The sequence below is a fragment of the Enterobacter quasiroggenkampii genome (assembly GCF_043972695.1).
Taxonomy (GTDB): Bacteria; Pseudomonadota; Gammaproteobacteria; order Enterobacterales; family Enterobacteriaceae; genus Enterobacter; species Enterobacter quasiroggenkampii.
Window position 1 is genome coordinate 1,089,871 of sequence record NZ_CP143745.1, and the last position, 57,671, is coordinate 1,147,541.

Annotated in this window: 52 protein-coding genes, 1 tRNA gene and 1 pseudogene (1 of these 54 running past the window's edge); 32 read left to right on the forward strand and 22 right to left on the reverse strand. The window is 56.6% G+C overall.

From position 1 onward, the window contains the following. Positions 1-130: 130 nt before the first annotated feature. The 4 genes from ytfR to V1572_RS05225 all read left to right on the forward strand — a co-directional run bounded on the left by ytfR (position 131) and on the right by V1572_RS05225 (position 5,322). On the forward strand, positions 131-1,633 hold the full coding sequence (gene ytfR, locus V1572_RS05210) for a galactofuranose ABC transporter, ATP-binding protein YtfR (protein WP_395299751.1): 1,503 nt from the start codon (positions 131-133) through the stop codon (positions 1,631-1,633). Between the two features lie 10 nt (positions 1,634-1,643). Next, the gene (ytfT, locus tag V1572_RS05215; RefSeq protein WP_164712093.1) at positions 1,644-2,669 is read left to right on the forward strand and encodes a galactofuranose ABC transporter, ATP-binding protein YtfT; all 1,026 of its coding nucleotides are present in this window, start codon (positions 1,644-1,646) and stop codon (positions 2,667-2,669) included. Next, the gene (gene yjfF, locus V1572_RS05220) at positions 2,656-3,657 is read left to right on the forward strand and encodes a galactofuranose ABC transporter, permease protein YjfF (protein WP_021240694.1); all 1,002 of its coding nucleotides are present in this window, start codon (positions 2,656-2,658) and stop codon (positions 3,655-3,657) included. Before ytfT ends, yjfF begins: the two co-directional genes overlap by 14 nt. 93 nt (positions 3,658-3,750) lie before the next feature. After that, a complete protein-coding gene (locus V1572_RS05225) occupies positions 3,751-5,322 on the forward strand; it encodes a methyl-accepting chemotaxis protein (protein ID WP_395299752.1) in 1,572 nt (523 codons plus the stop codon). On the opposite strand, the gene V1572_RS05230 is transcribed toward V1572_RS05225, so the two are convergent. Then, the gene (locus tag V1572_RS05230) at positions 5,294-5,650 is read right to left on the reverse strand and encodes a LysR family transcriptional regulator (RefSeq protein WP_024907284.1); all 357 of its coding nucleotides are present in this window, start codon (positions 5,648-5,650) and stop codon (positions 5,294-5,296) included. The genes V1572_RS05225 and V1572_RS05230 overlap by 29 nt on opposite strands. A gap of 150 nt (positions 5,651-5,800) precedes the next feature. Next, positions 5,801-6,799 (reverse strand): class 1 fructose-bisphosphatase, encoded by a 999-nt coding sequence (gene fbp / locus V1572_RS05235; RefSeq protein ID WP_008501416.1) that lies wholly within the window; start codon positions 6,797-6,799, stop codon positions 5,801-5,803. A 197-nt stretch (positions 6,800-6,996) separates the two neighbouring features. Between fbp and mpl the strand changes: the two genes are divergently transcribed. Then, entirely contained in the window at positions 6,997-8,376 is a 1,380-nt protein-coding gene (mpl, locus tag V1572_RS05240) for a UDP-N-acetylmuramate:L-alanyl-gamma-D-glutamyl-meso-diaminopimelate ligase (RefSeq protein ID WP_048027922.1), read from the forward strand. Positions 8,377-8,452: 76 nt separating this feature from the next. Here mpl and yjgA read toward each other — a convergent pair whose 3' ends face one another. Further along, the gene (gene yjgA, locus V1572_RS05245) at positions 8,453-9,004 is read right to left on the reverse strand and encodes a ribosome biogenesis factor YjgA (protein WP_008501414.1); all 552 of its coding nucleotides are present in this window, start codon (positions 9,002-9,004) and stop codon (positions 8,453-8,455) included. 95 nt (positions 9,005-9,099) lie between these two features. Between yjgA and pmbA the strand changes: the two genes are divergently transcribed. Beyond that, entirely contained in the window at positions 9,100-10,452 is a 1,353-nt protein-coding gene (pmbA, locus tag V1572_RS05250) for a metalloprotease PmbA (RefSeq protein WP_395299753.1), read from the forward strand. A gap of 38 nt (positions 10,453-10,490) precedes the next feature. Next, on the forward strand, positions 10,491-10,877 hold the full coding sequence (cybC, locus tag V1572_RS05255; protein ID WP_008501412.1) for a cytochrome b562: 387 nt from the start codon (positions 10,491-10,493) through the stop codon (positions 10,875-10,877). 69 nt (positions 10,878-10,946) lie between these two features. Here the strand turns inward: cybC and V1572_RS05260 are convergent, their stop codons facing one another. Next, positions 10,947-11,102, reverse strand: coding sequence for a Hok/Gef family protein (locus tag V1572_RS05260; protein WP_072061332.1), 156 nt, complete (start codon positions 11,100-11,102; stop codon positions 10,947-10,949). Positions 11,103-11,519: 417 nt separating this feature from the next. On the opposite strand from V1572_RS05260, the gene V1572_RS05265 reads away from it, so the two are divergent. The 10 genes from V1572_RS05265 to V1572_RS05310 are packed head-to-tail and all read left to right on the forward strand — an operon-like array spanning position 11,520 to position 20,094. Further along, complete coding sequence (locus V1572_RS05265; protein WP_086374949.1) at positions 11,520-11,858, forward strand: glycine dehydrogenase; 339 nt, start codon at positions 11,520-11,522, stop codon at positions 11,856-11,858. A 10-nt stretch (positions 11,859-11,868) separates the two neighbouring features. After that, positions 11,869-12,231 carry an SFCGS family glycine-rich protein gene (locus V1572_RS05270; protein WP_023293430.1) on the forward strand — a complete coding sequence of 121 codons (363 nt, stop codon included), beginning with the start codon at positions 11,869-11,871 and terminating at the stop codon, positions 12,229-12,231. A 2-nt stretch (positions 12,232-12,233) separates the two neighbouring features. Continuing rightward, positions 12,234-12,533 carry a DUF4312 family protein gene (locus V1572_RS05275; protein WP_006810338.1) on the forward strand — a complete coding sequence of 100 codons (300 nt, stop codon included), beginning with the start codon at positions 12,234-12,236 and terminating at the stop codon, positions 12,531-12,533. A 22-nt stretch (positions 12,534-12,555) separates the two neighbouring features. Then, positions 12,556-13,332 carry a DUF4311 domain-containing protein gene (locus V1572_RS05280; RefSeq protein ID WP_008501408.1) on the forward strand — a complete coding sequence of 259 codons (777 nt, stop codon included), beginning with the start codon at positions 12,556-12,558 and terminating at the stop codon, positions 13,330-13,332. Between the two features lie 13 nt (positions 13,333-13,345). Continuing rightward, positions 13,346-13,987 (forward strand): DUF4310 family protein, encoded by a 642-nt coding sequence (locus V1572_RS05285; RefSeq protein WP_003856081.1) that lies wholly within the window; start codon positions 13,346-13,348, stop codon positions 13,985-13,987. A 42-nt stretch (positions 13,988-14,029) separates the two neighbouring features. Continuing rightward, positions 14,030-15,163 (forward strand): amidohydrolase/deacetylase family metallohydrolase, encoded by a 1,134-nt coding sequence (locus V1572_RS05290; protein ID WP_223539926.1) that lies wholly within the window; start codon positions 14,030-14,032, stop codon positions 15,161-15,163. Next, the gene (locus V1572_RS05295; RefSeq protein WP_048225365.1) at positions 15,147-16,265 is read left to right on the forward strand and encodes a DgaE family pyridoxal phosphate-dependent ammonia lyase; all 1,119 of its coding nucleotides are present in this window, start codon (positions 15,147-15,149) and stop codon (positions 16,263-16,265) included. Before V1572_RS05290 ends, V1572_RS05295 begins: the two co-directional genes overlap by 17 nt. Next, complete coding sequence (gene dagF, locus V1572_RS05300; protein ID WP_129346008.1) at positions 16,262-17,002, forward strand: 2-dehydro-3-deoxy-phosphogluconate aldolase; 741 nt, start codon at positions 16,262-16,264, stop codon at positions 17,000-17,002. Before V1572_RS05295 ends, dagF begins: the two co-directional genes overlap by 4 nt. 25 nt (positions 17,003-17,027) lie before the next feature. Beyond that, a complete protein-coding gene (locus tag V1572_RS05305; protein ID WP_277718318.1) occupies positions 17,028-18,164 on the forward strand; it encodes a lactonase family protein in 1,137 nt (378 codons plus the stop codon). A 19-nt stretch (positions 18,165-18,183) separates the two neighbouring features. Beyond that, positions 18,184-20,094 (forward strand): BglG family transcription antiterminator, encoded by a 1,911-nt coding sequence (locus tag V1572_RS05310; protein WP_090393030.1) that lies wholly within the window; start codon positions 18,184-18,186, stop codon positions 20,092-20,094. A 32-nt stretch (positions 20,095-20,126) separates the two neighbouring features. Here V1572_RS05310 and nrdG read toward each other — a convergent pair whose 3' ends face one another. From nrdG to treR, 5 genes are all read right to left on the reverse strand, one after another. Beyond that, positions 20,127-20,591, reverse strand: coding sequence for an anaerobic ribonucleoside-triphosphate reductase-activating protein (gene nrdG / locus V1572_RS05315; protein ID WP_395299754.1), 465 nt, complete (start codon positions 20,589-20,591; stop codon positions 20,127-20,129). A gap of 105 nt (positions 20,592-20,696) precedes the next feature. Beyond that, positions 20,697-22,835, reverse strand: coding sequence for an anaerobic ribonucleoside-triphosphate reductase (gene nrdD, locus V1572_RS05320; protein ID WP_063622677.1), 2,139 nt, complete (start codon positions 22,833-22,835; stop codon positions 20,697-20,699). 374 nt (positions 22,836-23,209) lie between these two features. Then, the gene (gene treC, locus V1572_RS05325) at positions 23,210-24,853 is read right to left on the reverse strand and encodes an alpha,alpha-phosphotrehalase (RefSeq protein ID WP_126534182.1); all 1,644 of its coding nucleotides are present in this window, start codon (positions 24,851-24,853) and stop codon (positions 23,210-23,212) included. A gap of 52 nt (positions 24,854-24,905) precedes the next feature. After that, positions 24,906-26,324 (reverse strand): PTS trehalose transporter subunit IIBC, encoded by a 1,419-nt coding sequence (gene treB, locus V1572_RS05330; protein WP_023310193.1) that lies wholly within the window; start codon positions 26,322-26,324, stop codon positions 24,906-24,908. A 128-nt stretch (positions 26,325-26,452) separates the two neighbouring features. Beyond that, positions 26,453-27,400, reverse strand: a complete 948-nt coding sequence (gene treR, locus V1572_RS05335; RefSeq protein WP_032651468.1) for a trehalose operon repressor TreR — start codon at positions 27,398-27,400, stop codon at positions 26,453-26,455. Between the two features lie 391 nt (positions 27,401-27,791). On the opposite strand from treR, the gene mgtA reads away from it, so the two are divergent. Together mgtA and V1572_RS05345 are read left to right on the forward strand one after the other, a co-directional pair. Beyond that, positions 27,792-30,500, forward strand: a complete 2,709-nt coding sequence (mgtA, locus tag V1572_RS05340; protein ID WP_395299755.1) for a magnesium-translocating P-type ATPase — start codon at positions 27,792-27,794, stop codon at positions 30,498-30,500. A 199-nt stretch (positions 30,501-30,699) separates the two neighbouring features. After that, positions 30,700-33,084: a beta-N-acetylhexosaminidase gene (locus tag V1572_RS05345; protein ID WP_395299756.1), complete on the forward strand. Its 2,385-nt coding sequence runs from the start codon at positions 30,700-30,702 to the stop codon at positions 33,082-33,084. Between the two features lie 51 nt (positions 33,085-33,135). Here V1572_RS05345 and ridA read toward each other — a convergent pair whose 3' ends face one another. The 4 genes from ridA to V1572_RS05365 all read right to left on the reverse strand — a co-directional run bounded on the left by ridA (position 33,136) and on the right by V1572_RS05365 (position 35,141). Beyond that, positions 33,136-33,522, reverse strand: coding sequence for a 2-iminobutanoate/2-iminopropanoate deaminase (gene ridA / locus V1572_RS05350; RefSeq protein ID WP_008501391.1), 387 nt, complete (start codon positions 33,520-33,522; stop codon positions 33,136-33,138). Between the two features lie 73 nt (positions 33,523-33,595). After that, complete coding sequence (gene pyrI, locus V1572_RS05355) at positions 33,596-34,057, reverse strand: aspartate carbamoyltransferase regulatory subunit (RefSeq protein ID WP_045908062.1); 462 nt, start codon at positions 34,055-34,057, stop codon at positions 33,596-33,598. Positions 34,058-34,069: 12 nt separating this feature from the next. Beyond that, a complete protein-coding gene (gene pyrB / locus V1572_RS05360) occupies positions 34,070-35,002 on the reverse strand; it encodes an aspartate carbamoyltransferase (protein WP_395299757.1) in 933 nt (310 codons plus the stop codon). A 34-nt stretch (positions 35,003-35,036) separates the two neighbouring features. Continuing rightward, positions 35,037-35,141, reverse strand: coding sequence for a pyrBI operon leader peptide (locus tag V1572_RS05365; protein ID WP_022646880.1), 105 nt, complete (start codon positions 35,139-35,141; stop codon positions 35,037-35,039). Here V1572_RS05365 and V1572_RS05370 point away from each other — a divergent pair. Beyond that, positions 35,121-35,238: pseudogene (locus V1572_RS05370) on the forward strand (hypothetical protein). The gene V1572_RS05365 and the pseudogene V1572_RS05370 overlap by 21 nt on opposite strands. Before the next feature lie 3 nt (positions 35,239-35,241). On the opposite strand, the gene V1572_RS05375 reads toward V1572_RS05370, so the two are convergent. The 5 genes from V1572_RS05375 to arcA all read right to left on the reverse strand — a co-directional run bounded on the left by V1572_RS05375 (position 35,242) and on the right by arcA (position 40,425). After that, positions 35,242-35,721: an arginine repressor gene (locus V1572_RS05375; RefSeq protein WP_039024059.1), complete on the reverse strand. Its 480-nt coding sequence runs from the start codon at positions 35,719-35,721 to the stop codon at positions 35,242-35,244. 80 nt (positions 35,722-35,801) lie between these two features. Further along, entirely contained in the window at positions 35,802-37,205 is a 1,404-nt protein-coding gene (locus V1572_RS05380) for a YfcC family protein (protein WP_045908063.1), read from the reverse strand. A 46-nt stretch (positions 37,206-37,251) separates the two neighbouring features. Next, positions 37,252-38,256: an ornithine carbamoyltransferase gene (gene argF, locus V1572_RS05385; protein WP_008501386.1), complete on the reverse strand. Its 1,005-nt coding sequence runs from the start codon at positions 38,254-38,256 to the stop codon at positions 37,252-37,254. A 26-nt stretch (positions 38,257-38,282) separates the two neighbouring features. Beyond that, complete coding sequence (gene arcC / locus V1572_RS05390) at positions 38,283-39,194, reverse strand: carbamate kinase (protein ID WP_063616378.1); 912 nt, start codon at positions 39,192-39,194, stop codon at positions 38,283-38,285. A gap of 10 nt (positions 39,195-39,204) precedes the next feature. Further along, positions 39,205-40,425 (reverse strand): arginine deiminase, encoded by a 1,221-nt coding sequence (gene arcA / locus V1572_RS05395; protein WP_008501384.1) that lies wholly within the window; start codon positions 40,423-40,425, stop codon positions 39,205-39,207. 675 nt (positions 40,426-41,100) lie between these two features. On the opposite strand from arcA, the gene V1572_RS05400 reads away from it, so the two are divergent. The 5 genes from V1572_RS05400 (at position 41,101) to V1572_RS05420 (ending at position 47,920) form a co-directional block, all read left to right on the forward strand. Next, complete coding sequence (locus V1572_RS05400) at positions 41,101-41,553, forward strand: YhcH/YjgK/YiaL family protein (RefSeq protein ID WP_048027963.1); 453 nt, start codon at positions 41,101-41,103, stop codon at positions 41,551-41,553. A gap of 245 nt (positions 41,554-41,798) precedes the next feature. Beyond that, positions 41,799-42,707: a 2-keto-3-deoxygluconate aldolase gene (yagE, locus tag V1572_RS05405; RefSeq protein WP_048027964.1), complete on the forward strand. Its 909-nt coding sequence runs from the start codon at positions 41,799-41,801 to the stop codon at positions 42,705-42,707. Positions 42,708-42,721: 14 nt separating this feature from the next. Then, positions 42,722-44,689, forward strand: a complete 1,968-nt coding sequence (gene yagF / locus V1572_RS05410; RefSeq protein ID WP_395299758.1) for a xylonate dehydratase YagF — start codon at positions 42,722-42,724, stop codon at positions 44,687-44,689. A 226-nt stretch (positions 44,690-44,915) separates the two neighbouring features. Then, a complete protein-coding gene (locus tag V1572_RS05415; protein ID WP_023293405.1) occupies positions 44,916-46,298 on the forward strand; it encodes an MFS transporter in 1,383 nt (460 codons plus the stop codon). 11 nt (positions 46,299-46,309) lie between these two features. Continuing rightward, positions 46,310-47,920, forward strand: a complete 1,611-nt coding sequence (locus V1572_RS05420) for a glycoside hydrolase family 43 protein (protein WP_395299759.1) — start codon at positions 46,310-46,312, stop codon at positions 47,918-47,920. 4 nt (positions 47,921-47,924) lie between these two features. Here V1572_RS05420 and xynR read toward each other — a convergent pair whose 3' ends face one another. The 4 genes from xynR to argL all read right to left on the reverse strand — a co-directional run bounded on the left by xynR (position 47,925) and on the right by argL (position 50,906). After that, positions 47,925-48,683, reverse strand: a complete 759-nt coding sequence (gene xynR / locus V1572_RS05425; RefSeq protein WP_395299760.1) for a DNA-binding transcriptional repressor XynR — start codon at positions 48,681-48,683, stop codon at positions 47,925-47,927. 232 nt (positions 48,684-48,915) lie between these two features. Further along, positions 48,916-49,368 carry a DUF3828 domain-containing protein gene (locus V1572_RS05430; RefSeq protein WP_023315303.1) on the reverse strand — a complete coding sequence of 151 codons (453 nt, stop codon included), beginning with the start codon at positions 49,366-49,368 and terminating at the stop codon, positions 48,916-48,918. Between the two features lie 468 nt (positions 49,369-49,836). Further along, positions 49,837-50,841, reverse strand: coding sequence for an ornithine carbamoyltransferase (gene argF, locus V1572_RS05435; protein ID WP_010427327.1), 1,005 nt, complete (start codon positions 50,839-50,841; stop codon positions 49,837-49,839). Continuing rightward, positions 50,811-50,906 (reverse strand): putative translational regulatory protein ArgL, encoded by a 96-nt coding sequence (gene argL, locus V1572_RS05440; RefSeq protein ID WP_216820367.1) that lies wholly within the window; start codon positions 50,904-50,906, stop codon positions 50,811-50,813. The genes argF (V1572_RS05435) and argL overlap by 31 nt, the downstream gene beginning before the upstream one ends. Before the next feature lie 99 nt (positions 50,907-51,005). On the opposite strand from argL, the gene rraB reads away from it, so the two are divergent. From rraB to V1572_RS05475, 7 genes are all read left to right on the forward strand, one after another. After that, positions 51,006-51,431, forward strand: coding sequence for a ribonuclease E inhibitor RraB (rraB, locus tag V1572_RS05445; protein WP_023324077.1), 426 nt, complete (start codon positions 51,006-51,008; stop codon positions 51,429-51,431). Positions 51,432-51,477: 46 nt separating this feature from the next. After that, positions 51,478-52,236 (forward strand): tRNA isopentenyl-2-thiomethyl-A-37 hydroxylase MiaE, encoded by a 759-nt coding sequence (gene miaE, locus V1572_RS05450; protein ID WP_395299761.1) that lies wholly within the window; start codon positions 51,478-51,480, stop codon positions 52,234-52,236. Between the two features lie 30 nt (positions 52,237-52,266). Further along, positions 52,267-52,989 (forward strand): topoisomerase II, encoded by a 723-nt coding sequence (locus V1572_RS05455; RefSeq protein ID WP_395299762.1) that lies wholly within the window; start codon positions 52,267-52,269, stop codon positions 52,987-52,989. A gap of 105 nt (positions 52,990-53,094) precedes the next feature. After that, positions 53,095-53,179 (forward strand) — tRNA-Leu (locus tag V1572_RS05460). 181 nt (positions 53,180-53,360) lie between these two features. Continuing rightward, a complete protein-coding gene (locus V1572_RS05465; protein ID WP_063152427.1) occupies positions 53,361-55,478 on the forward strand; it encodes a DEAD/DEAH box helicase family protein in 2,118 nt (705 codons plus the stop codon). Further along, complete coding sequence (locus V1572_RS05470; protein ID WP_063152428.1) at positions 55,471-55,674, forward strand: hypothetical protein; 204 nt, start codon at positions 55,471-55,473, stop codon at positions 55,672-55,674. Before V1572_RS05465 ends, V1572_RS05470 begins: the two co-directional genes overlap by 8 nt. 1 nt (position 55,675) lies before the next feature. Further along, positions 55,676-57,671 carry the 5' portion of an AAA family ATPase gene (locus V1572_RS05475; RefSeq protein ID WP_213845423.1) on the forward strand. 47 nt of this gene lie beyond the right edge of the window, so the window shows 1,996 of its 2,043 coding nt (coding positions 1-1,996); it begins with the start codon at positions 55,676-55,678; the stop codon falls past the right edge of the window.

Consider the following 57,671-nt stretch of genomic DNA (forward strand, 5'->3'; position numbering starts at 1 on the left):
CCCGCGCCCCTCACCCCAGCCCTCTCCCCGGAGGGGAGAGGGAGAAAGGCAGGGCGGAGCTGGATATTAACAACTGGCACGATCAATCCCCTCTCCCCTCCGGGGAGAGGGTCAGGGTGAGGGGGAAACCATGACCACTGAACAACACCAGGAAATCCTCCGCACAGAGGGCTTGAGTAAATTCTTTCCCGGCGTAAAGGCGCTGGATAACGTTGATTTCAGCCTGCGGCGCGGGGAGATCATGGCGCTGCTGGGCGAGAACGGCGCGGGAAAATCGACGCTGATTAAATCCCTGACCGGTGTTTATCACGCCGACCGCGGCACCATCTGGCTGGAAGGCAACTCCATTTCGCCTAAAAACACCGCCCATGCCCAGCAGCTGGGGATCGGGACGGTCTATCAGGAAGTGAACCTGCTGCCGAATATGTCGGTGGCGGATAACCTGTTTATTGGCCGTGAGCCACGACGCTTTGGCCTGCTGCGCCGTAAAGAGATGGAGGCGCGGGCGACAAACCTGATGGAATCCTACGGCTTCTCCCTCGACGTCCGCGAGCCGCTGAACCGCTTTTCCGTGGCGATGCAGCAGATCGTCGCCATTTGTCGCGCGATCGATCTCTCCGCAAAGGTGCTGATCCTCGACGAACCCACCGCCAGCCTCGATACCCAGGAAGTGGAAATGCTCTTTACCCTGATGCGCCAGCTGCGCGATCAGGGCGTCAGCCTGATCTTCGTTACCCATTTCCTCGATCAGGTGTATGAGGTGAGCGATCGCATTACGGTGCTGCGCAACGGCAGCTTTGTCGGCTGCCGCGAAACCCGCGAGCTGCCGCAGATCGAGCTGGTCAAAATGATGCTGGGCCGTGAGCTGGAGACCAACGCCCTTCAGCGCGCGGGCCGCACGCTGCTGAGCGAGAAGCCGGTCGCCGCGTTCAGCGATTACGGTAAAAAAGGGGTCATCTCGCCGTTTAACCTTGAGGTGCGGCCAGGCGAAATTGTCGGGCTGGCGGGCCTGTTAGGCTCGGGTCGAACCGAGACCGCCGAGGTGATCTTCGGGATCAAGCCGGCCGACAGCGGCAGCGCGCTGATCAAGGGCAAACCGCAAACCCTGCGATCGCCGCATCAGGCCTCCTGTCTCGGCGTCGGCTTCTGCCCGGAGGACCGGAAAACGGACGGCATTATTGCCGCGGCCTCGGTGCGGGAAAATATCATTCTGGCGCTACAGGCCCAGCGCGGCTGGCTGCGGCCGATCCCTCGCAAAGAGCAGAACGCCATTGCCGAGCGGTTTATCCGCCAGCTCGGCATCCGCACCCCGAGCGCGGAACAGCCCATTGAATTTCTCTCCGGCGGTAACCAGCAGAAAGTGCTGCTGTCGCGCTGGCTGCTGACCAAACCCCAGTTCCTGATCCTCGACGAACCGACCCGCGGTATTGACGTGGGGGCGCACGCCGAAATTATCCGGCTTATCGAGACCCTGTGCGCTGACGGTCTGGCGCTGCTGGTCATTTCGTCCGAGCTGGAAGAGCTGGTGGGTTATGCCGATCGCGTCATCATTATGCGCGATCGTAAACAGGTGGCAGAGATCCCGCTGGATAAGCTGTCCGTTCCGGCGATCATGAATGCCATCGCGGCATAAGGAGTGAATCGTGATGTCCCGTTCGCTTTCGCAAACCGGTGAGTCAAAGCGCCGCTTCAACTGGCCGACCGGCACGCCGCAAATCGCGGCGCTGCTGGTGGTGCTGCTGGTCGATAGCCTGGTTGCACCGCATTTCTTCCAGATCATCGTGCAGGATGGCCGCCTGTTTGGCAGCCCGATAGACATTTTAAACCGTGCCGCGCCCGTGGCGCTGCTGGCCATCGGGATGACGCTGGTGATTGCCACCGGCGGGATTGACCTCTCCGTCGGCGCGGTAATGGCTATCGCCGGGGCCACGGCCGCCTCTATGACCGTGGCCGGGCACAGCCTGCCGGTGGTCCTGCTGGCAGCCTTAGGTACCGGCGTGCTGGCCGGGTTATGGAACGGCATTCTGGTGGCGGTGCTGAAAATCCAGCCCTTTGTCGCCACGCTGATTTTAATGGTGGCCGGGCGCGGCGTCGCGCAGCTGATTACCTCCGGCCAGATTGTTACCTTCAACTCACCGAGCCTGGCGTGGCTCGGCAGCGGCAACCTTCTGTTCTTCCCGACGCCGGTGATTATTGCCCTGGTGACGTTAGTGGTGTTCTGGCTTTTCACCCGCAAAACGGCATTGGGCATGTTCATTGAGGCCGTCGGGATCAACATCCGCGCCGCGCGCAACGCCGGGGTCAACACGCGGCTGATGGTGATGCTCACCTACGTGCTGAGCGGTATCTGCGCCGCCATCGCCGGGGTGATCGTCGCGGCGGATATCCGCGGAGCCGATGCCAACAACGCCGGGCTCTGGCTGGAGCTGGATGCGATCCTGGCGGTGGTCATCGGCGGCGGGTCGCTGATGGGCGGACGCTTTAACCTGCTGCTCTCGGTGATCGGCGCGCTGATTATTCAGGGAATGAACACCGGGATCCTGCTCTCCGGTTTCCAGCCGGAACTCAACCAGGTGGTGAAAGCGGTGGTCGTGCTCTGCGTGCTGATCGTCCAGTCGCCGCGCTTTGTCAGCATCATTAAGGGGATCCGTGGCCATGATAAAACGTAATTTACCGCTAATGATCACGCTGGGCGTGTTTGTGCTGGGCTACCTCTACTGTCTGACGCAGTTCCCCGGTTTTGCCTCGACGCGCGTGATCTGCAATATCCTGACCGATAACGCCTTTTTAGGCATCATCGCCGTCGGCATGACCTTTGTGATCCTCTCCGGCGGGATCGACCTCTCCGTCGGCTCGGTGATCGCGTTTACGGGCGTGTTCCTCGCAAAGGCGATCGGCTTCTGGGGCATCTCACCGCTGGTGGCGTTTCCGCTGGTGCTGGTGATGGGCTGCGCGTTTGGCGCCTTTATGGGGCTGCTGATCGACGCGTTAAAAATTCCGGCGTTTATTATTACCCTCGCGGGAATGTTCTTCCTCCGTGGGGTGAGCTACCTGGTGTCGGAAGAGTCGATTCCGATTAACCATCCGGTGTACGACACGCTCTCCAGCCTGGCGTGGAAAATCCCCGGCGGCGGCCGCCTGAGCGCGATGGGGCTGCTGATGCTGGGCGTGGTCGTCATTGGCATCTTCCTTGCTCACCGTACCCGGTTTGGCAATCAGGTTTACGCCATTGGCGGCAACGCCACGTCGGCCAACCTGATGGGGATCTCGACCCGTAGCACCACCATCCGCATCTATATGCTCTCGACCGGCCTGGCGACGCTGGCGGGTATCGTCTTCTCGGTATACACCCAGGCGGGTTATGCCCTCGCAGGCGTGGGCGTTGAGCTGGATGCGATTGCTTCTGTGGTCATCGGCGGTACGCTGCTCAGTGGCGGCGTGGGGACGGTGCTGGGGACGCTGTTCGGCGTGGCGATTCAGGGGCTGATACAAACCTATATCAACTTTGACGGCACGCTCAGCTCGTGGTGGACGAAGATCGCCATCGGCATTCTGCTGTTTATTTTTATTGCCCTACAGCGTGGTCTGACGGTGCTCTGGGAGAACCGTCAAAGCTCACCTGTTACTCGCGTAAACACATCGGTAACAGAGCGATAACACGCTGAATTTGCTTAAAGTCTAAACATTTTCCGGTAGCGGCCGATACTCTTTTTTTATGCCCAGAAATATCTCGCTACCGGAAATAATATCATGCTGAAAACGCTATCGATTCGTACCGGCTTGCTCTCTTTACTGGCCGTTATGACCCTTCTGCTGCTGATTGTCAGCGGCATTGGCATTTATGCCCTCACACAGAGTTCTTCTTCGCTGCAGCGTATTAATCACCTTCAGGGTGAGCAAATGGTGCAGCTTAATTCAGGCTATACGCTGATCCTGCGCGCGCGCAATGAAGCGGGTCAGGCCGTCCGCATGATGGAAATCGGCATGCTGGACGATGCGGCCAACGCGGTAAAAAACATCAACCAGGAAGTCGCCCTGGCCCAGAAAACGCTGAAGGGCGTGATCGACGGCGGCGTGGCTGACGAGCAGGGGCAACAGCTGCTCAATAAGGTGGCGACCAGCCTGGGGGCGTATACCCAGCAGGGGATCAACCCGATGCTGAAAACCCTCAATGACCAGAGCGCGGACGGGTATTACGATCTGCTGGAGAAGACGCTGATCCCGCTGGCGTCAACGTTCGATAATGACATGCAGGCGTTTCAGAAATGGAGCGAAGCGCGAGGTCTGGCGGAAGTGAATGCCGTGCAGGCGAGCAAAACCCACGTCCTGATCCTGATTATCGTGGCGGCGCTGCTGACGGCGGGTATTATTGTGCTGGCCTGGCTGGCGCTGCGCCATATGCTGCTCAAGCCGCTCTCGGCGTCGATTGCTCAACTGGAGAATGTGGCAGCGGGCGATTTAACCCATACGCTGGCTGCGCCCGCGAGCCAGGAGTTTAACCGCCTTAACGCGGTCATTGAGGAGATGCGTCAGTCGCTGATGAACTCGGTTCTGCGGGTACGCGATGCCAGCGCGCAGATTGACACCGGCAGCCGTGAGCTGACGCTGGGAAACCGCGATCTCGCCGAGCGTACGGAATCCACTGCCACGTCGCTGGAGCAGACGGCGGCCAGCATGGAACAGATCACCGCCACGGTGAAGCTCAATGCCGATAACGCCGAGCAGGCGCACCAGCTGGCGAAGTCGGTGTCCGACACGGCCGATCACGGCAGTGAAATGGTCTGCTACGTGATTGAAAAAATGCGCGATATCTCCGGCAGCTCGGCGCGTATCGCTGACATCCTGAGTGTAATCGACGGCATTGCCTTCCAGACCAATATTCTGGCGCTTAACGCCTCCGTGGAAGCGGCGCGTGCGGGCGAGCAGGGGCGCGGTTTTGCCGTCGTCGCGGGCGAGGTGCGCAACCTTGCCAGCCGCAGCGCCGACGCGGCGAAAGAGATTCGAACGCTTATCGGCGACTCGCAGACCCACGTTAACGAGGGCAGCGAGCTGGCCCAGCAGGCTGGCGAAACGATGGACGAGATCGCAACCGAAGTGCTGCGTATGACCAAACTGATGCGTGAGATTGCGACCGCGTCTCATGAGCAGAGCCGCGGCATTGAGCAGGTGAATATTGCGGTGAACCAGATGGACGAAACCGCGCAGCAGAATGCGGCGCTGGTGCAGCAATCCTCTGCCGCGACCCGCTCCCTTGAGGAGCAGTCGCGTCAGCTGATGGAAGCCATGTCATCATTCAAAGTGACGACTCAGAACGCGGCATAATATTACCCAGCCCCGGTACGTTCTGTGCCGGGGTTTTATTCCTTCCGGAATTAAGCGCCCCGATATTATCGTGAATTTCACCCATTAATATTTCCAGCGAGCTGGTTAAGGCTAACGCTTTTTCAGTCGGTTCAAGATATAAACCTTTACGGAAAAATAACGGCTCATCAAAGAGTTGATTAAAACGCTTTAATGCCAGACTCACCGCAGGACGGGACATCTCCAGACGCAAAGAGGCCTTTGCCATGCTGCCGCAGCGGACGATTTCAATAAATACAGGGATAAGATTTAAATCAATACCGGTATTAGCACGGGAATAATTTTTCATTGCGATTCTGCTCCACGAAATATCTGTCAAACTGTTATGGAAATAATGCAGGAGCAGTGGCGAAGATTAAAGCATGTTTTTTATAAACACTTATACGGTAAAATATATAAATGACCAGGGGAGCCGGATCGGCTCCCCTGAAGAGAGGGATTACGCGTCCGGGTACTCACGGATGAAACGTTCGACGTCTTCAACCATGTGGTTGTTGCCGACGAAGAATGAACGGCGCTGGTGAAGGCTTTCCGGCACGATCTCCAGAATACGCTCTTTACCGTCGCTCGCCTTGCCGCCCGCCTGTTCGGCCAGGAACGCCATCGGGTTGCATTCGTACAGCAGACGCAGTTTCCCGTCCGGGTGGCTGGCGGTGCTTGGGTAGAGGTAGATGCCGCCTTTCAGCAGGTTACGGTGGAAATCCGCGACCAGAGAGCCAATATAGCGGGACGTGTAAGGGCGCTGCGTCGCTTTATCTTCTTCCTGGCAGAATTTGATGTACTTCTTCACGCCGTTCGGGAAGCGGATGTAGTTGCCTTCGTTGATGGAGTAGGTGTTACCCTTCTCCGGGAAGCGCATGCGTTCCTGGCTCAGACAGAAAACGCCCAGGGAAGGATCGTACGTAAAGGCGTGCACTCCGCACCCGGTGGTGTACACCAGCATGGTGGAGGAGCCATAAACCACGTAACCGGCAGCAACCTGATTAATGCCCGGCTGCAGGAAATCTTCTTCGGTCACCGGCGTGCCAACAGGCGTGACGCGGCGGTAGATGGAGAAAATGGTACCGACAGAAACGTTAACGTCGATGTTGGAGGAGCCGTCGAGCGGATCCATCAGAACAACGTATTTCGCGTGTTCACACCCTTCGAAAACAACAATTTCATCTTCTTCTTCGGAGGCGATACCCGCAACGATGTCGCGCGCGCGCAGTGCAGCTTTCAGTTTTTCATTTGCGAACAGATCGAGTTTCTGCTGAACCTCGCCCTGAACGTTCTCGGCACCGCTGGCACCCAGGATATCGACCAGACCGGCCTTGTTGATATCACGGTGGATGATCTTAGCGCCCAGCTTTATTGCCGACAGCAAAGCAGTGAGTTCACCGGTAGCATGAGAGAACTCGTGCTGCTTTTCGACAATAAATTCACCTAACGTTTTCATAACACTTTCCCTGCATCTTTGTGAGTAGAGCGATTGTATGTTCACTAAAACGACTAAAGCCCAACAATCTTAACAAATATTCAAATAGTAGCGCAGAGGTGAATCGCGCCAGCAGGATACGGATTTTCCTGAAATGCGTTTCACACCCGCTGACATGTGAGTAAAATGTGCGCCACATTGAAGAAGGATAGTGACGTATGCGCATTCATATATTGGGGATTTGTGGCACTTTCATGGGCGGACTGGCAATGCTGGCGCGCTCGCTGGGCCATGAGGTGACAGGTTCGGACGCCAATGTGTATCCGCCAATGAGCACACTTCTGGAGAAACAGGGCATCGCTTTAATTCAGGGCTACGATGCCAGCCAGCTGGATCCTGAGCCGGATCTGGTGATCATTGGCAACGCCATGACCCGCGGTAACCCGTGCGTTGAGGCGGTACTGGAACGCAATATCCCGTTCATGTCCGGTCCGCAGTGGCTGCATGACTTCGTCCTGCGTGACCGCTGGGTAGTTGCCGTTGCCGGTACCCACGGCAAAACGACTACCGCGGGCATGGCGACCTGGATTCTCGAAGCCTGCGGCTATAAGCCGGGCTTCGTCATCGGCGGCGTACCGGGCAACTTTGACGTTTCTGCTCGCCTGGGGGACAGCCCGTTCTTTGTGATCGAAGCCGACGAGTATGACTGCGCGTTCTTCGACAAGCGCTCTAAGTTCGTGCATTACTGCCCGCGCACGCTGATCCTCAATAACCTTGAGTTTGACCACGCGGATATTTTTGACGACCTGAAGGCCATTCAGAAACAGTTCCACCACCTGGTGCGCATTGTTCCAGGCCAGGGCCGCATCATCCTGCCTGAAAACGACATTAACCTGAAGCAGACCCTGGCAATGGGCTGCTGGAGCGAGCAGGAGCTGGTGGGCGAGCAGGGCCACTGGCAGGCGAAGAAACTCAATGCCGATGCCTCCGAGTGGGAAGTGCTGCTCGACGGTGAAAAGGTGGGTGAGGTGAAGTGGGGCCTGGTGGGCGAACACAATATGCACAACGGCCTGATGGCGATTGCCGCAGCGCGTCACGTGGGCGTTCAGCCTGCGGATGCGGCGAATGCGCTGGGCTCGTTTATCAATGCCCGCCGCCGTCTGGAACTGCGCGGTGAAGCCCACGGCGTCACCGTGTATGACGATTTCGCGCACCACCCAACGGCCATTCTGGCCACGCTTGCCGCCCTGCGTGGCAAAGTTGGCGGTACCGCGCGCATTCTGGCGGTGCTGGAACCACGCTCGAACACCATGAAGATGGGCATCTGCAAAGACGATCTCGCGCCGTCGTTAGGACGTGCCGATGAAGTCTTCCTGCTTCAGCCGCAGCATATTCCGTGGCAGGTCGCGGAAGTGGCCGATGCCTGCATTCAGCCGGCACACTGGAGTGCAGATGTGGATGCGCTCGCGGATATGGTGGTGAAAGCCGCTCAGCCTGGCGACCATATTCTGGTGATGAGCAACGGCGGTTTTGGTGGGATCCATCAGAAGCTGCTGGACGGGCTGGCGAAGAAAGCGGAAGCGGCCGCCGACGCGTAAAAAAAGCCCGGTGGCGCTCACGCTTACCGGGCCTACGTTCTTTTCCGCCTCGCCCCTCCGGGGTGAGGGGAACGGATTACTCTTCGTTCTCAGACAGCTCGCGCAGATACTGGAAAATCAGGCGCGCAGACTTCGGCGGCTTATTCCCTTCTTTCTCTTTCTTCGCGTTGCGGATCAAGGAACGCAGCTGCTGGCGGTCGGCATCCGGCCACAGGTTCAGCACTTCCGGTACGGCGTCATCACCCTGTTCAATCAGACGATCGCGGATCTGCTCCAGCTTGTGGAACAGCGCAACCTGCTGGTTGTGGCGGTTTTTCAGCTTGTCCAGCGCCTGGCGGATCGGATCAACATCGCGCTGACGCAGCATTTTCCCGATAAGCTGAAGCTGGCGACGACGGCCTTCTTTTTTGATTTTCTGTGCCAGTTCAATGGCATCGCGCAGATCCTGGTCGAGCGGGATCTTATCAAGCGCGTTTTTACCCAGTTCTACCATTTCCGCGCCAAGCTGTTTTAACTCTTCGGCGTCACGTTTAATTTCACTTTTACTGACCCAGATGATCTCATCATCTTCGTCTTCGATGTCATCACCGGGAACGTCGTCGAGCCAGTCTTCGGGCTGCTTAGTCATGTCAGGCTCCTTAAAAAAAGAGGCTAATGTTACCAGTTAAGACGCGCACTGAAAAACGGTTCTCTGTTAGACTTCAGTTAACTCTCTCTTACAGTATGGCATTTGCGATGAAAGTAACCTCACAAGTTGAAGCGCAGCGTAAGATTCTGGAAGAAGCCGTCTCCACCGCGCTGATGCTTGCTTCAGAAAAATCAGATGGCGCCGAAGTGGCGGTCAGCAAAACCACCGGCATTAGCGTGAGCACCCGCTATGGCGAAGTGGAGAATGTCGAATTCAACAGCGACGGCGCGCTGGGTATCACGGTATACCACCAGAATCGCAAAGGCAGTGCGTCATCCACCGATCTCAGTCCGGATGCCATCGCCCGTACGGTGCAGGCCGCGCTGGATATCGCCCGTTACACCTCGCCGGATCCTTACGCCGGCGTGGCCGATAAAGACCTGCTGGCGTTTGACGCGCCGGATCTCGATCTTTTCCACCCGGCGGAAGTGACCCCGGACGAAGCCATTGAACTGGCCGCGCGCGCCGAGCAGGCTTCCCTGCAGGCCGACAAGCGCATCACCAATACCGAAGGCGGCAGCTTCAATAGCCATTACGGCATCAAAGTCTTTGGCAACAGCCACGGCATGCTGCAGGGCTACTGCTCTACCCGCCACTCGCTCTCCAGCTGCGTCATCGCCGAAGAGAACGGTGACATGGAGCGCGACTACGCCTACACCATTGGCCGCGCGCTGGGGGATTTGCAGTCTCCGGAGTGGGTAGGCAAAGCGTGTGCCGAACGCACGCTGTCTCGCCTGTCGCCGCGTAAACTCTCCACCATGAAAGCGCCGGTGATTTTTGCCAATGAAGTGGCGACCGGTCTGTTTGGCCATCTGGTGGGCGCGATTGCGGGCGGCTCCGTTTACCGTAAATCAACCTTCCTGCTCGACTCGCTGGGCAAGCAGATCCTGCCGGAATGGCTGACCATCGAAGAACATCCGCACCTGCTGAAAGGGCTGGCCTCCACGCCGTTCGACAGCGAAGGCGTGCGCACCGAGCGTCGTGACATTGTCAAAGACGGCGTGCTGACCCAGTGGCTGCTGACCAACTACTCTGCGCGCAAGCTGGGGCTGAAAAGCACCGGGCACGCGGGCGGTATTCACAACTGGCGCATTGCCGGGCAGGGCCTCAACTTTGAGCAGATGCTGAAGGAGATGGGCACCGGTCTGGTGGTGACCGAGCTGATGGGGCAGGGCGTCAGCGGCATCACCGGAGACTACTCTCGCGGTGCGGCGGGCTTCTGGGTGGAAAACGGTGAAATCCAGTATCCAGTGAGCGAAATTACCATCGCTGGCAATCTGAAGGATATGTGGCGCAATATCGTTACGGTCGGTAACGATATTGAAACACGCAGCAATATACAGTGTGGTTCTGTATTACTTCCGGAAATGAAAATCGCCGGACAATAAAGATAGCGTTTTGTTAATAATAAAAAAGGAAGTGAGCAATGCGTAAACATCTGTTAGCGATCGTCGCAGCTTCAACGCTGGTTCTTGGCTCTTCTGCGTTTGCTGCCGATCTTGAAGACGACATGGGCATCCTCGGTCAAAACCTGAAGGTGGTCCAGAAAACCGACAATGCGGCGGAAATGAAAGACGCGCTGACCAAAATGCGTGAAGCGGCGCTGGACGCCCAAAAAGCGACGCCGCCAAAGCTGGAAAGCAAAGCGGCAGACAGTGCAGAGATGAAAGACTACCGCCACGGCTTTGACGTGCTGGTCGGCCAGATCGACGGCGCGCTGAAGCTCGCTAACGAAGGCAAAGTGAAAGAGGCCCAGGCGGCGGCCGAGCAGTTTGTGACCACGCGCAATACGTACCACAAAAAGTATCGTTAATTGGGTGCCTGAGCTGTACGTCCTTCCCCGTATGCGGAGGCGCATGACGCGCCTCCGCATCCTTGCTCCCTACTGGCCGGAGCGACAATCCATCCGCGCTGTCACTTCAAGCGAGCCGTTTCGAAAACGGATTTCGCACAGTGTTTTCCTCGTCACCAGCGTTAAGATGATTATTGTCAAAGCAATAATCATCAAAACCCCGATACTTGGGTTTCTGCGTTTCATGGATGCCTCCTTGCTTTAAAGCGGGCGAGGTAGCGAACTCCACGGTCGTGACGTGTCGTTTCGAGCCCCCGCCCTGATTTTCTATCAGGCGGGGCTTTCCACTTTCCGTCCCATGCCTGAGACGGTCAGTCTCAAGCACCCGCCGCCACTCTACCCAATCCCCATAAGAAAACCTTATCCACGTCACATTTCTACGAGCCTGCTCGGAATCTTTTCCACTCTGCTTACCCGTTCGTTCCCGCGTAATAGCGTGATATTCATCACGCGAATACATTGATTTATCCAGATTCGGCGCATTTATGTGGCACAGATCACTGCTGCGGCTCGCCTTTCCACTTCGAAGTGGAAAACAACTCGCTACAAACCCGTCCCTCCCACCGTTAGTTTTAATCCAGAGCCATTAACGGGGTAAGACCAGTGATTAACGGAGCGGTAATGAACGACGTTGGGGAACAGGCGGTGCAAACAGATCAACTCGCAAACACCATGCTGCAGCAGGTCTATGCCCTGCTGGCCCGGAACAACATCATCCCCAATGCAGTACAGGAGCAGATGCTCACCTCCCACGTGCGCGCCATGGCGCACCGGTCCGTGACCGGCGAGCCGCTACCGGAGGTTGAAGCAGAGCTGTTTGACGAAATTTCACCGGATTCAATGCGGCTTGCCCGTGAAGTGGTCGCGCAGTTTGGCAACCTTCCTGATGAAGAAGCCTGGCTGCTCTCCGTTCACTTTGAAGTCGCAAAAGACAACCTTTAAGGAGCAACACATGGAACAGATTACAGTCGTGATTGGCGATCGCCTGGGTAAAGGTCAGAAAGTGGCTGCCGGTGTGGAAAAAGCAGGTGGACGCGCGGTTGTCGTACCGGGCATGGCGGCAGACATGAAGCTGGGCGACGTAATGAAAGCGGAAAACGCCACCTTCGGCATCTCCTTCTGCGGCAGCGGCGGCGCGGGTGCCATCACCGCCCAGACCAAGTATGGCTACAAAGCCAAATACGGCATGCGTTCCGTGGAAGAGGGCGTGACTGCCATCAACGAAGGCTGCAACGTGCTGGGCTTTGGCTTTATGGATAAAGAAGAGCTTGGCGAGCGTCTGGTACAGGCGTGGCAGAAGAAATACGGCGCATAAGCATGAAAGAACAGTTCACAACCACGGTGAGAGTGAAGGGGAAGGGCGACGCCAAAGCGCGCGCCTTTGCCGACGCGCTCAACCACGTTCAGGCCGCGGTGATGAAAGCCTCACCGCATATCTTACTGCGTATTGAGCCACAGGATGTGCAGGTCGTTCAGGCGCAAGAAGCGGTGCGTAAAGAAGCGTTTCTGTTCTTCTTTCTGCGCCGGGAAAGACGCACCTACAGCGTGGAGCTGGATGTGACCGTCAACGTGACAGCCATCAATCTCGACCAGGTGGATTTCGTCACGCAACGCTGATTATTCATAAAAGGGCAGACTGATGTTCTTAATTATATTAATAAAATCGCTCATCATTGGCGGCCTGGTTGGCGTCGGTGTGGGCGCCGGGGCTGCACGCATGTTTCATGCGCCTACCACTCAGGGTATGGGCGCGTTTCGTACGTTGGGGGAACTGAACTCCTGTGAAGGGGATCCGGCGTCCCACTTCTCCTTTGGGTTAGGTTTCTTCTTTAACGCCTGGGCCTCTTCCGTGGCCGCAGGGGCTTTCACACAGGACGTTGACCACCGCATCATCCCGAACTGGGGTGCGGCTGCACTGATGATCAAAAACCGTAACGTCGGCGAAACGCTGCACGATCCCCGCAAAATGGCGATTGCCTGCGGCGTGATCGGCATGATCGTCGTGACCTTCCTTAACCTGACCGCCTCCTCCGTTCCCGCAGCGCTTCAGGTCACCGCCGTGAAGGTGCTGGTGCCGGCGGCAAACCTGCTGGTGAACACCGTGATGCCGGTGATCTTCTGGCTGGCAGCCATCGATGCGGGTAAAAAATCGGGCTTCTGGGCCACCATCTTCGGCGGCGCGGCGCAGTTGATTATGGGCAACGCCGTACCGGGCCTGGTGCTGGGGATCCTGATCGGGAAAGGCGTGGAAGAGAGCGGCTGGAACCACGTCACCAAAGTGATGATGGCGGCTATCGTGCTGCTCTTCGTGCTGAGCGGCTTCTTCCGCGGCTTCGACATGAAGATGATCGAATCCTTCCATCTGACCGTGCCGAACTGGCTCGACATGATCCACAACTCGCTCAGCGGTAAATAACAGGAGCCTCTAAATGGAACAGAATAAAGGTTTTTGGTATGCCGACTGGTCGTTCCCGATCTTCGTTGGCCTGCTCTCCTCCGGCGTGTTTGCCGGGACGCACATGTACTACCTCTACGGCATCGGCGCGTTTAACGAAGTGGCCTTCGTGGCGATGCTGAAAGCGGGTATTGATACCGGCGTTTACGGCGCGGTGGCGGCGTTTGGCGCGAGCTTCCTGTTCGCCCGTATTATCGAAGGGTCGCTGGTCGGTATTCTCGACATTGGCGGGGCGATCCAGACCGGCGTAGGCCTCGGCGTACCGGCGCTGCTGCTGGGCGCGGGGATCATGTTCCCGGTGACCAACTTCATTGCTTCGCTGATCACCGGCCTGGTGATTGGTCTGGCGATTGGCTACGTCATCATCCTGGCGCGTAAGTTCACCATCAACCAGAGCAACTCCACCTACGGCGCAGACGTGATGATGGGCGCGGGCAACGCCTCCGGCCGCTTCCTCGGGCCGTTGATCATCCTCAGCGCCATGACCGCCTCCATTCCGATCGGCGTCGGCTCGCTGGTGGGTGCGCTGCTGTTCTACATCTGGCAGAAGCCGATTACCGGTGGCGCTATCCTCGGCGCGATGATTCTGGGCTGGCTGTTCCCGGTTGCCCTTTAATACCCGCGGGCGCGCTGGCGCCCGCCTTATCAGGAGATCCTCATGTTTGATTTACTCCTGCGCCGTGCGCGCCTCACCGACGATACCCTGACCGATATCGCCATTCAGGACGGGAAAATCGCGGCGCTGGGCGAGATTAACGCGCCCGCGCATAAAACGGTTGAGCTGAACGGTGAAGTGTTCGTCAGCGCAGGCTGGATTGACTCCCACGTACACTGCTACCCGAATTCCCCGATTTACCACGACGAACCCGACAGCGTGGGCGTTGCCACCGGCGTCACCACCGTAGTGGACGCGGGCAGCACCGGCGCCGACGATGTGGACGATTTCTATGAGATCACCCGCAAGGCCTCCACCGAGGTTTTTGCTCTGCTGAACATCTCCCGCGTGGGGCTGATTGCCCAGAACGAGCTGGCCAATATGGCCAATGTTGATGCCGACGCGGTGAAGCAGGCGGTGAAGCGCCACCCTGATTTTATCGTCGGCCTGAAGGCGCGTATGAGCAGCAGCGTGGTCGGTGAAAACGGCATCACGCCGCTGGCGCGCGCGAAAGCGATTCAGAAAGAGAACGGCGACCTGCCGCTGATGGTGCACATCGGCAACAACCCGCCAAATCTCGACGAAATCGCCGAACTCCTGAGTTCCGGCGACATCATTACCCACTGCTATAACGGCAAGCCTAACCGCATTCTGACGCCCTCGGGCGAGCTGCGCGCCTCCATATCCTCTGCCCTGAAGCGCGGCGTGCGTCTGGACGTGGGGCACGGCACGGCGAGCTTTAGCTTTGAGGTGGCAAAACGCGCTATCGCGATGGGCATTCTGCCGCACACCATCAGCTCAGATATCTACTGCCGCAACCGCATCAACGGCCCGGTGGGCTCGCTGGCAAGCGTGATGTCGAAGTTTCTCGCCATCGGCATGTCATTGCCGCAGGTGATTGACTGCGTCACGGCGAACGCCGCCGACGGCCTGCGCCTGACGCGCAAGGGCCGCATTCAGCCGGGTCTCGACGCCGACCTGACGCTATTCATCCTCAAACGTCAGCCGACGGTGCTGACGGATGCCGAAAACGACAGCCTGCAGGCTGAACACATTCTGGTGCCGCTTGCCGCGATCCGCGCGGGCAAGGGCTACATGACCGAACAAGGGAGCACGGAAAATGCCTTCGATTTATGAGAAGTACCGCTTAAAGCAGGTTATCAACACCTCTGGCCGCATGACGGCGCTGGGCGTCTCCACGCCGCGTCCGGAGGTGGTACAGGCGGCGATGGACGGCATGAATCACTATTTCGAGATGAAGGATCTGGTCAATAAAACCGGGGAGTACATCGCGAAGCTGCTGGATGTGGAAGGGGCGACGGTCGTCTCCTGCGCGTCGGCGGGCATTGCCCAGTCCGTGGCGGCGGTGCTGGTCAAAGACAGCGACTGGCTGCTGGAAAATCTGCACATTACCCCAATTGAGAACAACGAAATCGTCCTGCCGAAAGGCCACAACGTGAACTTTGGCGCGCCGGTGGGCACCATGGTCGCGCTGGGCGGCGGCAGGCTGGTGGAGGCGGGCTACGCCAACGAATGTTCCGCCGATCAGCTGGCGGCGGCGATCACCCCGCGCACGGCCGCGATCCTCTATATCAAATCTCACCACTGCGTGCAGAAAAGCATGCTCAGCGTCGAGCAGGCGGCCGTTGTCGCGCGTAAACACGACTTGCCGCTCATCGTTGATGCCGCGGCGGAAGAAGATCTGCATGTTTACTACCGCTCCGGCGCGGACCTGGTGATCTACAGCGGCGCGAAGGCGATCGAAGGCCCAACCAGCGGGCTGGTGATCGGCAAAACCCAGTATGTTGAGTGGGTCAAACGCCAGACGGCGGGGATTGGCCGCGCCATGAAGGTGGGTAAAGAGGGCATTCTTGGCCTGACCTGCGCCATCGAACACTATCTGACGGCCACCAAAGAGAGCGGCGCCGAGATGGTGGCGAAAATGACGCCGTTTATCGAGGCGCTCAACACCCTGAACGGTGTGACCGCGCGCGTGGTCTGGGACAGCGCCGGACGCGACATCGCCCGCACCGAGATTAAATTTGACGAAGCCACCACCGGCGTCGGCACGGGTGACCTGGTGGCGAAGCTGAAGCAGGGCGAATACGCCATTTACTTCCGTGGCTACAAGGCCAACGAAGGGATTATCGAAGCGGATGTACGCAGCGTGAATGCTGATCAGCTGAACATCGTGTACCGCCGCATTAGCGAAGTGTTAGGACAGGAGAAAAATGCATGAAACTGACCCCCAACTTTTACCGTGACCGCGTCTGTCTGAACGTGCTGGCAGGGTCGAAGGCCAACGCCAGCGCCATCTACGAGGCGGCGGAAGGTCATGTGCTGGTGGGCGTGCTCTCCAAAAATTACCCGGACGTAGCCAGCGCGGTAGCGGATATGCGCGAGTACGCGGCGCTGATTGATAACGCACTGTCTGTTGGGCTGGGCGCGGGCGACCCGAACCAGTCGGCGATGGTGAGCGAGATCTCCCGTCAGGTGCAGCCGCAGCACGTTAACCAGGTCTTTACCGGCGTGGCTACCAGCCGCGCGCTGCTGGGACAGAACGACTCTGTGGTCAACGGTCTGGTCTCCCCGACCGGCACCGTCGGGATGGTGAAAATCTCCACCGGCCCGCTGAGCAGCAAAGCGCCGGACGGCATCGTGCCGGTTGAAACGGCGATTGCTCTGCTGAAAGATTTCGGCGGCAGCTCTATCAAATACTTCCCGATGGGCGGCCTGAAGTGCCGTGACGAGTACAAAGCGGTGGCGGAAGCCTGCGCCCGTCACGACTTCTGGCTGGAGCCGACCGGAGGTATCGATCTGGAAAACTATGAGGAGATCCTGCAGATCGCCCTCGACGCGGGCGTGAGCAAAATCATCCCGCATATCTACAGCTCGATTATCGACAAAGCCAGCGGTGATACGCGTCCGGAAGATGTGCGTACTCTGCTGGCGATGACGAAGAAGCTGGTGAAGTAGAACTCACATATATACAGGAGCCACCATGCACACCCGTACCTTGCTTGTCGCTTCACTCTCAATGCTCGCCACCGCCGCTGTCGCCCAGACGCAATATGCCTGGGTGGGTACCTATAATCCGAACGGTGAAGGGTTGTACCGTTTTACTGTTAACCCGCAAACCGGCGCGCTGAACGATAAAACGCTGGTGAGCAAACTGCCGAATGCGGCGCAGTTGACCCTTTCACAGGACGGCAAAACGCTGTATCTGGCAAGTGAAGTGGAGCAGGGCGTGGTGCAGGCGCTGCGCGTCGGCGATAACGGTGAGCTGAGCCAGCTCAATCAGGTGGCCTCCGGCGGTGCCGGGCCGGTGTATCTCTCCCTGACGCCGAACGGCCAGCATCTGCTGGTGGCGAACTATGTCAGCGGCTCAATTGCCGTTTTACCCGTCAACGCAGACGGCAGCCTGGGTGAAGCCACGGACAAACATCAGGATCAAGGCGAACCGGGCGCGGCGAAGCCCGAAGCTGCTGCGGAGGGCAGTTTCGCGATCAGCGATCATAACGGCCCCCATGCGCACATGATCGCCGCCGATCCGAGCGGGAAGTACGTGTTTTCCACCGATCTGGGGCTGGATCGCATCTATCAGTACCGTTTTGACGATCGGACAGGAAAGCTGACGCCGAACGATCCGCCGTTTATCAGCGCCTCCTCGAAAGGCGCCGGGCCGCGCCACTTTGTCTTTACGCCGAAGGGCGATGCCCTGTGGCTGATTAACGAAGAGGCGTCTACGCTCACCCGGTATACCGTGAACGCCAACGGCACCCTGAAAGAGGATAAAACGGTTTCTGCCCTGCCGGAAGGTTACAAAGGCACCAGCTTTGCTGCCGGGCTCGCATTAAGCGCCGATGGCAGGCAGCTGTACGTGGCTAACCGTTTGCATAACAGCATCGGGCACTTTACCGTAACAGCAGAGGGCACGCTGACGCATCAGGATGACGTGTGGACGCGTGGTGATTATCCCCGCACCCTGACGCTCGATAAGCAGGGACGCTGGCTGTACGTCATGAACCAGCGCAGCGACAACATTACCCGTTTCCGCGTGGCGCAGGACGGGAAATTGAGCTTCGAACCGGACTATACCCCGGTCGGCAGCCCATCCCAGATGGTCATTTCACCTTAAGCTGTTAGAGGACAACGACGTGCGATTTCCGAACCAACGTTTAGCGCAACTTTTCGATCTGTTGCAAAACGAGACGCTGCCGCAGGACGAGCTGGCGCAGCGGCTGTCGGTCTCCACGCGAACCGTCCGTGCGGATATCACCGCCCTGAACGCGCTGCTGGCCAGCCACGGCGCGCAGTTTATCCTGAGCCGGGGCAACGGCTACCAGCTCAAAATTGAGGATGCCGAGCGCTATCAGCAGCTTCAGGCATCCCACCCGCGCGCGCTGCGTATCCCACGGACCGGGCCGGAGCGCGTGCATTATCTGGTGGTGCGTTTTCTCACCTCGGCGTTTTCGCTTAAGCTGGAGGATCTGGCGGACGAGTGGTTCGTCAGCCGCGCCACGCTGCAAAGCGACATGGCGGAGGTACGCGAGTGGTTTCATCGTTACAACCTGACGCTGGAAACCCGTCCGCGCCATGGGATGAAGCTGTTTGGCAGCGAGATGTCGACCCGCGCGTGCCTGACCGATCTGCTCTGGGAGCTGGCGCAGCAGGACAGCCTGAACCCGCTGGTGACCGACGTGGCGCTGAATGCGGGCGTGGCGGAGCAGATGGTGCCGGTGCTGCACGACGCCTTGACGCGTCATCACATTCGCCTGACCGATGAAGGCGAGCTGTTCCTGCGCCTGTACTGCGCGGTGTCGGTACGTCGCATCAGCGAAGGTTACCCGCTGCCGGAATTCCATGCCGAAGACGTGGAAGAGAACGTGCGCGAGGCGGCGAAGGATATCGCGGTGACCATCCAGCAGCTGGCGGGCAAAACGCTTTCGCCGTCGGAGGAGAGCTGGCTGTGCGTGCACATTGCGGCGCGGCAGATCCAGGAGATCGCGCCCAGCGCGATTAATGCCGATGACGATGAAGCGCTGGTCAACTACATCCTGCGCTACATCAACACCCACTATAACTACAACCTGCTTAGCGACGCGCAGCTGCACGCGGATCTGCTGACGCATATTAAAACCATGATCACCCGCGTGCGGTATCAAATCATGATCCCCAATCCGCTGCTGGATAACATCAAGCAGCACTACCCGATGGCGTGGGACATGACGCTGGCCGCGGTGTCGAGCTGGGGCAAATACACGCCGTATGTGATCAGCGAAAACGAGATTGGTTTCCTGGTGCTGCATATTGGCGTCGGGCTGGAGCGCCACTACAACATTGGCTACCAGCGTCAGCCGCGCGTGCTGCTGGTATGCGACGCCGGTAACGCGATGGTGCGCATGATTGAGGCGGTGCTGCAGCGTAAATACCCGCAGATTGAGGTGACGCGCACGCTCACCCTGCGCGAGTACGAGTTGGCGGAATCGATTGGCGAAGACTTTGTGATCGCCACCGCCCGCGTCAGCGAAAAGTCAAAACCGGTGGTGATGATCGCCCCGTTCCCGACCGACTATCAGTTAGAACAGATTGGCAAACTGGTGCTGGTGGACCGCACCCGCCCGTGGATGCTGGATAAATACTTCGACGCGGCCCACTTCCGCATTATCGACAAGCCGATCGATCAGCAGACGCTGTTCCGCGAGCTGTGTGAACAGCTTGAGGCCGAAGGCTTTGTTGGCGCGGAGTTTCTGGATTCGGTTGTTGAGCGTGAAGCTATCGTCAGTACCATGCTCGGCGACGGCATCGCGCTGCCGCACTCCCTCGGCCTGCTGGCGCAGAAAACGGTGGTCTACACCGTGCTGGCCCCGCACGGCGTGCAGTGGGGCGACGAAACCGCGCACGTCATCTTCCTGCTTGCCATCAGCAAAAGCGAATACGAAGAGGCGATGGCGATTTACGATATCTTCGTCACTTTCCTGCGCGAGCGGGCGATGTCACGTCTCTGTAGCTGCGAGGATTTTGCCGGGTTTAAGGCGGTGGCGATGGAGAGTTTGAGTCGTTTTTGAGATAAGGGCGGATGGATGACATCCGCCTTTGATCAACGCAAATGATGTACAACCTGGTTGCTGCTGCCGCGCCAGATGAGCGCCGGGTCTTTTAAATCCTGCATGAACTTACCGTCGACCAGCACGTTAATCAGATCCACGACTTCCATTTGCTGCGCGTTCAGCTCATCCAGCTTGTAGCCTGTCCAGACCCAGATATCTTTTCCCGAGCACTCGCGGCGAATGCGCTTCACCAGCTTCAAAATATCCTGCACGTTTTGCGGATGCAGCGGATCGCCGCCGGAGAGCGAAATTCCCTGGCGTTTGATGCGCGTGTCGTTCAGGTCGCTGATGATTTTATCTTCCATCTCCGCGGTGAACGGCTTGCCGGAATTCAGGCGCCAGGTGCTTTTGTTGTAGCAGCCGGGGCATTCGTGGACGCAGCCTGAGACGAACAGGGTGCAGCGGGTGCCGGGGCCGTTGACGATGTCGACGGGGTAGTACTGGTGATAGTTCATCGCGAATAACCACGCCGGGTGGCGCTGCGCTTACCCGGCCTACAAAAGAGAGCGGTCCGTAGGCCCGGTAAGCGCAGCGCCACCGGGCATTAACGTGGCAGCGGATTAACCGATCTGTCCATTCCCCAGATGCTTCACGCGGCGCTTCACCTCTTCCTGTTTGCCAGCGTTAAACGGACGGGCGTCCGGGCTGCCGAGATAGCCGCACACGCGGCGGGTCACGGAGACGCGGGCCGCATCGTGGTTGCCGCATTTCGGGCAGGTAAAGCCTTTACTCGTACATTCAAACTCGCCGGTAAAGCCACACTCGTAGCACTCGTCGATAGGCGTGTTGGTCCCGTAATACGGCACGTGCTGGTAGCTGTAATCCCACACGTCCTCCAGCGCCTTCAGGTTGTGCTGAATGTTCGGGTACTCGCCGTAGCAGATGAAGCCGCCGCTGGCGATCGGCGGATACGCCGCTTCGAAGTCGATCTTGTCGTACGGGTTCACCTTCTTCTCCACATCGAGGTGGAAGCTGTTGGTGTAGTACCCTTTGTCGGTCACGCCTTCCACAATCCCGAACTCGGCGGTGTCCAGACGGCAGAAGCGGTCGCACAGGTTCTCGCTTGGGGTGCTATACAGGCTGAACCCGTAGCCGGTTTCCTCTTTCCACTGGTCTACCGCGTCGCGCAGGCGCTGAACGATGGCGATGCCTTTCTCACGCAGGGCTTCGCTGTCGTACATGTGCGTATCGCCAAACAGCGCGTTGATGGTTTCGTGAATGCCGATGTAGCCCAGCGAAATCGACGCGCGACCGTTTTTGAAGATTTCAGACACGTCATCGTCCGCCTTCAGGCGCACGCCACAGGCCCCTTCCATATAGAGGATCGGCGCGACGCGGGCTTTGACCCCTTCCAGACGGGCAATACGGGTCATCAGCGCCTTACGCGCCAGCTGCAGGCGCTCGTCCAGCAGCGCCCAGAAGGCGTCTTCATTGCCTTTCGCTTCCAGCGCGATGCGCGGCAGGTTGAGGCTGATCACGCCGAGGTTGTTGCGCCCGTCGTGGATCTGCTCGCCGTTTTCATCCTCGTACACGCCGAGGAAGCTGCGGCAGCCCATTGGCGTTTTAAACGAACCGGTGACCTTCACCACCTGATCGTAGTTCAGGATGTCCGGATACATGCGCTTGCTCGCGCACTCCAGCGCCAGCTGTTTAATGTCGTAGTTTGGATCGCCAAACTTGTGGTTCAGGCCGTCGCGAATCGCGAAAACCAGTTTCGGGAACACCGCAGTTTTACGGTTTTTGCCAAGGCCGGAAATACGGTTGCGCAGAATGGACTGCTGGATCAGACGCGATTCCCAGCTGGTGCCCAGGCCAAAGCCGAAGGTCACAAACGGCGTCTGGCCGTTGGCGGTGTGCAGCGTGTTCACTTCATATTCCAGCGACTGGAACGCGTCGTAGCACTCTTTTTCGGTGCGGGAGTGCGCGTAGCCGTCAGCGTCCGGAATGTGCCACTCGTCAGCCGTTTTACGGTGCTTATTGAAGCTTGCCGTGACGAACGGAGCCAGCACTTCATCAATACGGTTAATGGTGGTGCCGCCGTAAATATGGCTGGCGACCTGGGCGATAATCTGCGCCGTGACCGCGGTGGCCGTGGAGATTGACTTAGGCGGTTCAATCTCGGCGTTGCCCATTTTAAAACCGTGGGTCAGCATGCCTTTCAGGTCGATCAGCATGCAGTTGAACATCGGGAAGAACGGCGAATAGTCGAGATCGTGGTAGTGAATTTCGCCGCGCTCGTGCGCCGAAACCACGTCGCGCGGCAGCAGATGCTGGCGGGCATAGTGTTTGGCGACGATACCGGCCAGCAGATCGCGCTGGGTGGGGATCACTTTACTGTCTTTGTTGGCGTTTTCATTGAGCAGGGCGGAGTTGGTCTGCTCCACCAGGCCACGGATCTCCTGGTTCAGACGACCGCGCTTCTCGCGCTGCACGTCGCGATCGTGGCGGTACTCAATGTAGGCGCGCGCCAGCTGCTTGTAGGGCCCTGCCATCAGCTGGTTCTCAACCGCGGTCTGGATTTCGTTGATATCGACCTGGCTGCGTTCATTCATCTGGCTGCTAACGACTTCTGCGACGGTGGCGCAGTAATCTGCGTCATCGACTCCCGCTGCTTTAGCTGCACGCAGAATGGCTTCCTGGATGCGCTCTGATTTAAACGGCACTTTACAGCCATCACGTTTCATCACATGCGGTGTCATGATCACTCCATTTTTAAAAACAGGTTATCCACAGAGGTGGAGAAGTATTCACCGGACGCATTTCCCGCCAGGCCAAAGACTTCCCGCGTTCCCAGCTCGTGTTATCCACAATTCCGGCCAGCGTAAGCGCCGTCTTGTTGTTGGAATAGTAGACGATAAATACAAGATATTGGGTCGGCGTGCATTTTAAGTGCTACATATAGTGATTTGCATCAAACATGTTTGCGATTTATTTGATTCAGAACAAAGTAAAAAGACGAGAGTACAAACGACGGGCGCTTCAGAGATTGTAAAGGTGGAAGAGAAAAATCTGATTAATTATTCAACAAAAACAGTAAAGTAAGCCGGGTACAGGGCTGCACCCGGCAGGACGGTTACTGCTGCAACCACCAGACGGCTTCAAACGGACGCAGCGACGTCGTTTGCGGTGTCGGGTAGTTACTCATCAACACCTGCAACTTACCGCTGAGAAGGTCTGTCTGCCATTCCTGAGGCGTATTACTCAGGTTCGCCGCAACGATCAGGGTCTGTCCCTGCCACTGGCGACGGTAGCACCACAGAGAAGGGTGTTCCGGCAGGAGATCCTCATAATCCCCCCACGTTAGCACCGGCAGGGTTTTGCGCAGGCTAATCAGCGACTGATAGGTATAGAAGACGGAATCCGCATCGTCGAGCGCCGAGCGGGCGTTCACGGTTTCGTAGTTATCGCAGACGCCAATCCACGGTTCGCCCTCGCTAAAGCCCGCATTGTGCGACGCGTCCCACTGCATTGGCGTGCGGCCATTATCCCGGGACTTATTCGCCAGAATCGCCAGTAATTCATCCGGATCGCGGCCGTTGGCGCGCAGTTCGGCGAACATGTTCAGGCTTTCCACGTCGCGGTAATCGGTGATGCGGCTGAAGTGCGGGTTCGTCATCCCCAGCTCTTCGCCCTGATAGATATACGGCGTGCCCTGCATACCGTGCAGCACCATGCCGAGCATTTTCGCGGCGTGAACCCGGTATTCTCCTTCGTCACCGAAGCGCGACACGATGCGCGGCTGGTCGTGGTTACACCAGAACAGGGCGTTCCAGGCTTTGTTATGCATCCCCTGCTGCCAGTGGCGGAAGAGGGTTTTCAGCGCCACGAAGTCCGGCTTCGCCTTCGTCCACTTTTCGCCGCCGGGATAGTCCACCTTCAGGTGGTGGAAGTTAAAGGTCATCGACAGCTCGCGGCCATCGAGAGAAGCATACTGCTGGCAGTTCTCCAGCGAAGTCGAGGACATCTCGCCTACCGTCATCAGGTTGCGCGGGGTAAAGACGTCGCGGCTCATCTCCTGCAGATATTCATGGATGCGCGGCCCGTCAGTGTAGAAGCGGCGACCGTCACCCGTCTCATCATTCGGGAAATCCTGATCTTTCGAAATCAGGTTAATGACATCGAGGCGCAAGCCGTCGACGCCGCGGTCGGCCCAGAACTCGCACACCTTTTTCAGCTCGGCGCGCACCGCCGGATTTTCCCAGTTGAGGTCCGCCTGCTCCGGCGCGAACAGGTGCAGGTAATACTGCTCGCTCTCTGCGTGCCAGCGCCAGGCGTTGCCGCCAAACTTGGAGCGCCAGTTGTTGGGCAACTGCTCAGGCGTGCCGTCGCGCCAGATGTAGAACTGGCGGTACGGGCTCGCTTTGTTCAGCGATTCCCGGAACCAGGGGTGCTGGGTTGAGGTGTGGTTGAACACCATATCCAGCACGATGCGAATGCCGCGCTGGTGCGCCTCGGCGACCAGTTCGTCGAAATCATCCAGCGTGCCGTACGCCGGGTCGATGGCGGTGTAATTCGCCACGTCGTAGCCATTATCCACCTGCGGGGAGATATAAAACGGCGTCAGCCAGATGGCGTCGATGCCGAGGGTTTTCAGGTAGTCCAGACGCTGCGTCACGCCGCGTAAATCGCCGGTGCCGCTGCCGGTGGTGTCCTGGAAACTCTTGGGGTAAATCTGGTAGATAACGCCGTTTTGCCACCAGTGAGGAAGGGTATTCATAGTGTGTTCCTGCAAATGCGAAGGGGCGCAACTGCGCCCCGAAAGAGAGAGATTAAACAATCTGCAGCGAGCCCTGACGGAACTTACGCTGATAAACCACGGTAGTCAGCGCCATTGGGACGATAATCGCGATGGCCATTGCCAGGGCGAACACCTGCCAGTAAGCGGGCTGGATGGAGAGGATGCCCGGCAGGCCGCCGACGCCAATCCCGTTTGCCATTACGCCGTTTAGTCCGCACACCAGGCCCGCCAGACCGGAACCGATCATCGCGCAGAGCATCGGGAAGCGGTATTTCAGGTTGATACCGTACATCGCCGGTTCGGTGACGCCGAGGTAGGCGGAGATGGCCGCCGGAACGGAGATCTCGCGTTCGTTGTGCTTGCGGCTGACGATGATGATGCCGGTCACCGCGGACGCCTGAGCAATGTTAGACAGGGCGATAATCGGCCAGACCGGCGTGCCGCCGAGGCTCTGGATCATCTGCATATCAATGGCCAGCGTGGTCTGGTGCACGCCGGTGATCACCAGCGGGGCGTACAGGAAGCCAAACAGCGCGGCGCCAATCGGGGCGAAGCTGCCGGTCATCAGGTGACGCACTGCGAAGGCCACGCCGTCGCCAATCATGCGGCCAAACGGACCGATAAAGGCATGCGCCAGGAAGACCGCCAGAATCAGCGAGCACACCGGCACCACCACCAGATAAAGGTAATCCGGCACGATGCGCTTCAGTCGGGTTTCAATAAAGCCCAGCGCCAGCCCCGCCAGCAGGGCCGGAATGACCTGCGCCTGATAGCCCACTTTGGCGATGGTAAACAGGCCGAAGTTCCACACCTCAGGCACCTGCTGACCAAGTAAGTAAGCGTTCATTAACTGCGGAGAGACCAGCGTGACGCCGAGTACGATACCGAGGATCGGCGTACCGCCCATCTTGCGCACCGCGGACCAGCAGATCCCCACCGGCAGATAGAAGAAGATCGCCTCGCCAATCAGCCACAGGAAGTCGTACACGGTTTTCAGCGCCGGGTACATCTGCGCCAGGGTTTTGCCGTCACTCATCGGCACGTCACCGATGACGTTACGGAAGCCTAAAATCAAGCCTCCGCTGATCAGCGCTGGCAGCAGCGGGAAGAAGATCTCCGCAAAGTGGGAAATCAGCTGCTCGTGCCACTTCATGTTCTGGCGCGCGGCCTTCTTCGCCTGCTCTTTATCGGCGGAGGAGTGCCCGGTCGTTGCCAGCAGAGCCTGATAGTAATCGCCCACTTCGGTACCAATCACGACCTGGAACTGACCGGCGTTGGTGAAGCAGCCTTTAACCATGGAGAGTTCTTCAATGGCCTTCGGATTGGCTTTGGCCGGATCGTTCAGCACGAAGCGCAGGCGGGTAATGCAATGGCTGACGGTAGCGATGTTTTCGCGGCCGCCGACCAGGACGATCAACTGATCGATATCTGCTTGTTTGACTTTACTCATCATGAAACCTCATGACAGATGGTGAGGGGGGTAATGACCTGAGCGCAAGCCTACTCCTTCAGCGTGACGGCGAAAATGGGAACGTTCCCGAAATCGGGCGAAGATCACAATAAACCGTTGAGCGGGGGTTAAGAAAGGTGGGCAGGAATAACGATCTGACGCGGCTCAGCGCGCCCGTTGATCTGCTCGATCAGCTGCGCGGCGGCCTGTCTGCCGGACTCGGCATAACCCGGGTCGACGGTAATAATTTCCGGGTGCAAAAACTTCATCAGCGGCGTGCTGCCGACGCTCGCCACCTGCAGGTTATCGATACGCTGCTCCTGCAGATATTTACTCGCGCCCAGCGCCAGCGTATCCGTGGCGCACACCAGCGCGGTGGTTTGCGGCGTCAGGACGCTGGCGACCTGCTCGTAGCCCTGCTTCATGCCCAGCCCCGGCAGGGAGGCCACGGCGGAGAGGTTGTGCTTTTTGCAAAAGGCCAGATAGGCCTCATGGCGGCGCTTGCCGGTGGTGACGTCCGCGTGCGGTACGCCGAGGAAGCTGATATGGCGATGGCCTTCGTCAAACAGGCGCTGCATCAGGGTGATAATCGCGCCCTCGTCGTCATAGCAGACGGAGGCAAAACCGTGGGCATCGCGCGCCAGCAGCACCAGCGACGGCTGCCAGGGTTTTAGCATCTCGTCTTTGATGCCGGTAAAGCCGAACAGCACCACGCCGTCAATGTTGCGTCGCTGGAGCATACCCAGATGTTCTTCCACCAGTTGTGGCGAGAACTGGCTCTCCATCATGATCGGGTCATATCCCTGCTCATAGAAGGCGGGCAGCATAGTCTGCACGGCAAGGTTTTCAGACAGAGAATCCAGACGCGAGACAATGATGGCGACCACTTTGTCACTCTGTCCGCGCATGGCGCGCGCGGAGCGGGAAGGGGAAAAGCCGTGCTGATTCATGACCGCCTCAACGCGCTCGCGGGTGCGTTCGCTGACGCCGCTTTCGTTGTTCAGCACGCGTGAGACGGTTGATTTCCCCACGCCGCTTAAACGCGCGATGTCTTTAATCGTAAGGCGGTTCTGCATGCTGTATTCCCTGTAACAACGACAAAATGGTCAATTGAGCCTAATGCTATAGCGCGATTTCGCTATGGGCAAAGTCTGGTTTACGTTCGGTTTATTTGCAGGGGGGTATAATACCGCCCGAATCGTCACAAAGGGTACGCTTAAATCCTTATACTGCGCGGCGACACCCTACTTTTTACTTACCGGAGGCTTCATGGATCCCGATCCCACACCTCTCCTGAACGGGAGAATGCGTTCTTTCCGGTAAGCCAGCCTGTTGCTGACTCACCGGTGATGTGAGGCAGCAACGTCCCAAACGTTCCTGCTTGAAAAATTGAGTGCCTCTCAGGTACGGCTTTGCCACGCCTGAAGGAAAAGCTGCGTCCGCGTTTGCGGATGCGGAGGAATGACTATGTTTAAAAATATCACCCGGCAGCTGCAGGCCCTGCTGAGCCGCCACCTGCCACACCGTCTTGTTCAGCGCGACCCGCTGCCCAATGCCAAAAACATGGTGGGGGCGGCGATCCCCGCGTCCCTGACAGAACGCTGCCTGAACGTGGCGGCGATGGATGAAAATGAAGTCTGGCGCGCCTTTGGCGGACACCCGGAAGGGCTGAACGCGGCAGAAGTGGAAAAAATCCGCGCCGTGCATGGCGATAACCTCATTCCGGCGCAAAAGCCGTCTCCGTGGTGGGTGCATCTGTGGCTCTGCTACCGCAACCCGTTTAACCTGCTGCTGACCGTGCTCGGCCTCATCTCCTATGCGACGGAGGATCTGTTTGCCGCAGGGGTGATTGCCCTGATGGTGGGCATCTCCACGCTGCTGAACTTTATTCAGGAGGCCCGCTCCACCAAAGCGGCGGACGCCCTGAAGGCGATGGTCAGCAACACCGCGACCGTCTCGCGCGTGATCAACGATCTCGGCGAAAATGCCTGGGTGGAATTGCCTATCGACCAGCTGGTGCCGGGGGATCTGGTTAAGCTGGCCGCGGGGGACATGATCCCGGCAGATTTACGCATCATCCAGGCACGCGATCTCTTCGTCGCGCAGGCCTCCCTGACCGGGGAATCCCTGCCCGTGGAAAAGGTGGCGCGCAGCCGCGACCCGCAGCAGATGAACCCGCTCGAGTGCGACACCCTGTGCTTTATGGGCACTACGGTCGTCAGCGGTACCGCGCAGGCGATTGTCACCGCCACCGGGGGCAACACCTGGTTTGGTCAGCTTGCCGGGCGCGTCAGCGAGCAGGAGAGCGAGCCGAATGCCTTCCAGAAAGGAATTGGCCGCGTCAGCATGCTGCTGATCCGCTTTATGATGGTGATGACGCCGATCGTGCTGCTGATCAACGGCTACACCAAAGGCGACTGGTGGGAAGCGGCGCTGTTTGCGCTCTCCGTGGCCGTCGGCTTAACGCCGGAAATGCTGCCGATGATTGTCACCTCTACGCTGGCGCGCGGGGCGGTGAAGCTCTCTAAACAGAAGGTGATCGTCAAACACCTCGACGCCATTCAAAACTTTGGCGCGATGGACATTCTCTGCACCGATAAAACCGGCACCCTGACGCAGGACAAAATCGTGCTGGAGAACCACACTGATATATCCGGCAAAACCAGCGAGCGCGTGCTGCACAGCGCGTGGCTGAACAGCCATTACCAGACCGGGCTGAAAAACCTGCTCGACGTCGCGGTGCTGGAAGGGGTGGATGAAGAGTCCGCCCGCACGCTCTCCGGCCGCTGGCAGAAGGTGGATGAGATCCCGTTCGACTTCGAGCGCCGCCGCATGTCGGTGGTGGTGAGCGAGCAGACGGATGTGCATCAGCTGATCTGCAAAGGGGCGCTGCAGGAGATCCTGAACGTGTCCACACAGGTGCGCTATAACGGCGACATCGTGCCGCTGGACGACACCATGCTGCGCCGCATCAAGCGCGTCACCGACAACCTGAACCGTCAGGGGCTGCGCGTGGTGGCGGTGGCGAGCAAGTTCCTGCCGGCGCGCGAGGGGGACTATCAGCGTATCGACGAATCCGATCTGATCCTCGAAGGTTACATCGCCTTCCTCGATCCACCGAAAGAGACCACCGCACCGGCGCTCAAAGCGCTGAAGGCGAGCGGTATTACCGTGAAAATCCTCACCGGCGACAGCGAGCTGGTGGCGGCCAAAGTGTGCCACGAGGTGGGGCTGGACGCGGGCGATGTGGTGGTCGGGAGCGAGATTGAACATCTCTCCGATGACGAGCTGGCGAAGCTTGCCCAGCGCACCACGCTGTTTGCCCGCCTGACGCCGATGCACAAAGAGCGCATTGTCACCCTGCTTAAGCGCGAAGGGCACGTGGTGGGCTTTATGGGCGACGGCATCAACGATGCGCCCGCTCTGCGTGCGGCGGATATCGGTATCTCCGTAGACGGAGCGGTCGATATTGCCCGTGAAGCGGCGGACATCATTCTGCTGGAAAAAAGCCTGATGGTGCTGGAGGAGGGCGTCATCGAAGGGCGCCGTACCTTTGCCAATATGCTCAAGTACATCAAGATGACCGCCAGCTCCAACTTCGGTAACGTCTTCAGCGTGCTGGTGGCGAGCGCGTTTCTGCCGTTCCTGCCGATGCTGCCGCTGCACCTGCTGATCCAGAACCTGATGTACGACGTGTCTCAGGTGGCTATCCCGTTTGATAACGTGGATGACGAGCAGATCCAGAAGCCGCAGCACTGGAACCCGGCAGATCTTGGGCGCTTTATGCTGTTCTTTGGCCCGATCAGCTCTATCTTCGACATCCTGACCTTCTGCCTGATGTGGTTTGTGTTCCACGCCAACACTCCGGAACACCAGACGCTGTTCCAGTCCGGCTGGTTCGTGGTCGGGCTGCTGTCGCAGACGCTGATTGTGCATATGATCCGCACGCGCCGCATTCCGTTCATCCAGAGCCGTGCCGCATGGCCGCTGATTGTGATGACGGGCATTGTGATGGCGCTCGGCATCGCGCTGCCGTTCTCACCGCTGGCGAGCTACCTGCAGCTGCAGGCGCTGCCGCTGAGCTACTTCCCGTGGCTGGTGGCGATCCTCGCGGGTTACATGGTGCTGACGCAGATGGTGAAAGGGTTCTATGCGCGTCGGTATGGCTGGCAGTAACGGCAAGCCCGGTGGCGCTGCGCTTACCGGGCCTACGATCAGAACGTAGGCCGGGTAAGGCGAAGCCGCCACCCGGCACTAGCTTTCCTCCCAAATTCAACAACCTGTGATCTCCGTCGGCGCATTCGCTTGACGACAAATTGAGCGCATGTTAACAGAATGTTTTGCCTTTATTTGGCCCGTCAGATAAGGAACATTCATGTTACGGTACAGTCTCTTAACCGCCGGGCTGATGCTCGGCGCCTCTGCCTTTGCCGCCCCGGCAGGGGATCTCCCTTTAATGCCCTGGCCTGCGAAGGTCGAACGCCCGACGACCCAGGGCGCACTGGTGATCAGCAACAACGTATCCATTAGCGTCAGCGGGGACGATCTCGGTGACGCCGTCAACCGCCTGCGCCAGCGCATCGCCCTGCAAACCGGCTGGACGCTGCAGCCTCAGGCTGAAAAGCCAGACAAACCGACTATCCGCATCGCGATTGCCAAAAAGGTGAAGCCGCAGCCTCTGCCGGACAGCGATGAAAGCTATAAGCTCACGGTGGATGCCAACGGCGTGAACATCTCTGCCAACACCCGTTTCGGTGCCTTGCGCGCCATGGAAACCCTGCTCCAGCTGATGCAGAACGGCGCGGAAAATACCTCTCTGCCGTGGGTGACCATTGAAGATTCGCCGCGTTTCCCGTGGCGCGGGCTGCTGCTCGATTCGGCACGTCACTTTATCCCGCTGCCGGATATCAAACGCCAGATCGACGGCATGGCTGCGGCGAAGCTCAACGTGCTGCACTGGCACTTAACCGACGACCAGGGCTGGCGCTTCAGCTCGAAGCGCTACCCTAAGCTGACGCAGCTTGCCAGCGACGGGCTGTTCTACACGCATGAACAGATGCGTGAGGTGGTGCGTTACGCCGCCGAGCGCGGCATTCGCGTGGTGCCGGAGATCGACATGCCGGGCCACGCCTCGGCGATTGCCGTGGCCTACCCGGAGCTGATGAGCGCGCCGGGGCCATACGCCATGGAACGCCACTGGGGCGTGCTGAAGCCGGTTCTCGATCCCACCAAAGAGGCGACTTACGCCTTTGCTGACGCGATGGTCAGCGAACTGGCGGCGATCTTCCCCGATCCGTATCTTCACATCGGCGGCGACGAAGTGGACGACAGCCAGTGGAAAGCGAACCCGGCCATCCAGCAATTTATGCGCGACAACAGGCTGGCGGACAGCCACGCGCTGCAGGCTTACTTCAACCGCAAGCTGGAAACGATCCTCGAGAAGCATCACCGCCAGATGGTCGGCTGGGACGAGATCTACCATCCTGACTTACCGAAAAGCATTCTGATCCAGTCCTGGCAGGGGCAGGACGCGCTGGGGCAGGTGGCGCAGAACGGCTACAAGGGCATTCTGTCGACCGGCTTTTATCTCGACCAGCCCCAGTCCACCGCCTATCACTACCGCAACGAGATCGTCCCGCAGGGGTTAAACGGCGTGGACGTGATAGCGGATACCGACAGCGCCCAGAGCTGGGCCTTCTCCATGCCGCGCCTGAAGGGCAAGCCGGTGGAGGGGAGCTTCACCCTGGTGAAAGGGGATGCCGGCTGGCGCGGGTTTATTGATTTTGCCGGGAAATCGCGCCGTGCGGTGCAGAACATCGAGTGGCGCGATGACAGCCAGGTGACGTTTACCGTCGATACGTGGATGGGCGAAACGCGCCCGGTCGTCACCGTCGATAACGACAAACTCTCCGGTTATTTCCTTGTCGGGAATACGCGCTACCCGATTAGCGGCACGCGTCTGGACGACGTGCCGAAAGGCGTTCCGCCCGTCGTGCCGGACGTGGCGAACCAGGCCAACCTGCTCGGCGGCGAAGCGGCGTTGTGGGCGGAAAACGTGGTGGCGCCGGTGCTGGATATCCGCCTGTGGCCGCGTACGTTTGCGGTGGCAGAGCGGCTGTGGTCCGCGCAGGACGTCAACGATGTCGACAACATGTACACCCGCCTGCAGGCGATGGACAGCTGGTCGACGGTGTCGGTCGGGCTGCAGCAGCACACCCAGCAGCAGGTGCAGTTCACACGCCTCGCCGGTAATGCCGACACCCTGCCGCTGCAGATCCTCGCTCAGGCCATTGAACCGGCGCAGTATTACACCCGTCAGCACCTGAAGTTCCAGGCCGGAAACTATCATCAGTTCGAGCCCCTCAACCGCTTCGCGGATGCGCTGAACGCCGAAAGCGCCACCGTGCGCCAGATGCACAAATGGGCGGACCGTCTGGTGAGCGATGCGGAAGACACGGAAAGCGCTGACGCTCTGCGCCACGTCTTTAACCGCTGGCAGAGCAACACCAGCGACGCGCTGGCCTTAAGCGAAAACAGCTATCAGCTGAAGGCAATGAAGCCGGTGATCCAGGAGGTGGATAAGCTGGCCTCCATTGGCCTTCGCCTGACGGATCTGGTGGCGCGTCAGGGCACGCTGGATGACAAAGAGATCGCCTCGATTCAGAGCGAGCTGGATAACGCGGCGAAGGTGCAGGACGAAGTGGTGATTGCGGCGGTCTATCCACTGGAGACGCTGCTGCGCGCCACGCGGAATCAGTAGCAAGCAACAAAAAAGGCAGCCTGGGCTGCCTTTTTTTATCGACAAAGCGAATTAACGACGAACGGCAATCGCTTCGATTTCAATTTTCACGTCTTTTGGCAGACGCGCCACTTCCACGCAGGAGCGCGCCGGGAAGGTGGCGTTATGCTCGGTGAAGAACGCTTCGTAGGTGGCATTAACGGTCGCGAAATCGTTCAGATCCTTCACGAATACGGTGGTTTTCACGATATCACCCACTTTCAGGCCAGCAGATTCAACGATAGCCTGCACGTTTTCCAGCGACTGACGCGCCTGCGCCGCGACATCTTCCGGCACCGCGCCGGTTTTTGGGTTTACGGGGATCTGACCTGAAGTGATGATCATGCTGCCCAGATCAACGCCCTGAACGTAAGGGCCGATAGCGGCTGGTGCATTTTCCGTCGCGAGTACTTTGCTCATGTTTTCTCCAGAATTACAGCGTTAAGAATGTTCCCGGCCATTATAACAGCCGGGATTTCATTACCAACCTCAATTAGTTGGCCAGCACCACATAATGAGAAAACTCTTTTTCGCAGTATTTGCATTTGAGCGCGATGTCATCGGCGCGTTTTTTCACTGCAAAGCTGGAGGAAACCGGCTCAGCATGACTGATGCAGTTGCTGTTCGGGCAAACCAGCACGTTTTCGATGCGATCCGGCAGGCTCGGGCGGGATTTGCCGACCACTTCATACTCGTCGATGCGGTTGACGGTAGCGTCCGGCGCGTACAGCGACAGCTGGTTAACCTGCTCGTCGGTCAGGAAGGTGTTCTCGATTTTAATCAGGTCCTTGCGGCCCATCTCGCCCGACGGCAGGTTCAGGCCGATGGTGATGCGCTGGTCGGTTTCGGTCAGTTTGAACAGCGTCAGCAGCTTAAAGCCCACCTGCGCAGGGATGTGGTCAATCACGGTGCCACGCTTGATGGCTTCAACCTGGAGTTTGTTATCGTGTGTCATGGTCGTCTCCCCTTACAGAGCTAATTCGCGATTCAGAACCAGTGCCAGTAACGCCTGGCGGGCGAAGATGCCGTTTCCGGCCTGCTGGAAGTACCAGGCGTGCGGCGTTTTATCGACGTCTGTGGTGATCTCATCGATGCGCGGCAGCGGATGCAGGACCTTCATGTTGTTGCGTGCGCCTTCCAGGTCGCTGGCGCGCAGCACGAACTGCGCCTTCACGTTGGCGTATTCGGACGGGTCCAGACGCTCTTTCTGCACGCGGGTCATATACAGAATATCCAGGTGGCTCATCACCTCTTCGATGCTGGCATGCAGGCTCCACGCAATGCCTTTCTCGTCCAGCATGTCGAGGATGTACTGCGGCATCGCCAGCGCGTCCGGTGCGATGAAGTAGAAGCGGTTGCCGTTAAATTTCGCCAGCGCCTGGGTCAGGGAGTGAACGGTGCGGCCGTATTTCAGGTCGCCAACCATCGCGATGTTCAGGTTCTCAAGCGTGCCCTGGGTCTCCTGAATGGTGAACAGGTCCAGCAGCGTCTGCGTTGGGTGCTGGTTGGCACCGTCACCGGCGTTCAGCACCGGAATGCCGCCGGAAAACTCGGTCGCCAGACGCGCCGCGCCCTCCTGCGGATGACGCATCACAATCGCGTCGACGTAGGTGCCGATCACTGAAATGGTATCCGCCAGGGTCTCGCCTTTTTTACCCAGCGACGTGTTGCTGCTGTCCGAGAAGCCCACCACGCTCGCGCCCAGGCGGTGCATGGAGGTCTCAAAGGAGAGGCGGGTGCGGGTTGAGGCTTCAAAGAAGCAGCTCGCAATCACCTTGTGCTTCAGCAGCTCCGGTTGCGGATTGGCCTTCAGTTTTGCCGCGGTTTCCAGAACCAGTTCCAGCTCTTCGCGGCTGAGGTCGTTTATGGAAATGATGTGTTTTTGATAAAGCGGATTCATGTTTATCTCCTGACGCCGGGCAAAAAAAAGCCCCTCAAATGAGGGGCTCTGGGAATAGGTTTAGCAACGGGAAGAAAAACGGCAGGCCAGCGTCTGATTTCAGACGCGGTAAGACGTTATGTCGTACACGCTTGACCATGCTTCCTCCCGGCAAATTGTCGGGCATTATACGCAGCTCGCTTTTCGGATCAAGCGATTTAATGCACTCTTTACTCAATGCAAACGGTTCTTTATGAATATTAATTCGTTCTGAGTAAATAATTAATTTGCTTATGCACCAGCGCGGTGCGCTTCACCACCCGGGGGGCGACCCAGACAATACTGCTGCCGGCCACCACGCCTAATATTTCCGGAAGCTGGTGATAATCCAGAATACGCGCCACCGCGCGGCCATATCCGGCGACGGTATGGACAAGGATAAACTCGCTATTATGCTCGACGCTCACCACCATTTCCGAAACGGTACGTGCGGCGTCAGGGGCAGGGCGCAGTTGAGGATTCAACGAATAAATCTTTAGCCCTTTGGCATTTCGAATTTTTATGACTCCGAGCAACTTCAGCAATCGCGAAACGGTCGACTGGCTGATGCTGTCAAACCCTCTCTCCTGCAGGTCGCGGCGAATCTCTTCCTGCGAAAGATAACTCTTTTCGGCGATCAAACGCTGGCACACCGTGAGCTGCAGTTGTTCTTTGGGAGAGTACTCTTCGTAATCCATCATGTTTCCCATATCAGTTCCCGAAATAACCGGTGACACCGCACCGATCCGTAGGCCGGATAAGCGCAGCGCCATCCGGCAAATTACAACAACGCCCCCAGACTTAACGCCACCATAATCACTACCGTCAGGATCGCCAGCAGCGGCGCCACCCATTTCAGATAGCGCACGTAGGGCACCCGGGCGATAGCCAGCCCGCCCATGACCACCGCTGAGGTCGGCGTGACGAGGTTTACGATGCCGGAGGCCGACTGGTAAGCCGTGACCACCAGGTCGCGGTTGACGTTAGCGAAATCGGCAAGCGGTGCCATGATCGGCATCGTCAGAACGGCCAGGCCGGATGAAGAAGGCACAAGAAACGACAGCACGACCTCCAGCCAGTACATCACGTTGATGAACGCCACCGTGGACAACCCGCTGACCAGCCCTTCCGCGCTGTGCAAAATGGTGTGGGTAATCATGCCCTTATCCATGATAACTACGATACCGCGCGCGATGCCGATAATCAGCGCGACGCCCAGCAAATCTCGCGCGCCGTTGATAAACGTCGACGTCAGCTCCTCTTCGCTCATGCGGGCAATCAGGCCGACGAGAATCGCGCTGGCGAGAAATACTGCGGAGATCTCCGCCATCCACCAGCCCAGCACCGCCACGCCGTAAATCATCACCGCAAAGGCGAGGGCAAAAATCACCAGGATGATTTTGCGCACCGGGGTGAATTCCAGCGACTGTTCGCCTTTGTTGCCGAGGAAATGGGCGAGGTTCTCTTCCTGCTTGTCTGCAACGATCGACTGCGAGGGATCCTTGCGCACCTTGCGGGCGTAGCGCATGACCCACGCTACGCAGATGATCCAGCCGATGACCAGCAGCGCCACGCGCAGGGCGATACCGTTGGTAAAGGGGATCCCGGCGGCGTTGGCGGCGATGACCGTGGCAAACGGGTTAATGGTGGAACCCAGCGTGCCGATCCCCGCGCCGAGCAGCACGGTGGAGGCGGCGACAACCGGATCGAACCGGGCGGCCAGCATCACCGGCACCAGCAGGGTGTAGAACGGCAGCGACTCTTCGGCCATGCCGTAAATGGTGCCGCCTGCGGCGAACAGCGCCATCAGGATCGGGATCATCCACTCCTCGCGTCCGCGCAGCCGGGTGGTGACGCGCTCGATCCCGGCGTCAATCGCCCCGGTTTTGGTGACGATCCCGAGAAATCCCCCGATGATCAGGATAAACAGCGCCACGTCGATCGCCCCGGCCTGGCCGGAAACCGGATCGTACAGCCCGGCGATGGGCGCCATCAGGACGGAAACCAGCCCCTGCGGATGTGCCGCCACGTGCGCGTAGGTTCCGGCAATCGGGACTTCTTTACCGAGGGTGTCGTTCATCGCCATCTGGTACTGACCGGCGGGAACGACCCAGCTCAGCGCCGCCACAACGGCAATCAGAAAAAAGAGAATGGTGTAAGCGGAGGGAAACTTAAACTTGCCCATGATGTTCTCCTTAAACCCGGCGCACCCTCGGCGCGCCGGGCGGTGATTAGTCGCCGAGTGTCGCCACCATGACCGCTTTAATGGTGTGCATGCGGTTCTCTGCTTCGTCGAAGACGATGGAGTTCGGTGATTCGAAGACCTCTTCCGTCACCTCCAGTCCCTTCAGCCCGTACGCCATCTCGATCTCGCGGCCCACTTTGGTGTGCTCGTTGTGGAACGCCGGCAGGCAGTGCATGAACTTGACGTTCGGGTTGCCGGTGGCCTTCATCACCTGGGCGTTAATCTGATACGGCTTCATCAGGCTGACGCGCTCGGCCCAGGCTTCCTTCGGCTCGCCCATGGAGACCCACACGTCGGTGTAGAGGAAATCGGTCCCCTGCACGCCTTCTTCCACGTCGTCGGTGAGGGTGATGCGCGCGCCCGTCTCTTTCGCAATGGCGCGGCACTGCTCAACCAGCCCTGCTTCCGGCCAGAAGGATTTCGGCGCGACGAGGCGGATATCCATCCCCATCTTGGCCGCGCCCACCATCAGGGAGTTGCCCATGTTGTTGCGCGCGTCGCCGAGATAGGCAAAGCTCAGCTCCGGCAGGGTTTTGCCCGGCGAGTGCTCCAGCATGGTCATCAGGTCGGCGAGGATTTGCGTTGGGTGGAACTCGTCGGTCAGGCCGTTCCACACCGGCACGCCTGCGTACTCGCCTAGCTCTTCGACGATGGCCTGACCATAGCCGCGGTATTCGATGCCGTCGTACATGCGGCCCAGCACGCGGGCGGTGTCTTTCATCGACTCTTTATGGCCAATCTGCGATCCGCTTGGGCCGAGATAGGTCACCTGCGCGCCCTGGTCGAACGCGCCCACTTCGAAGGCGCAGCGGGTACGGGTGGAGGTTTTTTCAAAGATCAGGGCGATGTTTTTCCCGACCAGGGTTTGCTTCTCGCGCCCGGCTTTTTTGGCGGCCTTGAGCTCAATGGCGAGGTCAATCAGGTACTGGATCTCCGCCGGGGTGTAGTCCAGCAGTTTCAGGAAGTTGCGGTTTTTCAGGTTGATGGTCATGGCTAAATCCTTTTTAAAATGAGTGTTCAGTTACGAATCAACGTGCCTTTCTCGCCCGCGAGGATCTCCGCGCCGTCGGCCAGCGCGCCGATCCCGGCAATGCCATTGCAGGCTTCAACGAACTCGCGGCAGGCGGCCACTTTCGGCCCCATCGATCCGGCGTCGAACTGCATGCCCCTGAGCAGTTCCGGTGTCACCTGCGCCAGCGGACGCTGGGTCGGTTTGCCCCAGTCGAGGTACACCGCGTCGGCATCGGTGAGGATCAGCAGGGCATCGGCTTCGATCTGGCGCGCCAGCAGGGCGGCGGAGAGGTCTTTGTCGATTACCGCCTCAATGCCGCGATAGCCGTTGGCGTGTTCCACCACCGGTACGCCACCGCCGCCGTTGCAGATCACCAGGTGGTCGCGCTGGATCAGCGCCGTGATGGCGTCGCTCTCAACGATGCGCTTCGGCTGCGGAGAGGGCACCACGCGGCGGACGTAGCTGCCGTCGGCCTTAAACACCCAGCCTTTCTCCGCGGCCAGCGTTTTTGCCTGGGCTTCGCTGTACACCGGGCCGATGTACTTGGTCGGGTTGCTGAAGGCCGGGTCGGCGGCGTCCACTTCTACCTGGGTGAGCAGGACGCTCACCTCGCGCTGCGGCAGATTGTTTTTCAGCGCCTGCTGGAGCATGTAGCCGATCATTCCCTGGCTTTCCGCGCCGAGAACGTCCAGCGGGTAGGGTGTGACTTTGTCGTAGGCGCTGTTCTGCAGCGCCAGCAGCCCGACCTGCGGCCCGTTGCCGTGTACCAGCACCACGCGCCACTGCGCCGTCAGCCCGGCGATGGTGCGGGCGGCCTGCTCGATGTTCTGGCGCTGGATCTCCGCTTCAAGCGGCTCGCCGCGCTTGAGCAGCGCGTTGCCGCCCAGGGCCACAACCAGAGTGGGTTTTCGTTCCATGATGGCTCCTTTAAATTCCGTCGCGTTCCAGCGGGCAGCTCATGCAGCGCGCGCCGCCGCGTCCGCGTCCGAGTTCGTCGCCCGGGATGGGCAGCACGGTGATACCCGCTTTGTCGTACTTCTCGTTGGTCCAGACGTTGCGCTCGTAGCCGATCACCACGCCGGGGCGGATGGTCAGGACGTTGTTGGCGTCGTTCCACTGCTCGCGTTCGGCCTCAAAGGCGTCGCCGCCGGTGGTGATCAGACGTACCTGGTTAATGCCGAGCGCTTTCTCGATGGCGTGCAGCAGGTCGGTTTCCTGCGTGCGCAGCAGGCCGCCGCGTCCGTCCGGGGTGAGCGTCCAGCACTGGGCGTCTTTGCGCACCACTTCCGGGTAGACGGAGAAGGTATCCACGTCGATGTGGGTCATGACGGTGTCGAGGTGCATGCAGGAGCGGTGTTTTGGCAGCTCAACGGCAATCACGCGCTCGGCCTGACGGTGTTTGAACAGACTGTTGGCGAGAAACTCCACGCCCTGCGGCGTCGTGCGTTCGGACATGCCGATCAATACCGCGCCGCGGCCAATCACTAATACGTCACCGCCTTCTAAGGTGGCGTGGTCGTAATTAATATTCTCATCGCCGAAATACTTAATAAAATCGCCGTCGGCGAACGCCGGGTGCCAGCGATATATTGCCCGCAGGTTATTGGTTTCACGCTGACGCGCCGGTTTGGCCATCGGGTTAATAGAGACGCCGTTATAGATCCAGCAGGAGGTATCGCGGGTAAATAAATGGTTTGGCAGCGGCTTCATAATAAAATCATTCGCCGTGTGGGTATCCACCACCATATTTTTAATGGCCGCCGGAATTTCACCGTAGGTTAATCCGCCGCTCAGCCTGCGCGCCAGTTCGCGGTGCGGCATATCCGCCAGCCAGCCGCGAACGTCGCCGGCAAAGGTAGGGCCGAGGCGATAATCAGAGATTTGCGTCTCCAGCAGCCAGGCTTTCGCCTCAGCAATATCAAGGGTTTGTGTCAGAAGGTCGGTCAACAGCAGGACTTCCACACCCTGCTCGCGCAGCGTGTTTGCGAAGATGTCATGCTCCTCACCCGCCCGCTCAACCGAGAGCACGTCATCGAAAAGCAGCTCCTGACAGTTTGATGGCGTGAGACGCTTCAGACTTAAATTTGGGCGGTGCAGCATAACGCTACGCAATTGACCAATTTCAGAACCGACGTAATGCTTTTCCATAATTATTCCTTTAACTGTTTTTCAGAATAAAAAGGGCATGCGCCATGTGATGTATTTAATTTCATGGCGGCTAAGCTCAATTGATTTCGTAATTCATACTAGGCAGTTAAATAATCTGTATTGTGATGTTGCTCACGCGAAAATGGATATTAAGCGGTTTGTTTTCATTTGCATGATTCGCATCAGATAATGATTAATTGGTTATTCTGGCGAGGTGAATAGCTAAGCACTATCCGTTGTCATTATTTGCAGTTGTTAGTGTTTTGTAGAATTTCATGCTTTGAAATATTTTGTTAAGCCATTGATTTTAATTGTGTTTAAAGGCGGCGGGGAATGGCTATGCAATATTGCTAATTAACTATTTTTGGCTTAAGGAAAATCAATAAATATTTATTGAATTTAATAGCAAATTATCAAAGTGATAAAATGTGAAGCTGTAGCGAGTTTTGTTGTTAAGGCATGACGATCAGTAAGTTAGCGCAAGGCCGTGATAACAAAGAACTGAAGATATGCATAATGACTGCATAAATGCCTGCGAGGGCTTAACAGCAAATTAACACCATTCCCGATAAACATGCGTTCGCGCAAAACCCGTCTAAAAAGCGCTGGTATGGCAGCCAGGATTCTCGTATAAAAGATGAAAATGAAACGTTGTTTTATATCGAGGGTTTTCTGATGATTATCGGCAACATCCACCATCTGCACTCCTGGCTGCCTGACGAACTGCGACAGGCCATTGAGCATGTTAAAGCCCACGTCACCGACGCGACGCCGCTCGGCAAGCACGACATCAACGGCAACAGCCTGTTTTATCTGGTCTCTGAAGATACAACCCAGCCGTTCGCCGAGCGTCGCGCCGAGTACCACGCGCGCTATCTGGATATTCAGATCGTGATGAAGGGACAGGAAGGAATGACATTCAGCACCCTGCCGCCCGGCACGCCGGACACCGACTGGCTGGCGGACAAAGACATCGCCTTCCTGCCGGAAGGCGAGCAGGAGAAAACCGTGGTGCTGAGCGAAGGGGATTTTGTGGTGTTCTGGCCGGGTGAGGTGCACAAGCCGCTGTGCGCGGTGGGGGCGCCTGCTAAGGTCAGGAAAGTTGTGGTGAAGATGCTTGTAGAGTAACCCTTACCCCTCACCCTAACCCTCTCCCCACAGGGGAGAGGGGACTGCTCCGAGCCGTCTTTTCCCCTTCGCCCCACAGGGGAGAGGGCCGGGGTGAGGGGGGGCAATATGTGATCCAGCTTAAATTTCCCGCACTCCCTCTGCATCTCTCATTTACCTGCGCTTTTCCTGCGTCATAGTATGATCGTTAATTTAACGAACGCTGTTCTATAATGTAGAACGAAATGATTCAGCAAGGAGATCTCATGCCGCAGTCCGCGTTGTTCACGGGAATCATTCCCCCTGTCTCCACTATTTTTACCGCCGATGGCCAGCTCGATAAGCAGGGCACCGCCGCGCTGATCGACGATCTGATCGCGGCAGGCGTTGACGGCCTGTTCTTCCTGGGCAGCGGCGGCGAGTTTTCCCAGCTTAGCGCCGAAGAGCGTAAAACCATTGCCCAATTTGCTATCGATCATGTCGATCGTCGCGTACCGGTCCTGATCGGCACCGGCGGCACCAACGCCCGGGAAACCATTGCACTCAGCCAACACGCGCAGCAGGCGGGGGCAGACGGCATCGTGGTGATCAACCCTTACTACTGGAAAGTGTCGGAAGCGAACCTGATCCGCTATTTCGAGCAGGTGGCCGACAGCGTCACGCTGCCGGTGATGCTCTATAACTTCCCGGCGCTGACCGGGCAGGATCTGACCCCGGCGCTGGTGAAAACCCTGGCCGACTCGCGCAGCAACATCGTCGGCATCAAAGACACCATCGACTCCGTTGCCCACCTGCGCAGCATGATCCACACCGTCAAAGCCGCTCACCCGCACTTCACCGTACTCTGCGGCTACGACGATCATCTGTTTAATACCCTGCTGCTCGGCGGCGACGGGGCGATTTCGGCGAGCGTCAACTTTGCCCCACAGGTGTCGGTAAATCTTCTGAAAGCCTGGCGAGATAAAGACGTGGCGAAAGCGGCTGAGTATCATCAGACCCTGCTGCAAATCCCGCAGATGTATCAGCTGGATACGCCGTTTGTGAACGTGATTAAAGAGGCGATTGTGCTCTGCGGCCGCCCGATCTCCACGCACGTGCTGCCGCCCGCGTCACCACTGGACGCGCCGCGCAAGGCGCAGCTGAAAACCCTGCTGCAACAGCTCAAGCTCTGCTGAGCCGGACGATAACCATGACCATCGAGAAGATTTTCACCCCACAGGACGATGCGTTTTATGCGGTGATCACCCACGCGGCGGGGCCGCAGGGCGCACTGCCGCTGACCCCGCAGATGCTGATGGAATCCCCCAGCGGCAACCTGTTCGGCATGACGCAGAATGCCGGGATGGGCTGGGATGCCAACAAGCTGACCGGCAAAGAGGTGCTGATTATCGGCACCCAGGGCGGCATCCGCGCCGGGGACGGACGCCCGGTCGCGCTGGGCTACCACACCGGGCACTGGGAGATCGGCATGCAGATGCAGGCGGCGGCGAAGGAGATCACCCGCAACGGCGGGATCCCGTTTGCGGCCTTCGTCAGCGATCCGTGCGACGGGCGCTCTCAGGGCACGCACGGCATGTTCGACTCCCTGCCGTACCGCAACGACGCGGCGATCGTGTTTCGCCGCCTGATCCGTTCCCTGCCGACGCGTCGGGCGGTGATTGGCGTCGCCACCTGTGATAAAGGGCTGCCCGCCACCATGATTGCGCTGGCCTCCATGCACGACCTGCCGACCATTCTGGTGCCGGGCGGGGCGACGCTGCCGCCAACCGTGGGGGAAGACGCGGGCAAGGTGCAGACTATCGGCGCGCGCTTTGCCAACCACGAACTCTCCCTGCAGGAGGCCGCTGAGCTGGGCTGCCGCGCCTGCGCTTCGCCGGGCGGCGGATGTCAGTTCCTCGGCACGGCGGGCACCTCGCAGGTGGTCGCGGAAGCGCTGGGTCTGGCGCTGCCGCACTCCGCGCTGGCCCCGTCCGGGCAGGCGGTGTGGCTGGAGATTGCCCGCCAGTCGGCGCGCGCGGTGAGCGAGCTGGATAACCGCGGCATTACCACGCGCGATATCCTCACCGACAAAGCCATCGAAAACGCCATGGTGATCCATGCGGCGTTCGGCGGCTCGACCAATTTACTGCTGCACATTCCGGCCATCGCCCACGCGGCGGGCTGCACAATTCCGGACGTAGAGCACTGGACGCGCGTCAACCGTAAGGTGCCGCGCCTGGTCAGCGTGCTGCCCAACGGTCCGGACTATCACCCGACCGTGCGCGCCTTCCTTGCGGGCGGCGTGCCGGAGGTGATGCTCCACCTGCGCGATCTTGGCCTGCTGCATCTGGACGCCATGACCGTGACCGGCCAGACGGTGGGCGAAAACCTCGACTGGTGGCAGGCTTCCGAACGCCGGGCGCGCTTCCGCCAGTGCCTGCGCGAGCAGGACGGCGTGGATCCGGATGACGTGATCCTGCCGCCGGAGAAGGCAAAAGCGAAAGGGCTGACCTCAACGGTTTGCTTCCCGACGGGCAACATCGCGCCGGAAGGTTCGGTGATCAAGGCCACGGCGATCGACCCGTCGGTCGTCGGCGAAGATGGCGTTTACCGCCACACCGGCCGGGCGCGGGTGTTTGTCTCGGAAGCGCAGGCAATCAAGGCCATCAAGCGGGAAGAGATTAAACAGGGCGATATCATGGTGGTGATCGGCGGCGGGCCGTCCGGCACCGGCATGGAAGAGACCTATCAGCTTACCTCCGCGCTGAAGCATATCTCGTGGGGCAAGACGGTATCGTTAATCACCGATGCGCGCTTCTCGGGCGTGTCGACAGGCGCCTGCTTCGGCCACGTGTCGCCGGAGGCGCTGGCGGGCGGGCCGATTGGCAAACTGCGCGATAACGATATTATCGAGATAGCCGTCGACCGGCTGACATTAACGGGCAGCGTGAACTTTATCGGCACGGCGGATAACCCGCTGACGCCGGAGGAGGGCGCGCGCGAGCTGGCAATGCGGCAGACGCACCCGGACCTGCACGCCCACGACTTTTTGCCGGATGATACCCGGCTGTGGGCGGCACTGCAGTCGGTCAGCGGCGGCACCTGGAAAGGCTGTATTTATGACACCGATAAAATTATCGAGGTAATTAACGCCGGTAAAAAAGCGCTCGGACTTTAATTATTTTCTGAGATAAAACCGTCTGCGGGAAATATTCCGCGGACGGTTTTTGCGTGTCTATGATTTATTAATTTAAACAATAAGTTGTGATATATCGTTGGCGTCACAAAAGCAAAATAACGTAATTCAGAAATAAGATATGACCATTGCTGGTTAATTGAACAGCTCATTACACTCCATTAACACGATGTTGTAATTCAGCACACTACATAAGGGTGTAATTCTGATGACGCAATTAACCATGAAAGACAAAATTGGCTACGGGCTGGGTGACACCGCCTGCGGCTTCGTCTGGCAGGCTACCATGTTCCTGCTGGCCTATTTCTACACCGACGTCTTCGGCCTGTCGGCGGGCATTATGGGGACGCTGTTTTTAATCTCCCGCGTGCTCGACGCCGTGACCGACCCGCTGATGGGGCTGCTGGTAGACCGCACCCGCACGCGGCACGGCCAGTTCCGTCCGTTCCTGCTGTGGGGCGCCATCCCGTTTGGCATCGTCTGCGTGCTGACCTTCTACACGCCGGACTTCTCCGCGCAGGGCAAAATCATCTACGCCTGCGTGACCTACATTCTTCTGACCCTGGTCTATACCTTCGTTAACGTGCCCTACTGCGCCATGCCCGGCGTCATCACCGCCGACCCGAAAGAGCGTCACGCCCTGCAGTCCTGGCGCTTCTTCCTGGCTGCGGCGGGATCGCTCGCCATCAGCGGCATTGCCCTGCCGCTGGTGAGCATCATCGGCAAGGGGGACGAGCAGGTGGGCTATTTCGGCGCCATGTGCGTGCTGGGCCTGACCGGCGTGGTGCTGCTCTACGTCTGCTTCTTCACCACCAAAGAGCGCTACACCTTTGAGGTGCAGCCGGGCTCGTCGGTGGCGAAAGATCTCAAGCTGCTGCTCGGCAACGGCCAGTGGCGGATCATGTGCGCGTTCAAGATGATGGCGACCTGTTCCAATGTGGTGCGCGGCGGGGCGACGCTCTACTTCGTCAAATACGTGATGGATCACCCGGAGATGGCGACCCAGTTCTTACTCTACGGCAGCCTCGCCACCATGTTTGGCTCGCTCTGCTCCTCCCGACTGCTGGGGCGCTTCGACCGCGTCACCGCCTTCAAGTGGATCATCGTCGCCTACTCGCTGATCAGCCTGCTGATTTTCGTCACCCCGGCGGAGCACATCGCGCTGATTTTCGCCCTCAACATCCTGTTCCTGTTCGTCTTTAACACCACTACGCCGCTGCAGTGGCTGATGGCCTCTGACGTGGTGGACTACGAGGAGAGCCGCAGCGGGCGCCGCCTCGACGGCCTGGTGTTCTCCACCTACCTGTTCAGCCTGAAGATTGGCCTGGCGATTGGCGGGGCGGTGGTGGGCTGGATCCTGGCGTACGTCAACTACTCCGCCAGCAGCAGCGTGCAGCCGGTTGAGGTGCTGACCACCATCAAAATTCTGTTCTGCGTGGTGCCGGTGGTGCTCTACGCGGGCATGTTCATCATGCTGTCGTTTTACAAGCTCACCGACGCCCGCGTGGAGGCCATCAGCCAGCAGCTGATCAAGCACCGCGCGGCGCAGGGCGAGGCCGTTCCCGACGCCGCGACAGCCGCATCCCATTAACCGGAGGCACTATGCAAATTACTAACCCTATTCTGACCGGCTTCAACCCGGACCCGTCCCTGTGTCGTCAGGGCGAGGACTACTACATCGCCACTTCGACCTTCGAGTGGTTCCCGGGCGTGCGCATCTACCACTCCCGCGACCTGAAAAACTGGTCGCTGGTCAGTACCCCGCTGGACCGCGTGACGATGCTGGACATGAAGGGCAACCCGGACTCCGGCGGCATCTGGGCGCCGTGCCTGAGCTACGCCGACGGCAGGTTCTGGCTGCTCTACACCGACGTGAAGATTGTCGACTCGCCGTGGAAAAACGGCCGCAACTTCCTCGTCACCGCGCCGTCCATTGAGGGGCCGTGGAGCGAGCCGATCCCGATGGGCAATGGCGGGTTCGATCCGTCCCTGTTCCACGACGACGATGGCCGCAAATATTACCTCTACCGCCCGTGGGGGCCGCGCCACCACAGCAACCCGCACAACACCATCGTGATGCAGGCGTTTGATCCGCAGACCGGGACGCTCTCGCCCGAGCGTAAAACCCTGTTTACCGGCACGCCGCTCTGCTACACCGAGGGCGCGCACCTGTATCGCCACGCGGGATGGTACTACCTGATGGTGGCCGAAGGCGGCACCAGCTATGAGCACGCCGTCGTGGTGCTGCGTTCCAAAAACATCGACGGGCCGTACGAGCTGCACCCGGACGTGACGATGATGACCAGCTGGCACCTGCCGGAGAATCCGCTGCAGAAGAGCGGCCACGGCTCGCTGCTGCAGACCCACACCGGGGAGTGGTACATGGCCTATCTCACCAGCCGCCCGCTGCGCCTGCCCGGCGTGCCGCTGCTGGCCTCCGGCGGGCGCGGCTACTGCCCGCTGGGACGCGAGACCGGCATCGCCCGCATTGAGTGGCGCGACGGCTGGCCGTACGTGGAAGGCGGCAAGCACGCGCAACTGACCGTGAAAGGCCCGCAGGTGGCGGAGCAGCCCGCAGCCGTTCAGGGCAGCTGGCGGGACGATTTCGACGCCAGTTCGCTCGACCCGGAGCTGCAGACCCTGCGCATCCCGTTCGACGACACCCTCGGCTCGCTCACCGCGCGCCCGGGCTATTTACGGCTCTACGGCAACGACTCGCTCAACTCGACATTCACCCAGTCGACCGTGGCGCGCCGCTGGCAGCACTTTGCCTTCCGGGCGGAGACGCGGATGCAGTTCTCGCCGGTCCACTTCCAGCAGAGCGCGGGGCTGACCTGCTACTACAACAGCAAAAACTGGAGCTACTGCTTTGTGGACTACGAGGAGGGGCAGGGGAGAACCATCAAGGTGATCCAGCTCGACCACAACGTGCCGTCGTGGCCGCTGCACGAGCAGCCGATTCCGGTGCCGGAACAGGCCGAGAGCGTCTGGCTGCGGGTGGACGTGGATACGCTGGTCTACCGCTACAGCTACTCGTTCGACGGTGAGACGTGGCACGCCGTGCCGGTCACGTATGAGGCGTGGAAGCTGTCGGACGACTACATCGGCGGGCGCGGCTTCTTCACCGGCGCGTTTGTGGGGCTGCACTGCGAGGACATCAGCGGCGACGGCTGCCACGCGGACTTCGACTACTTCACCTACGAGCCGGCCTAACGGCTCAGGCCGGGTAGCCCAGCGCGCGTGAGAGCTGGAGCCCGGCCTGCTGAAGCTGCTCGCGGAAATCAGCCAGCTCTGCGTCGTCCACGCGCGAGGTCAACGTCGACAGGCTCAGGGCGGCAATCACGCGGGATTCATGGTTCCACACCGGCACCGCCACGCAGCGCACGCCCTGCTCGTTCTCTTCGCTATCCAGGGCGTAGCCCTGCTCGCGGGTCTGCGCCAGGGCGCTTATTAGGGCTTCGCGAGAGGAGAGAGTGGCGGGAGTAAAGGTGGTGTACTGATAGCCCTCCAGCAGGGCGTTCAGCTCGGTCTCGCCCAGCCAGGCAATCAACACTTTGCCGATGGCGGTGGCGTGAACCGGCAGGCGGCGGCCAATGCGCGAATAGGCGATGGCGGCCAGCTTGCCTTCAATCTTCTCGATATAAACCCCTTCACGCCCGTCCAGGATCCCCAGATGGGTGGTCTGCCCGGTCCGCTGGGACAGCTCCGTCAGCCAGCCTTTCGCCTTCTGACGAATATCGATGGAGCCCACGACAAAATGGCCGCGCTCGACCAGCTTCATGCCGAGGCGATACTTACCGTTTTCCGGGTTCTGATCGATATAGCCATGCAGCTGCAGGGTTTTCAGCAGCGAGTGGAGGGTACTCTTGCTCAGCCCCATCAGTTTGCTGATGTCGGTGATCTTAAGCTCGGTGGCCTGCTCGTTGAACAGGTCGAGGATCTGCAACGCACGTTCAACAGACTGAATAATCGGCATAATGCTGGTATGTCCACGCTGGAATTAAGGCGAAAACGTACCTTTTTCGGGGTGAAAAATCAATTAAGTAGAGCGGGTTGTGGGAGAAAGGGCATCAGGCCGCATCGTCGCCTGATTCGCCCGGCGGCGCTTCGCTTGCACGGGCCTACGGGTTGTGTAGGCCGGGTAAGCGCAGCGCCACCCGGCAAAAAGAGCGCGCAGTATCAATATTTTTGCCGGTACGTCGTTTGGCTCAGTTCGGTATAGTCAGGTTTCTTGAAAATTCAACAGCAGAAACTGACTGTACCTTCCATAAGTTGTCTTCTTTAACCATGCAGTCTATGACTATGTGGTCCTGCTTTTTACCGAATGCAATGTATACGTTGACACAGACTGGATCGGTATCCCCGGCTATGGCTGTTACATTCTGCGGCCAGTCATCGCCGATGTATTGCGCTTTTAAAAATATATCGGCCTCGTAAAACTCTTCGTCTGCATAGCGAGGATCCTGCGCGTGACGGAGTTTTTTCATTGTTGATGCTGTGACATATTTATCTATTTCGTTTCCATCAGTAATGGGAAATACGTCTTTGTTGATTTGATTTACGTACCAGCTGTTAAATTTTACAGCACGCTCAATTGGATCAGAAAGGCCAGCCGTTGCAGAGAAAGAAAATATTAAGAGAAGCGGTAAGATATTTTTCATATCAATAATGCCTGTAAAGGGTGATTTTTGGCTGTATCTTCCGATATGTCTGGCAGGGATAAAGGCTGTTCTATAATTTTCAATCCTCCGGCGCGGATAGCCGCGGCTACGGCGCGGACGCAGTACCCGGTACTTTTATGATGTGCGTGGCTGCGGGTATATGACACAGCTTCATGCTTATTCCATGACATAATTAATCCTTATTAACGAAATGCAGCAATAAGGAAATATTACGCCGATAATATACGGTGTTTTGTAATTGATAATGACCTGATATTAACCATTATCTACTCAGTAAATAATGGTTAATAAAAATATAAATATCTATTATGGTTAATGCCTATCTGAGAAAGCGTCAGTAAAATGTATTTTTCTGTCAGACGATAACGCTGTTGTCGTTTTTAGGGTTTTCTCCCTCTCCCCGTGGGAGAGGGCCGGGGTGAGGGCACCAGACCGCAGAGGAGTCAATCACTCCCCAAGTGTCGCCACCATCACCGCCTTAATCGTATGCATCCGGTTTTCCGCCTGGTCGAACACGATGCTCGCCGCCGACTCAAACACTTCGTCCGTTACTTCCATCCCGCCGTGCAGATCGAACTCCTTCGCCATCTGCTTGCCGAGCGTGGTCTGGTCGTCATGGAACGCCGGCAGACAGTGCAGGAACTTCACGTCCGGGTTGCCGGTCAGCGCCATCATCTGCGCGTTCACCTGATACCCACGCAGCAGCGCAATCCGCTCCGCCCACTTCTCTTTGGCTTCGCCCATCGACACCCACACGTCGGTATAGATAAAGTCCGCGCCCTTCACGCCCGCCGCCACGTCTTCCGTCAGGGTGATCTTCCCGCCGTGCTTCTCCGCCAGCGCGCTGCACTCCGCTACCAGGCTCTCTTCCGGCCAGCAGGCTTTCGGGGCCACCAGGCGCAGATCCAGCCCGGTCAGCGCCGCCGCTTCCAGCATCGAGTTGCCCATGTTGTTGCGCGCGTCGCCCGCGTAGACCAGCGTCATCTCGTTAAACGCCTTGCCCGGCAGGTGCTCCTGCATGGTCAGCAGGTCCGCCAGCAGCTGCGTCGGATGAAACTCGTTGGTCAGCCCGTTCCACACCGGCACGCCCGCGTACTGCGCCAGCGTTTCGACGACTTCCTGGCCGTGCCCGCGATACTGAATGCCGTCGTACATCCGCCCGAGCACGCGCGCGGTGTCCTTAATTGACTCTTTATGCCCAATCTGGCTGCCGCTCGGCCCTAAATAGGTAACGCGCGCGCCCTGGTCAAATGCGGCAACTTCGAAAGAGCAACGGGTACGGGTCGAGTCTTTTTCGAAGATGAGCGCGATGTTTTTACCGGTAAGTTTCTGTACTTCCTTGCCATTTTTCTTATCGGCTTTGAGCTGTGCGGCAAGGGTCAGCAGAGAAGTGAACTGTGCAGGGGTAAAGTCGAGCAATTTCAGAAAGTGTTTCTTGTACAGATCAGACATTTTATCCTCACATGGCGAACGCCACTTATTGAATTAAAATTCACTTTATATATGTAATTATTCATTTGCAACCCCGTTTCACAAATCTTTCCAACAAAGGTGGAGGCAAACCCGTCCGTGTGTGAAAATAGAAGTATCTGCCGCACTTTAAAGAGGATTGAGCCATGGCAAACCCGGAATTACTGGAAGAGCAACGCGAAGAGACGCGTCTGATTATTGAAGAGCTGCTGGAAGACGGTAGCGATCCGGACGCGCTGTACACCATCGAGCACCATTTCTCTGCGGATGATTTCGACGCGCTGGAAAAAATGGCCGTGGAAGCCTTCAAGCTGGGTTACGAAGTGACCGAGCCGGAAGAGCTGGAAGTGGAAGAGGGCGACACCGTCATCTGCTGCGACATCCTGAGCGAAGGCGCGCTGAAGGCGGAACTGATCGACGCGCAGGTCGAACAGCTGATGAACCTGGCCGAGAAGTTTGACGTGGAATACGACGGCTGGGGAACCTACTTCGAAGATCCGAACGGTGAAGACGGCGAAGAAGGTGACGACGAAGATTACATCGACGAAGACGACGACGGTGTGCGTCACTAAGTGATTCAGGCGGTGGCGCGCGCCACCGCTTTTTCAAGGCAGAACCATGGATTACCCGCAGATACTCGCACCCGTACTTAACTTCCTCCAGTGCCCGACCCCGCAAGCATGGATTGATAAAGCCCGCGACCCGGCGAACCTGCCGCTGCTGCTCACCGACCACATGGTGTGCGAGCTCAAGGCCGCCCAGACCGCGCTGCTGCTGGTGCGTAAATACGTCGCCGACGAAAGCGGTGCCGACGCGCTGCTCGACTGGCTCAAACCCTACGAACAGTTCACCTTCCGCGACGGCCCGGAGCCGGACTTCATCGCCCTGCACAGGCAGATTGGCAAAAGCGTGATGCCCAAAACCGACGACCCGTGGGGCCAGGCGCTCATCGACAGCATGGTGCTGCTGATTAAAGAGGAGCTGCACCACTTCTGGCAGGTGCGCGAGGCGATGCTGGCCCGCAATATTCCGTACGTCAAAATCACCGCCAGCCGCTACGCCAAAGGGATGCTGAAGGAAGTGCGTACCCACGAACCGCTGACGCTGATCGACAAGCTCATCTGCGGCGCCTACATCGAAGCCCGCTCCTGCGAACGCTTCGCCGCGCTGGCCCCGTACCTCGACGACGACCTGCAGAAGTTCTATCTCTCGCTGCTGCGCTCGGAAGCGCGCCACTATCAGGACTATCTGACGCTTGCCCGGCAGGTAAGCGACGACGATATCTCACCGCGCATACAGCTTTTTGGCGAAATTGAAGCCACACTTATCTCGACACCGGACAACGAGTTTCGCTTCCACAGCGGCGTGCCGGTGTAAACCGGCATAGCGAAAGGATAAGGATGCGAGATGAATAAAACGTGGACCCGTATTGTGATTGTCGTCGTCGCGGCCGCCGCCGTGGCGTTCTGGGTATTCTTCGATAAGCAGCGTGCCCCCGAACACCAGATTGATACCACCCTCAACGCGATGCCCGCCTGGCAGGTGATTAAGGAGCAGGAGCCCGCGCTGCATCAGCGCATCCTCGACCAGATGGCCGCCCTGCAAAAAGCGGGCGAGCCGGAGCAGCAGATTATCGACACCATCCAGCCGCAGATCCTGCATCTGCAGATGACGCGCCTGCAGAACGCTCCGGACGCCAACGTAGTGAACTACATGACCATCAATATGGAGCAGACCGCCGCCATCCAGAAGGTGAGCGACGACGCCTGCTTCCGCTTCCTCTACCCGATGGTGAAGGGCGGCGTGAACCCGATGCGCATGCTGGATAAAGACCTGATGACGCGGCGCATGCAGGCCGACGCCGACATGATGCGCGCGGCCTACGGCAAAAACCGCCACACCGTGACCCCGGCCGAACGCGAGGCGGCTGTCGAAGACGTGCGGCCGATTATGAAGCAACTAGCTGATAAGTATGGCGAGGACATCCAGCTGCTGCAGATGCCGGAGAAGGCGGTGGGCAAAGAGAAGCTCTCCTGCGATATGGTGCAGGAGATGTGGGCGAAGGTGCTGGCGCTGCCGGAGCAGAAGGCAGCGAGGGTGATTCGGCTGGCGGTGTCTGAGCTGGACTGACGGTAGCGCTGGTTTTTTGGGCACTTAGCGCGGGTTTAGCGCGTCGTCGCTTGCATGGCGGCGCGCGACAGGTATAATCCACAACGTTTCCGCATCCCCTTCAGTGCCGAAGTGGCGAAATCGGTAGACGCAGTTGATTCAAAATCAACCGTAGAAATACGTGCCGGTTCGAGTCCGGCCTTCGGCACCATAAGATGCAAATCAAAGTCGCTTAAGGGCGGCTTTTTTTGTTTGCATAATCCTCGCATTTTACATGCTTTCTCATTGATGTCCCCTTTAAAACCTGCTAAATATTATTTAGGAGTATTCTGAACCAATGGGCATTTTTAAAGGAACTCAGATTGCTTTGAGAATGTTGTTTAGCGGAGGAGATGATGTTCGACAGCAAAAAAACGTTATCTGAGTTTAAACCAAACGTTGTATACGATACTGATTATGATGACATTATTAAAGATTTTTATAATAAAGCTCTACCATTAGCAAAAATATATAAAAGAGCGGTTGGTTATTTTTCTTCATCATCAATAATGTTAGCTGCGCAAGGGCTTTTTCAGTTCATTCATAACGATGGAAGGATGCAGTTGATAATAGGCTCTCCGTTGTCACGAGAGGAGTTTGATGCAATAGACGAAACTAAAAAAAACTCCTTTTTAAGCCAATGTTGCGCAGAAACATTAAACAGAATTTATTATGAATGTACTTCAAACGTATTGAAGGCAGGTATAGAGTTACTTTCATATCTTGTTTTTAACGGTAATCTCGATATCAAATTTGCTCTAAAAAATAATGGAATGTATCATGAAAAAATTGGCGTATTGATATCAGAGGATGGAAGGAAAATATCATTTGGAGGTTCCGCTAATGAAACAGGAAGTGCTTTAAGTGGCGATGTAAATAGTGAATCGATAATGGTATTTAGTGACATTGATTCTGAGGTATATGCTAAGTATGGAATTCAAATAGAGCGAAAATTTGATTCATTATGGAATAACAACGTTAAAAACATTAAGGTTGTACCAGCAACACCAGATTTTATTTCTTCAATAAAAGAATATTCCAAGGGGAAGGATTTAAATTATTTCAATGAGTTGTTTTCTAAAATTAATACAAATTCTAAAGATTTTGTGCGTATTGATTTCGAGGACAATCTCGATCCAAAAATCCCTCTTTATATTAATGGGCTGCCTTATTCTCTGAAAAAACATCAAGAAAATGCAATCAAGGAGTGGCAGAATAATTCATTTAAAGGGATTTTTACAATGGCAACAGGTGCTGGGAAAACGATTACTGCATTACATGCAGCAACAAAGCTTTTTCAACATATGAATAGTAATTTGTTTTTTATTGTAGCTGTGCCGTATCAAGCCTTAGCTGAGCAATGGCGAAAAGAAATGGCTCGTTATAATATATTCCCCTTGATTTGTGGTTTTTCAAAAAACAACTGGAGTTTTCAATTAAAAAAAATTGTCGCATCGTCAAATTTAGCGAAAAATAAAAAATTCAACGCTATTATTGTTATTAATGCAACGTTGAAATCAAATGATTTTCAGTTTGAATTGAATAAGATTAATCCAAATGGAATGCTTTTTATTTGTGATGAATGTCATCATCATGGTTCATTCAAAATGAACGGAATTGTCCCTGAAGCAAAATTCAAAATTGGATTATCTGCCACACCATGGGAGGACTATTACTCGGATTCAGCAGTTTTTCTCAGGAATATATATGGGCAGCCGATTGCTAAGTACGATCTTGAAGATGCATTGAAAGACAATGTGTTGTGCCCATATAAATATAAAACAATATATTGTGAAATGGATGATGATGAAGTTGAGAGTTACTTGCAGATTTCGAAATCCATTTCAGTTTTAGAAGGTAAAAGAGAAAAAGGGGTTAGTATTGATGAAAGTCAACTATTGCATCTGCTTTTAAGGCGTACAAGAATGTTGGGAGCTATAAAAAGCAAATATTACAAATTAGATAAACTTCTAAAAAATGAAGGGATAAAATCAAAATCCTTATTTTACTGCGGCGAGGGGAGTGATTTATCAGAAGAAGTTAACGAAGAATATGGTTCAACACAAATCATTGATAAAGTTACAAGGGTACTCGCCAAATATGGTTATAAAAATGCTCGATTTACCAGTGAACAAACGAATATTCAGAGAGAAGAATATTTAGAGGCATTCAAAAATGGCACTTTAGATTCTCTGGTAGCTAAAAGAGTTTTGGATGAAGGAATTGATATTCCAGATTGTAGGTATGCATTTATTTTAGCTAGTGCAAATAGTACAAGGCAGTATATTCAACGAAGGGGACGCATCTTACGTAAAAGTACTGGGAAAGAGTTTGCAGTGATTTATGATTTTATTGTATCTCCTCCCACTAATAGGAACTCTCAAGCACTTGATTCCTTAATAAAACGGGAGGAAGCAAGAATTCATGAATTTAGCCGCCTAGCGATCGAAACGGAGATAGTAGATGTCTAACAATCATGTAGAAATACTTAAACAGATTCGTGATTCTTTGGAGAAAGACCCCGACTTTTTATCAACCGATGAAGATAGAATTCTTCAAAAAATAATAGATCATGAAAGAGTTGCTCGTTCTGTATCGAATCCTTCTGATGATAAAATTCGGTTGAATTATATTGATTCAATATTGAAAGAATACTTGGAGTCATAACATGAAATTAAACAAGATTATAGTCACCAACTTTAGGCAATTCTATGGAAGTAACACTATTGTTTTTTCCACAGATGAGGAAAAAAACATTACTTTAATTCATGGTGAAAATGGTCTAGGAAAAACCACTCTTTTAAATGCAATTTTATGGTGTTTTTATAATCGCTTTACTAATGACTTTGAAAACCCCCGTGAAATAGTGAATATTTTTTCATTGAGTCAAGGAAATATTATAGCTACTGTAGAGATCATATTTAATCATGAAGGTAAAGAATTTTATATAAAACGAGAATATAATAATAGCACACAGAATAATGATGTTATTGTATACGAATTAGAAAATGGTACATTTATTAAGCAAGTTAAGTTAGCATTACCATTTATTCAAAGTGTTATTCCTTCTCAAATGGCTGACTATTTTTTCTTCCATGGTGAGGGTATTGCTAACATTAATAATAATAATAATTTGACTAAGTTCAGGAAGGCAATAAGAGACATATTAGGATTCACATCTGCTGAATATGCAAAGGATGATCTGATTGAATTAATTTCAAGAAGAAAGGTAGAGATTCAAAAAATAACAAAAAAAAATAATGAATATAGTGCTAAATATAAAATAAAAACTGATCTGGAGTATGACAGGAGAGAATTGATTTCTGCTAGAGAAGTTTGTAAAGATAATATTGAAAATTATCAGATTGAGTTAGATGCACTGAGTGAGAGACTTAAGAATATAAAAGTATATAATGTCTCTGATATACAAAACAAAAAACAAGCAGAAGAGAAAAGGGTAAAGCACATCGAAGCAAAAACTAGCGAACTTATGGCTAAACAAAAAAAATTAATTTACCAATATGGAATGATACTCTTTGGCTATAAATTAGCAAACGATACGATGCTAAATATTACTGAAAAGGAGGTTTTGGGTGAGATACCTTCTCCATATGATGAGAGTTTAATTAATAAGATTATTGACGCAAAATTATGCATTTGTGGCAGAGAGGTTAATCCTTTATCTTCTGAATATGAGCATATCAAAAGCTTAAGGAATAAAGCTAATACAGCTGATATAAAACAAAAAAGACTCGCAGCAGTACATTTTGCAGGGTCTATAGGAAATCTTTCTGAGAAACCACAAGAATTTATTACGGCATACCAAGATATTGATAAGGAGATTGCAAATTTATTAAGAGAAAAACAAATATCTACACTTGAAATAGCTGACCTCCAACAACAATTAGAAGATATAGGTGATGGTGGAGAAAGAGAGGTTGCAACAATTAATAAAGAGATACATTCTATATCGACACAAAAAGAAAACGCAAAAATTAGAATGAGTAATATTGAAAAAAATATTTCTGTACTTAATACTAGAATTGGTGAATGTGACCGATGGATAAGTTCTAATGCGCCAGACAATGATTTGGTTTATAAATATAATCGAGATATTGAGAAGTTAGAGAAACTAGTCCGTTTATGTGAATCGAAACTAAAGAATTATGAATTAACAGCTAGAAATAATATTGCAGTAAGTGTAAATGTTATTTTGAATAACTTTTCAAGGAAAGAATTTAACGTTAGAGTTACGGAAAACTTCGACTTTAAATTAGCAAGACCAGATGGTTCTTTAGTTGCAAAAAGTAAGGGGGAAAATCTCCTTTTAAATCTATCCTTTGTTTCAGCACTTTTAGGATTTTGTGCACAACGGGCTTCAGGAGATAATCGTTTTTTAATCAAAGGTACTGTTGCACCATTTTTCATTGATGCCCCTTTCGGTGAGCTTGACGATACATATCGCCAAGCAACAGCAATATTTTTACCTCAATGCTGTGAGCAATTGATATTACTACTTTCCTCTTCTCATTGGAGTGGGACCGTTGACTCTTCAATAAAAGATCGTGTTGGCAAAGAATATTTGATTATTTCACATAAAACTGAAAAGCAAAATGAAAAGCCCTCTGATCTCATTGAAATCAAAAATATAGTTCATCAGCAAT

Coding starts and splice junctions, on each gene's coding strand:
- V1572_RS05400 (WP_048027963.1), top strand. CDS start 41,101: ATGATTATCGGCAACATCCACCATCTGCACTCCTGGCTGCCTGACGAA.
- argL (WP_216820367.1), bottom strand. CDS start 50,906: ATGAATAATTACATATATAAAGTGAATTTTAATTCAATAAGTGGCGTT.
- V1572_RS05230 (WP_024907284.1), bottom strand. CDS start 5,650: ATGAAAAATTATTCCCGTGCTAATACCGGTATTGATTTAAATCTTATC.
- yjgA (WP_008501414.1), bottom strand. CDS start 9,004: ATGACTAAGCAGCCCGAAGACTGGCTCGACGACGTTCCCGGTGATGAC.
- V1572_RS05430 (WP_023315303.1), bottom strand. CDS start 49,368: ATGAAAAATATCTTACCGCTTCTCTTAATATTTTCTTTCTCTGCAACG.
- xynR (WP_395299760.1), bottom strand. CDS start 48,683: ATGCCGATTATTCAGTCTGTTGAACGTGCGTTGCAGATCCTCGACCTG.
- arcA (WP_008501384.1), bottom strand. CDS start 40,425: ATGGAAAAGCATTACGTCGGTTCTGAAATTGGTCAATTGCGTAGCGTT.
- V1572_RS05285 (WP_003856081.1), top strand. CDS start 13,346: ATGGAACAGAATAAAGGTTTTTGGTATGCCGACTGGTCGTTCCCGATC.
- mpl (WP_048027922.1), top strand. CDS start 6,997: ATGCGCATTCATATATTGGGGATTTGTGGCACTTTCATGGGCGGACTG.
- V1572_RS05345 (WP_395299756.1), top strand. CDS start 30,700: ATGTTACGGTACAGTCTCTTAACCGCCGGGCTGATGCTCGGCGCCTCT.
- nrdG (WP_395299754.1), bottom strand. CDS start 20,591: ATGAACTATCACCAGTACTACCCCGTCGACATCGTCAACGGCCCCGGC.
- V1572_RS05270 (WP_023293430.1), top strand. CDS start 11,869: ATGGAACAGATTACAGTCGTGATTGGCGATCGCCTGGGTAAAGGTCAG.
- V1572_RS05415 (WP_023293405.1), top strand. CDS start 44,916: ATGACGCAATTAACCATGAAAGACAAAATTGGCTACGGGCTGGGTGAC.
- fbp (WP_008501416.1), bottom strand. CDS start 6,799: ATGAAAACGTTAGGTGAATTTATTGTCGAAAAGCAGCACGAGTTCTCT.
- V1572_RS05260 (WP_072061332.1), bottom strand. CDS start 11,102: ATGAAACGCAGAAACCCAAGTATCGGGGTTTTGATGATTATTGCTTTG.
- arcC (WP_063616378.1), bottom strand. CDS start 39,194: ATGGAACGAAAACCCACTCTGGTTGTGGCCCTGGGCGGCAACGCGCTG.
- V1572_RS05225 (WP_395299752.1), top strand. CDS start 3,751: ATGCTGAAAACGCTATCGATTCGTACCGGCTTGCTCTCTTTACTGGCC.
- ytfR (WP_395299751.1), top strand. CDS start 131: ATGACCACTGAACAACACCAGGAAATCCTCCGCACAGAGGGCTTGAGT.
- pmbA (WP_395299753.1), top strand. CDS start 9,100: ATGGCATTTGCGATGAAAGTAACCTCACAAGTTGAAGCGCAGCGTAAG.
- pyrI (WP_045908062.1), bottom strand. CDS start 34,057: ATGACACACGATAACAAACTCCAGGTTGAAGCCATCAAGCGTGGCACC.
- V1572_RS05295 (WP_048225365.1), top strand. CDS start 15,147: ATGCCTTCGATTTATGAGAAGTACCGCTTAAAGCAGGTTATCAACACC.
- cybC (WP_008501412.1), top strand. CDS start 10,491: ATGCGTAAACATCTGTTAGCGATCGTCGCAGCTTCAACGCTGGTTCTT.
- V1572_RS05305 (WP_277718318.1), top strand. CDS start 17,028: ATGCACACCCGTACCTTGCTTGTCGCTTCACTCTCAATGCTCGCCACC.
- yagF (WP_395299758.1), top strand. CDS start 42,722: ATGACCATCGAGAAGATTTTCACCCCACAGGACGATGCGTTTTATGCG.
- argF (WP_008501386.1), bottom strand. CDS start 38,256: ATGACCATCAACCTGAAAAACCGCAACTTCCTGAAACTGCTGGACTAC.
- yjfF (WP_021240694.1), top strand. CDS start 2,656: ATGATAAAACGTAATTTACCGCTAATGATCACGCTGGGCGTGTTTGTG.
- yagE (WP_048027964.1), top strand. CDS start 41,799: ATGCCGCAGTCCGCGTTGTTCACGGGAATCATTCCCCCTGTCTCCACT.
- V1572_RS05380 (WP_045908063.1), bottom strand. CDS start 37,205: ATGGGCAAGTTTAAGTTTCCCTCCGCTTACACCATTCTCTTTTTTCTG.
- V1572_RS05420 (WP_395299759.1), top strand. CDS start 46,310: ATGCAAATTACTAACCCTATTCTGACCGGCTTCAACCCGGACCCGTCC.
- treB (WP_023310193.1), bottom strand. CDS start 26,324: ATGAGTAAAGTCAAACAAGCAGATATCGATCAGTTGATCGTCCTGGTC.
- mgtA (WP_395299755.1), top strand. CDS start 27,792: ATGTTTAAAAATATCACCCGGCAGCTGCAGGCCCTGCTGAGCCGCCAC.
- V1572_RS05455 (WP_395299762.1), top strand. CDS start 52,267: ATGAATAAAACGTGGACCCGTATTGTGATTGTCGTCGTCGCGGCCGCC.
- dagF (WP_129346008.1), top strand. CDS start 16,262: ATGAAACTGACCCCCAACTTTTACCGTGACCGCGTCTGTCTGAACGTG.
- V1572_RS05290 (WP_223539926.1), top strand. CDS start 14,030: ATGTTTGATTTACTCCTGCGCCGTGCGCGCCTCACCGACGATACCCTG.
- pyrB (WP_395299757.1), bottom strand. CDS start 35,002: ATGAATCCGCTTTATCAAAAACACATCATTTCCATAAACGACCTCAGC.
- V1572_RS05280 (WP_008501408.1), top strand. CDS start 12,556: ATGTTCTTAATTATATTAATAAAATCGCTCATCATTGGCGGCCTGGTT.
- V1572_RS05470 (WP_063152428.1), top strand. CDS start 55,471: ATGTCTAACAATCATGTAGAAATACTTAAACAGATTCGTGATTCTTTG.
- V1572_RS05465 (WP_063152427.1), top strand. CDS start 53,361: ATGATGTTCGACAGCAAAAAAACGTTATCTGAGTTTAAACCAAACGTT.
- ridA (WP_008501391.1), bottom strand. CDS start 33,522: ATGAGCAAAGTACTCGCGACGGAAAATGCACCAGCCGCTATCGGCCCT.
- miaE (WP_395299761.1), top strand. CDS start 51,478: ATGGATTACCCGCAGATACTCGCACCCGTACTTAACTTCCTCCAGTGC.
- treR (WP_032651468.1), bottom strand. CDS start 27,400: ATGCAGAACCGCCTTACGATTAAAGACATCGCGCGTTTAAGCGGCGTG.
- rraB (WP_023324077.1), top strand. CDS start 51,006: ATGGCAAACCCGGAATTACTGGAAGAGCAACGCGAAGAGACGCGTCTG.
- treC (WP_126534182.1), bottom strand. CDS start 24,853: ATGAATACCCTTCCTCACTGGTGGCAAAACGGCGTTATCTACCAGATT.
- V1572_RS05365 (WP_022646880.1), bottom strand. CDS start 35,141: ATGGTCAAGCGTGTACGACATAACGTCTTACCGCGTCTGAAATCAGAC.
- V1572_RS05275 (WP_006810338.1), top strand. CDS start 12,234: ATGAAAGAACAGTTCACAACCACGGTGAGAGTGAAGGGGAAGGGCGAC.
- argF (WP_010427327.1), bottom strand. CDS start 50,841: ATGTCTGATCTGTACAAGAAACACTTTCTGAAATTGCTCGACTTTACC.
- V1572_RS05375 (WP_039024059.1), bottom strand. CDS start 35,721: ATGATGGATTACGAAGAGTACTCTCCCAAAGAACAACTGCAGCTCACG.
- nrdD (WP_063622677.1), bottom strand. CDS start 22,835: ATGACACCGCATGTGATGAAACGTGATGGCTGTAAAGTGCCGTTTAAA.